This window comes from Streptococcus parasanguinis (assembly GCF_000963275.1).
GTDB classification, from domain to species: domain Bacteria; phylum Bacillota; class Bacilli; order Lactobacillales; family Streptococcaceae; genus Streptococcus; species Streptococcus parasanguinis_B.
The window spans coordinates 1959994-2007789 of sequence record NZ_JYOW01000001.1 but is presented as its reverse complement, the minus strand read 5'-3'; the positions used below and the strand labels follow the sequence as shown (position 1 = coordinate 2007789).

Here is a 47796-nt window from a genome sequence, read left to right as displayed (position 1 = left end):
AGGCAGGTTACCTACGCGTTACTCACCCGTTCGCAACTCATCCGCTCGGTGCAAGCACCAAGCTTCAGCGTTCTACTTGCATGTATTAGGCACGCCGCCAGCGTTCATCCTGAGCCAGGATCAAACTCTCATTAAAATAATTGTTTGTCTTAAACTCATTCTGTCACTGACAGATTTATTGTTTTTTTATTGTTCAGTTACTATAACCTTAGTTATAGCGCCCTGCACATTGGTTCGTCTTGTTCAGTTTTCAAAGGTCTTTGTCGCTCTCGCGCGACAACTATATTAGTATATCATGACCTACCCTTACTGTCAATACTTTTTTCCAAAAAATTTTATTTTTTTGAAAGTTTTTTTGAAGTTATGAAAAAAGCCTATGACACAGGCTTTTCTATTAGTCCAGTTCTTTGTTAATGATGAGAAATTTTTCTTCTTCGTAGCCTCTTTTCATTAACCCTGCTCTAGCCATGTCTATTAGATCTTTTGAAAAGGATTGGATAGTTTCTTCTTCCTTTTTGCTTAGAATTTTTTTTGAATATTTCTTTCTAAGTTTTCTATAGTCCTGTTTTTCACTTTTGAGAAATGAGCAATGTTCTAAATAGTTTTCCAAGTTTTCTAACTGTACAAATAGGCCGAGTTCAAAAGCTATCGGGGCAAATGTTGTTTCTAATGGTTGAGTACAAACACTTCTAAATTCTACTGTCCCGCGGGCAGTTAGATCCTGAAATTGGTAACTTCGATGTTGTTTTAGGTCTTCTTTTACAGGCCTAATGATTTTTTCATCACCATCAGCCGTATAGGCTGTGATTTTTTTTTGATCTAGATAGTCTTTTACTCGAATGGGTTTAAAATAATAGGATTGATCTTCTCTAGTTGCAGTAAAAATAGCTGTGCTAGCAAGATTATTAAAAAACTCTTCTTCGCTTTGGTAGTCCTTAGGATAAATACCTACATTCTCCTTATAATAACCATGTAAGGATTCTTCCCAAAAAATATCTCTCGTAATCTTTGTATCCCAAGCCTCTGCTGAAAATTCTGAGTTTGAGAATAAGTATGCTTTGGCTGCTTCAATTTTATTAAATGCATTAATGACTCGTATATAGTTATCACGTCGTACATCCAATTGAAGTTGGTTCCCGCATATAAAAGCTCCGTATGAAGGATAGGGGTGTGTTTTCATCCCTGTGCCATTCATTGCTAGGAAAGCCATTAACATCTTGTATCGTTCAATTTTTACTGGGCTATTATCATTTTCTTGCCACTGTGGATGGATCCCATGCCCTTGAATTTCGTGGTGGTCTTCTTGCAAAATCGGTTGAATGATCTTTAAATAGGCTTCAAAGCGTTCTGCCACCTCATCTATAGAATGAGCCTTTTCAAATGCAAATTCAATCGTATTGTAACTTAGCTCGAATAGAATACGATCTTTGGAAGAGCGGTGAACCAATTGAATTGGATTTTGATCGTCATCCATTTTTTCGACTTCAAAATCTAATAAGTTCGCTAAGGTTCGAAAAAGATTTTTCGTCACCTCTATATTGGTTTTATTTCCATGTATTTCTACAATCGGAAATTCTAATTCAACTCCGACAAAGAGTTCTGAATCCTCTTTCATATTACTGAGGTACTTCTCTTTTAGTAATTTAATTGCTTGTTGTTTTGTCATTGAATCCTTTTTCTTCTATTGGAGATATGGGTTCCATTATATCATTTTTTGCTATTCGAGACTACTCATGAAAAGCAAGACAAAACGCCTGCTTACGAAATTGTTTTAAGTTAAAGCAATTTCGTAAACAAGCGTCTACCATTCATTCAATATGATGAGTGTTCCCGCTGGGGAAAATCCCCAGCGGTAGACCAGAGCTAGACTAAGAATAACAGTGTATTCCATCATCATAACACTCAACAAAATTGATGATATTATACCAATTCGATGATAGCCATTGGCGCAGCATCACCACGACGTGGTTCAGTTTTAAGGATACGAGTATATCCACCATTGCGCTCAGCATAACGAGGTGCTAATTCAGAGAACAATTTTTGAAGTGCAGTTGTTTCTGAGTATTTACCTGTTTCTTCATCAAAGTTTTGTGATGCAACTTCGTTACGTACGAATGCAGCAGCTTGACGACGTGCATGCAAATCACCACGTTTACCCAAAGTAATCATTTTTTCAACTGATTTACGGATTTCTTTCGCACGTGCTTCAGTTGTTACAATTGCTTCATTGATGATAAGATCTGTAGTCAAATCGCGAAGCATTGCTTTACGTTGTGAGCTAGTGCGTCCTAGTTTACGGTAAGCCATGTATTCCTCCTCTATTTATCGTTTTTTAACCCAAGGCCTAAGTCGGCAAGTTTGATTTTAACTTCTTCAAGACTCTTACGTCCTAAGTTACGAACTTTCATCATTTCTGCTTCTGATTTTTCAGTCAAATCGTAAACAGTATTGATGCCAGCACGTTTCAAACAGTTATATGAACGAACTGAAAGATCTAATTCTTCGATCGTACGTTCTAAAATGCGATCATCAGATGTTGTATCTACTTCTTTCATAACATCTGTTGCAATAGCAATTTCAGTTAAGTTTGTAAATAGATTTAGGTGTTCTGTCAAAATACGGGCAGACAAACCTAAGGCATCTTCTGGAATGATTGTCCCATTTGTCAAAATTTCAAGGGTTAGCTTGTCAAAACCGTCATTGCTACCAACGCGAGCTGGTTCAACTTGGTAATTGACTTTTGTCACTGGCGTATAGATTGAATCTACAGCAAGTGTTCCCACTGGTGCATCATCTTTTTTGTTTTGATCAGCTGGAACATAACCACGTCCACTGTTTACAGTAAGCGTTGCTTTCAAAGACGCTCCTTCTCCGATCGTAAATAGATAATGATCAGGGTTTACAATTTCGATGTCACTATCCGTAAGAATGTCACCGGCAGTAACTTCTGCTGGTCCTTCTACATCAAGTTCAATAATCTTTTCGTCTTGGACGTAAGATTTAACGGCGATTCCTTTAACGTTAAGAATAATTTGCATAACGTCTTCACGGACTCCTGGAACTGTATCAAATTCGTGGAGTACACCTTCAATGTTGATTGAAGTAACAGCCGCACCTGGAAGTGAAGCTAGAAGTACACGACGAAGTGAGTTTCCAAGTGTTGTACCATAGCCACGTTCAAGTGGTTCTACGACAAACACGCCATAATCTTTATTTTCATCAATTTTTGTTATATTTGGTTTTTCAAACTCAATCATTTGCTATACTCCCTCTTAAACGAAAAGCTGTGTAATTGTTGATGATTATACACGGCGACGTTTTGGAGGACGAGCACCATTGTGTGGTACAGGAGTTACATCGCGGATTGCAGTTACTTCAAGACCAGCAGCAGCAAGTGCACGAATAGCAGACTCACGACCTGAACCAGGACCTTTAACAGTTACTTCAACAGATTTAAGTCCGTGTTCTTGAGCAGCTTTTGCAGCAGCTTCTGATGCCATTTGAGCAGCAAATGGTGTAGATTTACGAGAACCTTTAAATCCAAGTGCACCTGCAGATGACCAAGCGATTGCGTTACCATGCACATCAGTAATCATAACAATTGTGTTGTTAAATGTAGCGTGAATATGAGCAATACCAGATTCGATATTCTTTTTCACACGACGTTTACGTGTTGGTTTAGCCAAGATTTTTACCTCCTTATTTTATTTTATTTTTTCTTACCTGCAATCGCAACAGCTTTACCTTTACGAGTGCGAGCATTGTTTTTAGTGTTTTGTCCACGAACTGGAAGTCCACGACGGTGACGGATACCACGGTATGAACCGATTTCCATCAAGCGTTTGATGTTCAAGTTTACTTCACGACGAAGGTCACCTTCAACTTTGATTGCGTCAACTTCACGACGGATAGCATCTTCTTGATCTGGTGTAAGATCGCGAACACGAATATCTTCAGAAACACCTGCAGCAGCAAGGATTTTCTTAGATGTTGGAAGTCCGATACCGTACACATAAGTCAATGAAATTACTACACGTTTGTCATTTGGAATGTCAACTCCAGCAATACGAGCCATATTTTCTCCTTTCTATCTTATCCTTGACGTTGTTTGTGTTTTGGATTTGCTGGGCAAATTACCATAACACGACCATTACGACGAATTACTTTACAGTATTCGCAAATTGGTTTGACCGATGGTCTTACTTTCATTTTTATCCCTCCAAGTTTTTCGATTATTTAAAGCGGTATGTGATACGTCCACGTGTCAAATCGTACGGACTCATCTCCACTGTAACACGATCTCCCGCTAAAATACGAATATAGTTTTTACGAATTTTACCAGAAACTGTTGCTAAAATCTGATGTCCATTTTCAAGTTCAACCGTAAACATAGCATTCGGCATTGTATCGACTACTTTGCCTTCTACTTCAATCACATCGTCTTTTGCCACGCAAAAGTACCTCCATAAATTTCGATTCATTCCTCTGAGCACAGAGGTAACAATTATAAGTCAGACTAACTAATTGTAACACTTGTTGTCAAATATTGCAAGTGACTAAAACGTTTTTATTTCAAATTCTCTAAGACTTTTTGGATATCTTTGAAGACGTCGTTGATGTCTTGATTTCCTTCAATATCATGGACCAATCCTTTTCCACGATAATGAGCAAGAATCGGCTCACCTTGAGCAATATTCACATCCAAGCGACGTTTTACTGTTTCTGGTTTGTCATCTTCACGTTGGTAATAGTCTTCTTCCTTGTAGTCAGCTGGTGGGTTGAATACTTTATGGTAAGTTTCGCCTGTTTTGCGGTGAATAATACGACCACTCAAGCGTTCAAGAAGGCAAGATGGATCCACTTCGATATTGATTACTCCCTCAAGCTCCAAACCAAGATCAACCAAGATTTGATCCAAGGCATGAGCTTGTTCGATCGTGCGAGGAAAACCATCCAAAAGGAAACCTTTTTCCTTAATGTCGTCTTGAGCCAAACGTTCTTTTACAATCCCGTTTGTCACATCATCGGGCACCAATTCACCTTTGTCGATGAATGATTTCGCCAATACACCCATTTCAGTTTGGTTAGCCATTGCTGCGCGGAACATATCTCCAGTTGAGATGTGCGCCACGTGAAACTCTTCAACGATTTTAGCTGCTTGAGTTCCTTTACCTGCTCCAGGCAACCCCATAATTAAAAGATTCATGATGAATACTCCTTATTTTGTTTTTAAATGGAAGCAGGAGCGAATTCCTATTTCCATTTAAAAACAAAATAGAAGGCTGACAAAGTCAACCTTATTCTATTCTGTTGTTGTGTCCATAAATCCGACATACTTACGTTTTAATAAGTAGCCTTCTAATTGTTTCATTCCTTCAATACCTGTTGAAATAATGATTAACAAACTCGTTCCTCCAAGAGCAACTGCATCTGTCAAACCAAATAAATCTCGAGCCAGGATTGGAATGATGGTAATAAAGCCAAGGAATACTGATCCGACGCTTGCTAAACGACGTAGCAAACGAGACATAAACTCTTCTGTTCCTTTACCAGGGCGAACGCCTGGGATATAGGCACCACTCTTTTGAAGGTTTTCTGCCGTTTTTTCAGGATTGATCTGAACAAACGTGTAGAAGAAGGTGAAGAGAATGATCAATAAGGCATACATTGCCACACCAGTTGGTGTATTTGTAGCCAACATGGCCTGAGCTGTTTTCACCCATCCTGCATTGTAACCCATAGCGCTAATCACTTGGAAAATTGCAGCAGGCGCTGCTGTAATCGAACTAGCGAAGATGACGGGAATAACTCCTGCTGGGTTCACTTTTAAAGGAAGGTAAGAACTTGATGGAGCTCCTTGTGCAATCTTTGTATATTGGATTGGAATCTTGTATTGTGCTTGCTCTACAAAGGTTGTAAAGTAAACAATAACCAAGACGGCAAGGATTAATACCCCAACAAAAATGAGGGAATTGGTCATTTGACCAGAACGAACGTTCACAAATGCATTTTCATAGATTTCTTTAATCATCTCAGGAATCGATGACACAATCCCTGCAAAGATAATCATTGATACACCATTACCGTAGCCTTTATCTGTGATTTGTTCTCCAAGCCAAGTCACAATCATGGAACCGGTCGTTAGAATCGCACCGATTAATAGATAGGTCTTGGTATTTGGAGTTGCGACTAATTTCGCCTGAGACAAGGTGTGGAAGGTTGCTGTAATCCCGATGGATTGAACAAAGGCTAGAACCAAAGAAATATAGCGTGTTGCTTGGTTAAGCTTTCTTCGACCAACTTCCCCTTGTTTGCCCCATTCAACAAACTTAGGTAACAGATCCATTTGCAAAAGTTGCACGACGATCGAAGCTGTGATGTATGGGCTAACCCCTAATGCGAAAACTGAGAAGTTCCTCATGGCATTCCCAGAAACCAAACTGAGCATGTTCAAGAAGGACACATCTTGAAGGTTGTTCAGAATTTTCGCATTTACACCAGGCACTGTAATCGTGGTCCCAATGCGGAAAACAAGAATGATGAAGATCGTAAATAAAATCTTCGACCGTACTTGTTTCACCTTAAATGCATCTTTTAATAATTTAAAAAACATAGGTCACCTCACTTAGATGACTTCAACTGAACCACCTTTAGCAGTGATAGCTTCTTCAGCTGATTTAGAGAATTTAGCTGCTTTAACAGTCAACTTCTTAGTCAATTCTCCGTTACCAAGAATTTTGATACCTGATTTTTCAGCTTTTACAATTCCTGATTCTACAAGTACTACTGGAGTTACTTCAGCACCATCTTCAAAGGCGTTCAATTGATCAAGGTTCACAATAGCATATTCTTTAGCGTTGATGTTTGTAAATCCACGTTTTGGAAGACGACGGAACAATGGAGTTTGTCCACCTTCAAAACCAAGACGTACACCGCCACCGCTACGAGCTTTTTGACCTTTTTGACCACGGCCAGAAGTTTTACCATTACCAGATGAAGTACCACGACCAACACGGTTGCGGACTTTACGTGAACCTGTAGCAGGTTGTAATTCATGAAGTTTCATTATTTATTTTCTCCTCTTTTGTAAATTGCTAACGCATGTAATCAGGAAAAGGTGTCCTAACTACAAACTCGCCTATACTTATATTTAGTTTTAGGGGATGAGAACCTCTCATACCCCTGAAAACTTTGTTTCTATTTTAAATAGATTATTCTACTTCTTCAACTGTTACCAAGTGAGATACAGCAGTGATCATACCACGTACTGCTGGGTTATCTTCTTTAATAACAGAGCTGTTCAATTTGCCAAGTCCAAGTGCTACAACAGTTTTACGTTGTGACGGGATGCGTCCGATTGGAGACTTAGTCAAAGTAATTTTAATTTGAGCCATTTGAATCTCCTTTCTTAAGCCAAGTCAGAAACTGAAATACCACGAAGGGCAGCAACTTCATCAGCGCGTTTCAATTGTGCCAAACCGTTAACAGTTGCACGAACGATGTTGATTGGAGTGTTTGATCCAAGTGATTTAGATGTAACATCTGCAATACCTGCCAATTCGACAACGGCACGAACTGCTCCACCTGCAGCAACCCCAGCCCCTTCGATAGCTGGTTTCAACAATACACGAGCTCCACCAAATACGGATGTTACTTCGTGTGGAATTGTTGTTCCAACCATAGGAACTTCGATCAAGTTTTTCTTAGCATCTTCAACAGCCTTACGGATTGCTTCTGGAACTTCTTGAGCTTTACCAGTACCAAATCCAACACGGCCATTACGGTCACCAACAACTACAAGAGCTGCAAAACGAAGACGACGTCCACCTTTAACAACTTTTGTTACACGGTTGATGGCAACTACGCGTTCTTCAAGTTCAACTGCATTATCTTTAAATGCCATTTTCTAGTGTCCTCCTATTAGAATTTCAATCCGTTTTCACGAGCTGCATCAGCCAAAGCTTTAACACGTCCGTGATATAGATATCCACCGCGGTCGAACACCACTTCAGAAATACCTTTAGCAACTGCACGTTCAGCAACAAGTTTGCCGACAACAACGGCTTGTTCAGTTTTAGTTCCTTTTGAAACTTCTTTGTCAAGAGTTGAAGCGCTTGCGAGCGTTACACCCGCTACGTCATCAATTACTTGAGCGTAGATGCCTGTATTAGAACGGAATACGTTCAAACGTGGGCGATCAGCAGTTCCAGAGAGTTTTCCGCGAACGCGACGGTGGCGTTTTTGACGGATTTTGTTTTTATCTGGTTTCGAAATCACAATTTTCACCTCTTAATTTTAAAATCATGTGCTAAGCACTGAGTTGGTAAGATGAAGGTTGGTTGAAAAACAACCAAACTACATTATTTACCTGTTTTACCTTCTTTGCGGCGAACGTATTCACCAACATAACGGATCCCTTTACCTTTGTATGGTTCAGGTGAACGAAGGCTACGTACATAAGCAGCTGTTTGACCAACTACTTCTTTTGAAATTCCGCTAACAACGATTGTTGTTGGGTTTGGAAGTTCAAAAGTAATTCCTTCTGGAGCTTCAACTTCGTCTGGGTGTGATTTACCAACAGCCAAAACAAGTTTTGATCCTTGAAGTTGTGCACGGTATCCAACCCCGCGCATTTCAAGTTCTTTCTTGAATCCTTCTGATACACCAGTAACCATGTTGTTCAAAAGGGCACGAGTTGTTCCGTGGATTGTTTTCATTTCTTTTGAATCGTTTGGACGGTGAAGTGTTACTTCAGTACCTTCCACACGGATTTCAATATCTTTTGAGAACGTACGAGTAAGTTCTCCTTTAGGTCCTTTTACAGTTACAACGTTGTCATTGTTAGTGATTTCAACACCAGCAGGCAACACGATAACTTTATTACCAATACGTGACATGTTTTTTATTCTCCTGTTAAATTGTCAGGCCTTTTCGGGCCAGTTTTCACGGGGTTTAAATCTTTTTGATTTAAAAGTTAATGTTTAGGTCTCAATTTCTAAGTGAATCGAGGCATTGTCTCGCAGACATAACTTTGGGTTAGACAAGAGACAATAACGAAGAGTCACAACGAAATTGGGAGCTAAATATTACCAAACGTAAGCGATAACTTCCCCACCAACGTTCTTTTGGCGTGCTTCTTTATCAGTAAGCAAACCTTCAGAAGTTGAAAGGATAGCAATTCCAAGTCCGTTAAGAACTTTTGGAAGATCTTCACGTTTTTTGTAAACACGCAAACCTGGTTTTGAAACACGTTTCAAGTTTGTGATAACTTTTTCACCGTTTTGTCCGTACTTCAAGAATACACGGATGATGCCTTGTTTGTCATCTTCGATGAATTCAACGTTTTTTACAAAACCTTCGCGTTTAAGGATTTCAGCAATCCCTTTTTTGATGTTTGATGCAGGCACTTCAAGTACTTCGTGTTTTGCTTGGTTAGCGTTACGAATACGTGTAAGGAAGTCTGCGATTGGGTCAGTCATAACCATTTTTTATTTCTCCTCTTACTAGTAGTTTGCAAGTTGCACTTGCTAGTTAATGATTGAGCTAGGCTCAGAATGTTTTGATACATGCAAACGAGAAAATACTCATTTGAACACGAGTTACAACCTGGGCAAAAAAGATAGATTTGATTTGGAGCCTCGCTCCGTCACCAAATCTCCTATTTTGCTGGAGTTGTTACGCTCTTAGTATCATACTATTACCAAGATGCTTTTGTGACACCTGGGATTTGACCTTTGTATGCCAATTCACGGAAGCAAACACGGCAAAGTTTAAACTTGCGGTAAACTGAGTGTGGACGTCCACAACGTTCACAGCGAGTGTATGCTTGAGTAGAGAACTTCGCTGGGCGTTTGTTCTTAGCAATCATAGATTTTTTAGCCATTAGTTTTACCTCCTATATTATTTTGCAAACGGCATACCGAGGCCAGTAAGCAATGCACGTGATTCTTCGTCTGTGTTCGCTGTAGTTACGATTACGATATCCAAACCACGAGTTTTATCAACATCATCAAAGTTGATTTCTGGGAAGATCAATTGTTCTTTCACACCAAGTGTGTAGTTCCCGCGTCCATCAAATGATTTTGTTGGAACACCATGGAAGTCACGTACACGTGGAAGTGAAACTGTTACCAATTTATCCAAGAATTCGTACATACGTTCACCACGAAGGGTAACTTTTGCACCGATCGCAACACCTTCACGAAGACGGAAGCCGGCGATTGATTTTTTAGCCTTAGTGATCAATGGTTTTTGACCTGAGATCAAAGCAAGCTCTTCAGCAGCTTTTTCAAGGTTTTTAGCATTTGATACTGCATCACCAACACCCATGTTCAAAACGATTTTATCAACTTTTGGCACAGCCATAACTGATGAATAGTTGAACTGTTCAGTCAATGATGGTACTACTTCATTAAGGTATTTTTCTTTTAAACGATTAGCCATTATACTTCTCCTTTCCTTCGTGATTAGTCAAGCACTTCGCCTGATTTTTTGTTGTAGCGAACTTTTTTGCCGTCTACAAATTTGTAGCCAACACGTCCAGCAACACCGTTTTTGTCCAAAACTTGAACGTTAGAAGCATGGATTGGAGCTTCTTTTTCAACGATTGCACCTTGAGGGTTTTCGTTGTTTGGACGTTGGTGTTTCTTGATGATGTTTACACCTTCTACAACAACTTTATTTACTTTTGGAAGAGCAGTAAGAACAACAGCTTCTACGCCTTTGTCTTTACCAGCGATAACGCGAACTTTGTCGCCTTTTTTTACAAACATTTTATTCTCCTTTTATTCTTACGCCCGATGGGCACCCTGGCTATGCCAGGGGACTGTGTTTGTTTTTTTATTGATTAAAGTACTTCTGGAGCAAGTGACACGATCTTCATGAAACCACCGTCACGCAATTCACGTGCAACTGGGCCAAAGATACGAGTTCCGCGAGGAGTTTTGTCGTCACGGATGATTACTGCTGCATTTTCGTCGAATTTGATGTATGAACCATCTTTACGACGAGCACCTGATTTAGTACGAACGATAACAGCTTTTACAACGTCACCTTTCTTAACCGCACCACCAGGAGTAGCTTGTTTTACTGATGCAACGATTACATCACCGATGCTCGCGAATTTACGTTTTGAACCACCAAGAACTTTGATTGTCAAGATTTCGCGCGCGCCACTGTTATCAGCGACTTTCAAACGAGTTTCTGTTTGAATCATTTACGTTTTCTCCTTTCAGGTTTGATTAGATGATGACCGCTTCTTCAACGACTTCTACAAGACGGAAGCGTTTTGTAGCTGAAAGCGGACGAGTTTCCATGATACGAACAATATCGCCTTCTTTAGCAACATTGTTTTCATCATGAGCTTTGTATTTTTTAGAATAGTTGATACGTTTACCATAGACTGGGTGGTTACGTTTAGTTTCAACTACAACTGTGATTGTTTTGTCCATTTTGTCAGACACAACGCGTCCAACAAGAACTTTACGATTATTGCGTTCCATTGAAATTCTCCTTCCCTAGTCTATTATTTAGATTCTGATTGAACAGTTTTGATACGAGCGATTTGTTTTTTCACTTCTTTCAAACGTCCAGTTTGTTCCAATTGACCAGCAGCCGCTTGGAAACGAAGTTCAAACAATTCTTTCTTCAATTCATTTTCACGCTTCGCGAGTTCTTCTTGAGAAAGACCACGAAGTTCTTTAACAAATTCTTTTACTTCTGTAAGTTTCATGACCTCTCCTTATTCTGCTTCACGTTTCACAAATTTAGTTTTAACTGGCAATTTGTGGCTAGCAAGACGAAGCGCTTCGCGTGCGATCTCTTCAGATACACCAGCAATTTCGAACATCACTTTACCACGTTTAACTGGTGCTACCCAACCTTCAGGAGCCCCTTTACCAGATCCCATACGTACCCCGATAGCTTTAGCGGTGTATGATTTGTGTGGGAAAATCTTAATCCAAACTTTACCACCACGTTTCATGTAACGAGTCATGGCGATACGAGCAGCTTCGATTTGACGGTTTGTGATCCAGTGGCTAGTTGTAGCTTGAAGACCGTATTCACCGAATGCTACTTCTTTTCCACCTTTTGCTTCACCGCGCATTTTACCACGGAATTCGCGACGGTGTTTTACACGTTTAGGTACTAACATTGGTTATTTACCTCCTTTAGCGTCTTTACGAGCTGGAAGAACTTCACCACGGTAGATCCATACTTTAACACCAAGTTTACCGTAAGTAGTGTCTGCTTCTTCCCAAGCGTAATCGATATCAGCGCGAAGTGTGTGAAGTGGAACAGTTCCTTCAGAGTATCCTTCTGCACGGGCGATATCTGCACCGTTCAAACGACCTGATACTTGAGTTTTGATTCCTTTAGCTCCAGCACGCATAGCACGTTGGATCGCTTGTTTTTGTGCACGACGGAAAGCAACACGTTGTTCCAATTGACGAGCAATTCCTTCACCAACAAGGTGAGCATCCAAGTCAGGACGTTTGATCTCGATGATGTTGATGTGTACTTGTTTACCAGTCAATTTGTTAAGAGCTGCACGAAGTGCATCAACGTTTGCTCCACCTTTACCGATAACCATACCTGGTTTAGCAGTGTGAAGTGAAACGTTAACTTTGTTTACTGCGCGTTCGATTTCAATAGTTGAAACGGCTGCGTCAGCCAATTCTTTTTGAATGAATTTACGGATTGCAAGATCTTCATGAAGGTAATCCGCGTATTCTTTTTCAGCATACCATTTGGCATCCCAATCACGGATGATACCAACACGCATACCAATTGGATGTACTTTTTGACCCACGAGTTTACCTCCTTATTTTTCTGCAACAGCTACTGTGATGTGAGCTGTACGTTTGTTGATTGGTGAAGCTGAACCTTTCGCACGTGGACGGAAACGTTTCATAGTTGGTCCTTCGTTTGCGAATGCTTCAGATACTACCAAGTTAGCTTTTTCCAAACCAAAGTTGTTTTCAGCGTTTGCTACTGCTGAGTTCAACACTTTAAGGATGATCCCTGCAGCTTTGTTTGGTGTGAATGTCAAAATAGCGATGGCATCGGCTACGCTTTTACCACGGATGTTGTCAAGAACAAGACGTGATTTACGAGGTGAAACACGCACTGTACGAGCCATTGCTTTAGCTGAAGTAATTTCTGCCATTTATGTTCTCCTTATTTTCTACGTGTCTTCTTGTCGTCTGCCGCGTGACCTTTGTAAGTACGAGTTGGTGCAAATTCACCAAGCTTGTGACCTACCATGTCTTCTTGGATGTAAACAGGTACATGTTTACGTCCATCATAAACTGCGATAGTGTATCCGATGAAACTTGGGAAGATCGTTGAACGACGTGACCAAGTTTTAATTACTTTTTTCTTTTCGTCGTTTGCTTGAGCTTCAACTTTTTTCATCAAATGCTCATCGACGAAAGGTCCTTTTTTAAGACTACGTCCCATTTTGTAATTTTCTCCTTTAAAATTTAGTACCACAGCGGCTTGCGCTGCTAAGCAGCGCTACCGAGCTGGCGGAAAGTGTAAGCTAGTTGCTTATGATTATTTTTGGTTGCGACGACGAACGATAAGTTTGTCAGATTTCGCTTTCTTGTTACGAGTTTTAAGACCAAGCGCAGGTTTACCCCAAGGAGTAGATGGCGCTTTACGTCCAACTGGTGCTTTACCTTCACCACCACCGTGTGGGTGATCATTCGGGTTCATTACAGAACCACGAACTGTTGGGCGAACACCTTTCCAGCGGTTACGTCCCGCTTTACCAAGGTTTACAAGTCCATGTTGTTCGTTTCCGACAACACCAACTGTAGCACGGCAAGTTCCAAGAATCATACGAACTTCGCCTGATTGAAGACGAACAAGTACATATTTACCTTCAGAACCCAATACTTGAGCAGAAGCTCCAGCAGCACGTACCAATTCTCCACCTTTACCAGGTTTCAATTCGATGTTGTGGATCAAAGTACCAACTGGGATGTTAGCCAGTGGAAGAGCGTTTCCGACTTTGATATCTGCTTCTGGTCCTGATACGATACGTTGACCTACTTCAAGACCTTTAGGGGCAATGATGTAAGCTTTCACACCGTCAGTGTAGTGTACAAGCGCGATGTTAGCTGAGCGGTTTGGATCGTATTCGATCGTTTTAACGACTGCTTCAACTCCATCTTTGTTACGTTTGAAATCGATCAAACGGTAATGACGTTTGTGTCCACCACCTTGGTGACGAACAGTGATACGACCGTTGTTGTTACGACCTGCTTTGTTTTTAAGAGAAACAAGCAAAGTTTTCTCAGGTGTGTTTGTTGTGATTTCAGCGAAATCCAAAGAAGTCATATTACGGCGACCGTTTGTTGTTGGTTTATAAACACGAATTCCCACGATATTTCCTCCTTAGATTATTCAGCTTCAGTAGCAAACAACTCGATTGCTTTAGAATCAGCTGCAAGCGTGATGATAGCTTTTTTAGTTTTTGAAGTAAAACCAGTGTAACGTCCAACGCGTTTTGCTTTGGGTTTTACGTTTACAGTGTTCACATTCGCAACTTTTACACCTTCAAACGCAGCTTCAACAGCTTGTTTGATCAAAAGTTTGTGAGCGCGAGTGTCAACTTCGAATACATATTTGCCTGCTTCAAGTTGAGCCATTGACTTTTCAGTGATAACAGGTTTTTTGATAACATCATACAAATTCATTATGCAAGAACCTCCTCGATTTTAGAGATAGCTGCTTGAGTAACAAGAAGTTTGTCACTATTTGCGATGTCAAGAACACTTGCAGTTGTAGCAGTCGCAACTTTCACGTTTGGAAGGTTACGAGCTGAAAGAGCTGCGAATTCGTTTCCTTCTTCAAGAATAACAAGGACTTTAGAATCGATGCTCAAAGCTGCAAGAACTTTTGCAAATTCAGCAGTTTTTGGAGCTGTAAATTCAAGAGAATCAACGGCTACAAATTTGTTTTCAGCAACTTTTTCTGAGTAAACAGATTTAAGTGCAAGGCGACGAACTTTTTGAGGAAGTTTGTACGCATAGCTACGTGGAGTTGGCCCGAAGACGATTCCACCACCACGCCATTGTGGAGAGCGGATAGAACCTTGACGAGCACGTCCAGTTCCTTTTTGACGCCATGGTTTGCGTCCGCCACCTGAAACGGCTGAGCGGTTTTTAACTGCGTGAGTTCCTTGACGAAGGCTAGCACGTTGGCTGATGATCACATCAAATACAACTGCTTGGTTTGGTTCGATACCAAAGATTGCATCGTTAAGAACAACTTCGCCCGCTTGTTTACCAGTTTGGTCGAATAATGTTACATTTGCCATTTTTACTGTATTCCCCTTTCCTTATTATTTACCAGCTTTAACTGCTGACTTGATAGTGATAAGAGATTTCTTAGCACCTGGTACGTTACCTTTGATAAGGATAACGTTCTTTTCTGGAACAACTTGTACAACTTCAAGGTTTTGGATCGTTACACGATCGCCACCCATGCGTCCTGCAAGGTTTTTACCTTTGAATACGCGGTTAGGTGCAACAGGTCCCATAGAACCTGGACGACGGTGGTAACGAGAACCGTGAGCCATAGGTCCACGTGATTGTCCGTGGCGCTTGATAACACCTTGGAAACCTTTACCTTTAGAAGTACCAGTTACATCAACAATGTCTCCAGCTTCGAAAGTGTCAACTGTGATTTCAGCACCAACTTCCAAGCCTTCAACGTTTTTGAATTCACGAATGAAGCGCTTAGGAGCCGTGTTAGCTTTTGCTACATGTCCTTTAGCAGGTTTGTTGCTCAATACTTCGCGTTTGTCATCGAAACCAACTTGGATAGCGTTGTAACCATCTGTTTCAACAGTTTTAACTTGAAGAACAACGTTTGGAGTTGCTTCGATAACTGTTACAGGGATCAATTCGCCAGCTTCAGTGAAGATTTGAGTCATTCCCACTTTTTTCCCTAAGATTCCTTTTGTCATGAGAAAATAGTTCCTTTTCTATAGTTTTTTATTCAAAAAGTTTTTAACGAGCGTTTTTTATGCTCTGGATCAAGCTTTAGATTAAAGTTTGATTTCTACGTTTACACCACTTGGTAGATCCAATTTCATCAAAGCGTCAACTGTTTTTTGAGTTGGGTTGATGATGTCGATCAAACGTTTGTGTGTACGCATTTCGAATTGTTCGCGAGAATCTTTGTATTTGTGAGTCGCACGAATGATTGTGTAGAGGCTACGCTCAGTTGGAAGTGGGATTGGACCCGCAACTTGTGCACCTGTACGAGTAGCTGATTCTACGATTTTTGCAGCTGCTGTGTCGAGTGTACGGTGTTCGTACGCTTTCAAACGGATGCGGATTTTTTTGTTTGCCATCTTTTTCTCCTTTTCGTCTATTTAAGATAATAGGCTAGCTCCACAAGAAAACCGACGCGCGTTGCGTGGCAATGCAACCGAGCGTGTCGCAACCTCTTGCATCAAAGCTAATAGCTGTTTTTCACAGCACCATAGTAGTTTAACACAAACAAAGGCCCAATGCAAGGGATTTGAGAAGATTTTTTTCGTTTTTTTGATGAAAGTGTTTTCGAAAGAAATAGAGTGCTAAAAAAGTTGCTATTATATAGGAAAAAGGGAGCGAGACAGAACAAATTTATATCCAATTTGTTCGTCGTCTCGCCCCCGCACAGTTGATTAGGTTATCTTTGGAGCTTAACATGCGAACAAAGATACCAATCAACCACTGCGTCTAGCAGTTATTCCTATTATTCTCAGATGGCTGTCGTCTTTTTTCTTCCTTTTTATCTATTTCTAGAAATTCCGTCCTGATTTGTTATAGCCATATTTTTCGACGAAATGCTCGCGGAATTCTAAGAGATTGTCATCCATGATGGCTTGACGGACCTGCTTCATGAGGTTGATCAAGAAATAGAGGTTGTGGTAGCTTGTCAAGCGAATGCCGAAGGTCTCATCTGCCTTGAGGAGGTGGCGAAGGTAAGCTCGGGTATAGTTCTTACAAGTGTAGCAATCACATTCGGGATCTAGCGGTGTAAAGTCTTCTGCAAATTGCGCATTTTTCACCACCAGACGTCCTTGACTAGTCATACAGGTACCATTTCGCGCAATCCGCGTCGGCAAGACACAGTCAAACATGTCTACTCCACGAATAACGCCATCGATCAGACTGTCTGGAGCTCCTACTCCCATGAGATAGCGCGGCTTGTTCTCTGGTAAGAGCGGAGTTGTGAAATCAAGCACGGCATTCATCTCTTCATGGCTTTCCCCAACAGCTAAGCCACCGATAGAATAACCTGGAAAGTCCATGCCGACCAAATCTTGAGCAGACTGACGGCGTAAGTCTTCAAATCCAGCCCCTTGGACAATCCCGAAAAGACCTTGATCATGAGGGCGACGGTGAGCCTTAAGCCCACGCTCTGCCCAACGACTGGTCCGTTCGATTGATTTTTTCACATAATCATAGGGCTGATAGAACTGAGGGCATTCATCAAAGGACATCATGATGTCACTCCCTAGATTGTTTTGGATGGAGATGGCTTTTTCTGGAGAGAGGAACATCTTCGAGCCGTTGAGGTGGTTTTTAAAGGTTACTCCTTTTTCAGTGATATTGCGGGTATCCGCTAATGAATAGACCTGGAAGCCTCCACTATCTGTCAAAATGGGTTGGTCCCAGTTCATGAACTGGTGCAGTCCTCCTGCTTTTGCGACTAGATCATCCCCGGGACGAAGCCAGAGATGGTAGGTGTTGGCCAAGATAATGCCGGAGCCCATTTCCTTGAGTTCTTCTGGCGATTGGGTCTTAACGGTTGCCTGAGTTCCTACAGGCATAAACATTGGGGTCGGGAAGGTCCCGTGAGGGGTGATAATTTCTCCCAGACGAGCACCTGTATGCTTTTCTTTTTTGATTAATCGATATTGAATCGGTGAATCTGTCATGGTTACCTCCGTACTGGGAAAAACAGTCCCAGCCTTCTTATTCCTGTCACAGTTTTCCTGTGAGCACCTGTACGATTGTACCAAATTTTACCGGCTCTGTCACGGACTTATGTTATAATAAAAAGTACTACTATGAAGAGAGTGTCATCTATGAACCTTAAACTGATTCGCCTCCGGGCACGTACCATGCAAGTCCAGCAACCGGGCTTAGCTATCCTTTTTGCTCTTCCGGTCCTGTTGACCATTCTTGCTAACTTCCTCTTAAGTGGGCAAGATCTGGTCGATCTACTACCGGATATGACCTTGCAGCAAGCAAGTATCTACATGATCCAGCGACAGCTCTTTCCTTCCGTCGTCTCCTTTGTCATCTCCATTTTAGTGGTCGGTGCGACTTTTAGCTATTTAGATACGATTAATCCCAAGATCGAGCACCGAACACGGGTGTTAGATATCTTTAAACAAGATCGCTTCACCCCTGTCTTCATCACCTTGTTCTTAAAGCAAGTCATCCTCTTTTTATGGGGACTCATCCTCTATGCTGGGAGTCTCGTTAGCACCTATGCTAGCAGTCAATTCTTGGCTATTTACGACAAGGTCAGCAATCCCAGCACTTTGACGGCTGCTAGTCCTGAATTCCAATCTCTCATGCAACAAATGCCTCTGATGACAGTAGGTGTCGTTCTAGGCCTGCTTGGTCTCCTCTTTTACTTGCCACAGTACTATAGTCTCAGCTTGGTCGAATTGATCCTCTACGAACAACTACGAGACGGCGACTACAAGGGAGCTTTGGGAGTGCTTCGTCAAAGTCGCGAAACAATGAAAGGCTTCCGTAGCAATCGCCTGGTACTCGATTTAACCTTGTTTGGATGGTACTTCCTGAATTACTTCACGCGCGATGTCATTGGTTTTTATACTATGCCTTACTTTATCAACTGCCAAATTGCATTTTACGATCAAATCAAGCAGATCAAACAAGGGCCGCGCCATTTCACAGGCCATCCAAGCTATGAAGTTAAATAAGATGAAGAAGAGAACCCCAGTTTCCTGCTGGGGTTCTCTTCTATAATTTTACTGTCAATTTCTTGTCACTTATACTCCGTATAGGGAGTCTCCTAAGATCAGTCGGGTGTGTTCCCGTTTGATACAGCGATTCATCACAATATCTTCTCGTCCTGCTCCACGAAGGATTTCTTCTGCTTCTTGATTTTCCAGCTCCAATTGTGCCCAAAAAATCTTCGCATCTGTCTCGATGAAGTCACGCGCTACATCTGGCAAAAACTCACTGCGACGGTAAACATCGACGATATCTACTGGGAAAGGAATTTCCTGCAAGCCAGCGTACACCGTTTCTCCTAGGATCTGGCCACCGGCTGAACGAGGATTAACGGGAATAATCCGATAGCCCCGCTCTTGCATCTCCTTGCTGACACGATGACTGGTCGTGTCTTCACGATCAGATAATCCAACTACAGCGATGATCTTGCTCGTTTCTAGGTAATGTTTGATAATGCCATCACTAGGATTGCGAAATGAATAGGCCATATGAATCTCCTTTTGTATGCGTTTCCTTTCTTTAAATAGTATAACAATACGAAGGGCATTGCAAGTGTTTGTCGTTAAAAGCGGTAGAAAACTGAAAAGTCTCCTACCGCTTTTTGTTTTAAACAAACTCGATCTTATTTGGCTTCATACCATGTTTTGCCTGCATTCTCATCGGCTTCCAGTGGTACCGCAAGTTCAATAGCAGATTCCATGGTCTCTTTGACAAGTGCTTTGATCGCTGCCAGTTCATCACTTGGTACTTGCAGAACAATTTCATCGTGAACCTGAAGAAGCATCTTAGTCTTGTATGCACCTGCTTCTAAGGCTTGGTCCAAGTGGATCATGGCAATTTTCAAAATATCTGCCGCCGATCCTTGGATCGGTGAGTTGATTGCTGTCCGTTCCGCAAAGCCTCGAACATTGAAGTTGCGAGAATTGATATCTGGAATCTCCCGACGACGCTTGAAGAGGGTTTCTACATAGCCTTTGTCACGCGCTTCCCGCACCACTCTCTCCATATAGTCCTTGATGCCAGGGTAGCGTTCGAAATAGGTCTCAATGTAGGCCTTGGCTTCTTTTCGACTGATCCCCAGGTTGTTAGAAAGGCCAAAATCGGAAATTCCATAAACCACGCCGAAGTTTACTGCCTTGGCATTGCGACGGTCATTCGGCGTCACATCTTCTGGTTTTTCAATATTGAAGACCCGCATCGCAGTCGATGTATGGATATCTGCCCCATGTTTAAAGGCATCAATCAAATGCTCATCTCCCGAAATATGGGCTAAGACGCGCAATTCGATCTGTGAATAGTCTGAACTCAACAAGACACTGTTTTCCTCTTCTGGGACAAAGGCCTTACGAATGAGACGACCTTGTTCCAAACGGACAGGGATGTTTTGTAGATTAGGATCCACGCTGGACAAACGGCCTGTCTGCGTCAAATCCTGTACATAGCGGGTATGGATTTTTCCATCTTCCAAAATCCAGTCTTGAAGACCGATGACATAGGTCGATTGGATCTTAGCAATTTGGCGGTATTCAAGAATCTTAGACACGATCGGTGCGATGGGAGCTAGGCGTTCCAAGACATCAACAGCTGTTGAATAGCCGGTTTTGGTCTTCTTGGTGTATTCAAGAGGGAGTTCCAATTTTTCAAAGAGGATGACACCCAATTGTTTTGGAGAATTGATGTTAAATTCTTCTCCTGCCAACTCGTAGATTTCTTGAGTCAAGCGCTCCAAGACTGCTTCGTTTTCCACCTGCATGTCTTGGAGGGTCTGGCGTTCCACCTTAATCCCTGCGATTTCCATTTTGGCCAAAACAGCTGCTAGTGGTTGCTCCATATCATAGAGCAGATCTAGTTGGTCGTGAGCTTTTAGTTGCTCCGTCATAGGCTCTTCAGTGTCTAGTAAAACAGCGACTTTTCGTGCCAAATGCTCTAATAGGACCGACTTTTCTGGAATGACTTTTTTGGCTCCCTTGCCATAAACAACTTCGTCCAGCGGCAGCGCAATCTGACTATAGAGACTCGCAATGGTTGAAATTTCATTGTCCTCTACGGTCGACAAGAGATACTTGGCCAATCGACTGTCAAACGCGGGATTTTGAAGGGTAATACCCAAGTGGCTGAGCAAGACCTTGGCCCGTTTGAAGTCATAGACCTTGAGGGGCGTTTTTTCGAGAAATTCTTTGAAAATCGGTGTTTGTAAAAGACCAGTATCTGTACTCACGTAGAGCTGACCTTTGGTCCCCCATGCGAAGCCGATGATGGGTTCCGTATGGTAATTGTCCCCAAAAATCTCAAAATGGAAGAAACTATCTTCCGTGAGCATATCTGAAGTGACCTGCTCGACTTCTGTATAGTCAATAGCTACAGGAGCGACTTCTTCTCCACTGAGATCCAAGGCCTGACGGAGTTGCTTGAAGCCCATCTCCTCATAAAACTTGGCGAGATTTTCTAGATGAGGACCCGTATAGGTGATATCGTCCAGCCCAATTTCAATGGGCGCATTGGTATCGATGGTCGCCAAAGTCTTAGACAGATAGGCCTGCTCCTTGTCGTTGATGATGTTTTCCTTCATCTTAGAAGCCTTCATCTCATCGATATGCTCGTAAATGCCATCGAGAGAGCCGTACTCTAGGAGTAGTTTGATCCCTGTCTTTTCTCCGATCTTAGTAACACCTGGGATATTATCCGACTTATCTCCCATCAAGGCCTTGAGGTCGATAAATTGCTCTGGTGTCAGTCCCATCTTCTCTTTCAGATAGGCTGGAGTGAATTCTTCAAACTCTGCCACTCCTTTTTTGGAGATTTCAACCACCGTGTTGTCATCTGTCAGCTGGATCAAATCTTTATCCCCAGAAACGATGGTCACATCAAAAGGAACAGAAGTTGATTCTGCCAACTTGTCCAGCGTTCCAATAATATCATCTGCTTCATATTGAGCTAGCTCATAGTGGCGAATTCCTAGATGGTCTAATTGCTCGCGAATGAAAGGGAACTGCTCACGGAATTCATCTGGTGTTTTTGCACGGCCCCCTTTGTAGTCGGCATACATCTCCGTCCGAAAAGTGGTCTTTCCTGCATCGAAAGCAACAAGAACATGGGTCGGTTGGATGCGCTCTAAGAGATGGCTCAACATAAGGTTAAAGCCATAGACCGCATTGGTATGCAGACCATTGGCATTCTTGAAGCGATCGATTTGATTATAAAGTGCGAAAAAGGCACGAAATGCGACGGAAGACCCGTCGATGAGTAACAATTTATTCTTTTTTTCCATAGGCCTATTATACCACGAATCACAAGGTCCCTGGTACATAAAAACTCTACCCTTTCGGGTAGAGCCTTCTTTAGGAGTTTCTTATGAAAAATGAAGAGAAGCGTTTATTCGCCGTAACAAGACCCTTGTTGTGGCAATTTCTTAAAGCGTTTTGGATAATTGACTGAGATTTTCATTTTCTGTACCTCATTTCTTATTGGATGAGTACAGTATACAAGAGAAACCTGAACCATTCCTTATAGAAAGCTTCAAGAAAACTAAAAACTGAGACGCAAAACACGCGGTTGTTTTTTGCTGCAAGCTGGTAACTGAAGGTGGAGCCCTTGGTCATCTTGGCTCCAAGAAAGGGGCTGGCTTTTTCCAAGGAGCTCTACCTGCCGAATACGCGCATGAAGGATTCTCGGTTGCTTGAGATCATAGGCGAGAGACGGCAAGGTCAACTCTTCTGTCCGTCCACTTGGTTCCAGCTGGATAGCATAAAGTAGGCCTTCACGCATGGTATAGCGGAAATCTTGGTTGGTATAGAGTGGCGCTTCCCCATCTGAGAAGGAACCTTCCTGGGCCTCGGTCGGTCCGTCCGATGACACCCGCCAAGGCCGGCTCTGATAAATGGCTTCTCCATTTACCGCCAGCCAGTCTCCGATCTCTGTAAGGATGTCTTGATCTTGCTCAGGGATGGTACCATCTGCCTTGGGTCCAATATTGAGCAGAAGATTGCCATTTTTGGCCACAACATCAACTAAATTTTGCAACAATTCCTTACTGGTCTTATAGGCAAGACCCTGGGTATAGCACCAAGAATTACGGGCGATCGCAGTATCCATTTGCCACGGAAAAGCTTGCGTCTCCCCGTAGCCCCCCCGCTCCATCTCGACGATTCCTGAACCAAAAGGTAGGGCATCCTGTTTGTAACAAACGGCCACCTCGCAATCCTCTTGTGCTGCTAGATTGTAATAATAAGCCAAAAAGCGCATTAAGTAGGGACGGAAACTCTCATGCTGGATCCACCAGTCAAAATAAAGGAGCTCTGGCTGGTAGTCCCGCACCAGTTCACAGGTTCGCAACAGCCAATCTTCCAAGAATTCTTTACTTGGATAAGGCTTGGAAGTCAGATCAAAATGATCCTTTGGCTCTGGCTCGGCTGGCCAATAAAGGCTGTCTCTTGGGACTTCTTGCGGAATGTCACTAGTGAATTCCTTGCCATGTGAAAAGAAAAACTGGTGCTCTGCCCGGTGAGAGGACGTACAGAAGTGCAGGCCACGTTTTTCTGCTTCCGCCCTCAGCTCTCCCAAGACATCTCGTCTCGGCCCCATTTCTAAGCTATTATAAGGCGAGAGAGTAGAGGCATACATCTGAAAACCGTCGTGGTGCTCCGCAACTGGAAAAAGATACTGAGCGCCTGCTTTTTGAAAGAGATCCAGCCAAGATGCCGGATCAAATCGATCTGCTGTAAAAAGAGGAATGAGATCCTTGTAACCAAAGCTAGCCTGATCTCCAAAATGCTCTCGATGATAGTCATAGCAAGGATTCCCTTGGATATACATATTTCGCGAATACCATTCCGAACCAAAGGCAGGTACACTGTAGACGCCCCAGTGGATAAATATTCCAAATTTGGCATCCCGATACCAATCTGGACAGACTTGATGGCTAAGAGAGTCCCAGCTTGGTTCAAAAGGACCTGACTGGACAACTTGATCAATCTCTGCAAGGCTTATCATTCTCTTCTCCTCTTTTCTTGTTACTACCTCTATTGTAACGAGAAACCCTCGTTTGTAAAGATAAACGAGGGGAATGGTTAAAATAGTAGACAAAGAGCTTTATCTAGGAGAATCAAGCTGATGATGAATGGAATGAACCTTCTAGCCCTTCACTGCTTGAGAAATAAAATGAGCGATGGCATCTGTCTCCCCTCGGTGGAGACCCTTAACGATTTTGGACCCCACAATAACCCCATCTGAGACCTTGTTGAAACGATGAACATCCTCCATGCTGGAAACTCCAAAACCTGTTAAAACGGGAATGGAGGCTATTTCGTGTAATTGGGCCAAGTGGTGGTCCAAATCATCTCGATAGCTACCAGCTTTGCCCGTCACTCCGTTAACCGCTACAGCATAGATAAAACCTTCTGCATCTTGGATCAATTTCTTCTGACGCTCGATTCCTGTAGTTAAACTCACCAGTGGCACCAAGGCGATGTCTTTATCCGCTAACAGAGGCTCCACCAGATCCGCATGCTCATGAGGAAGATCTGGAATAATCACCCCTTTGACCGCTGTTCCTTCTAAATCTCTAAAGAAGTTTTCGAGCCCATATTGGAACAAGGGATTGAAATAAGTCATAATGACCAAAGGAACACTTGTCTTCAGGCGCTGGATCGTTTGCACCAGTTCCTCTGTCTTCGTCCCATGGGCTAAACTTCGTAGTCCTGCCTCTTCAATCACAGGGCCATCTGCCACCGGATCCGAAAAAGGAATACCAACTTCAATGGCTGAGACACCAAGATCTTCCAAAAATTGGATGGTTTCCTGCAAACCTGCTAAGCCTTTTTCATGATCTCCTGCCATGATATACGGAACAAAGATCCCTCGTTGCTGATCTTTCAGCTTTTGTAAATGCTCTGTTAAGGTCTTTCCCATCTTACTCCCCTCTCTCTTGTTCTAGGCGGTCTTTGACTTGTACCACATCTTTGTCCCCACGACCTGATAAGCAAACGATCATGGATTTTTCAGGACCCATCTCCTTGGCCAATTTCACCGCATAGGCGATAGCATGGCTCGATTCCAGGGCTGGAATGATTCCTTCCACTTTTGAAAGCAATTGAAAGGCTTCTAGGGCTTCTTGGTCTGTCACAGGCACATAGGTTGCCCGCTTGATGTCATGGAAATAAGAATGCTCTGGCCCAATCCCTGGATAATCGAGACCTGCTGAAATCGAGAAGGCTTCTAAAATCTGTCCATGGGCATCCTGTAAAACATCCATCAAGGCGCCGTGAAGGACTCCTGGACGTCCCTTGGTCAAGGTTGCTGCATGCTGGTCTGTATCTACCCCAAGTCCAGCTGCTTCCGCACCATACATGGCAACAGATGTATCCTCTACAAAAGGATAGAAGAGGCCAATGGCGTTCGATCCGCCTCCTACACAGGCTAGGACGGCATCTGGCAGAGCCCCATCATTTTGCTCTGCAAATTGGCGTTTAGCTTCCCTGCCAATGACACTTTGAAAATCACGGACAATCTCTGGGAATGGATGAGGCCCTAGAGCAGATCCCATGATATAGTGGGTATCCTCCACGTTTGCTACCCAGGCTCTAAGGGCAGCATTGACCGCATCCTTGAGAACCCGTGACCCATCTGTTACTGATTGAACCTTGGCGCCCAACAACTCCATCCGAAAGACATTGAGGGCTTGGCGTTTGACATCTTCTTCCCCCATGTAGATGGTGCATTCCATACCAAATAAAGCAGCAGCCGTTGCCGTTGCAACACCGTGCTGACCAGCTCCTGTTTCTGCGATGATCTTCTTTTTGCCCATCCGGTGTGCCAATAAAACTTGTCCTAGGGCATTATTAATTTTATGAGCCCCTGTGTGGTTGAGGTCTTCTCTTTTAAGAAAAATCTTGGCTCCACCGACATACTTGGTAAGATTTTTAGCGTAATAGAGCGGTGTTTCCCGACCGACATATTGTTTCAGAAGCTGATCCAATTCTGCTTGAAAAGAAGGATCTGCTTGGCTTTCTCTGTAAGCTTCTTCTAATTCTAAAACTGCTGTCATCAAGGTTTCAGGGACAAATCGTCCCCCGAACCGCCCGTAAAATCCGTTTTGATCTGGTTGTTTATATGCCATGCTTGACCCTTTCTATAAATCGTTTTATCTTTTCTTGATCTTTTATTCCATTTGTCTCGACCCCACTGGATACATCCACCGCATAAGGATGAAAGAAGCGAATGGCATCTGCTACATTGTCTTCCGTCAAGCCTCCTGCAATAAAGAAGGGCTTTGTAAAGTTTTGACTTTCGAGCTTTTGCCAGTCAAAGGTCTGCCCACTTCCTGCTACAGGAGCATCAAAGAGCAGATAATCGGCACTGGTCTCAGGAAGAGCTGCATCTTTCCCCACTTGAACAGCGCGAATCGTTTGTTGGGGAAGGTCTTGCAAGATGGTTTCATCCATCGGCCCATGCACTTGTATCAGGTCCAAGCCCACAACTTGGCAAGCTTGCTCCACTGCTTCTCTTTGTGGGGATACAAAAACACCGACTTTTTGAACCCCCTTTAGAATCCCTGTAGCCAACTGCCGAGCTTGTTCCAACGTGACTTGCCGTTTGCTTGGTGCAAAGACAAAACCAATGTAGTCCGCACCGGCTTCAACAGCCGTCTGCACGGCTTCTGGAGTGGACAATCCGCAAATTTTAACCTTTGTCAATCTGCAACTCCTTTACTTTTTCAGCCACATTGTCTGCCTTCATGAGGGCTGTCCCAACGAGAATGCCATTAAAATAAGGAGCCAGCATACGCGCATCTGCTGCTGTGAAAATAGCAGACTCCGAGATGTAAACCGGTTCTTGTTCAAAGCTTGTCGCCAATTCAAGGCTAGTATGAAGATCTGTCTCAAAGGTCACCAAGTTGCGATTATTGACCCCGATGATCTGAGCCCCAATCCGGTGAGCGATCTCTAGTTCTGTCAGATTATGGGTCTCCACCAAGACCTCCAGGCCAAGATGGGTCGCAAACTCATAGAGCTCCTTCAGACGAGCCTCTGGTAAGGCTGCAACTATCAACAAGATCACGGTCGCCCCTGCGTTTCGCGCCCGAATTATTTGCTTTTCATCCACAATGAAATCTTTGTTGAGGGTGGGGATACGCACCTGACTAGATATTTCCCGGAGATACTCGATACTGCCCTTGAAAAACACTTCATCGGTCAAGACAGAAATCATCACGGCCCCATTTTCTTCGTAAGTCTTAGCCTGCGCGACGATATCCACATCAACATGAATATCTCCCAGACTCGGGCTGGCCTTTTTCACTTCCGCAATGACCTGAAGCTTTTCTGGATGACTCTTTAGGTAATCATACAGGCGGTAGATCTCGCGCAAAGGTTGGAGTTCCTCTTCTTTCATCGCAGCCACTTCACGCGCCTTTTCCTTTAGAATCTTTTGCAAGAATTCTTGACTCATTTTTGATACTCCTGTAATAATCTCAATTTCTCAAGGGCAGCCCCACTGGCAATCACTTCACGTGCCAAGGCAATCCCCGCCTTGATAGAATCTACCTTGCCGTTGACATAAAAACCAAGGCCTGCATTTAAGACCGTCACCTCTAAGAAGGGACTCGCTTCATTCTTCAAGACACTGAGCAATATTTCCGCATTGCGTTTGGCGTCACCACCTCGTACTTGATCAATTTCAATGCGCTCCATTTCGATATCTTCTGGTTGAAAGCTGGATAAGGTAACCTGTCCATTTTCCAGAATAGCGAGCTGGGTTTCCCCATCAAGACCTGCCTCGTCCAAACCTTGTGGACCACTCACCACCACTGCGCGTTTTCGACCCAAATTCTTTAGAATCTCCGCCGTACTTTCCAGCATATCTGGACGACTGGTTCCCAATAGCTGGGTTTCTAGAGGAATCGGATTGATAAGAGGACCGGTTAAGTTCATCACCGTTGGAACCCCTAGCGCCAAGCGAGCGGGCATAATATAGCGCATGCCAGGGTGCAGATTTTTGGCGAACAGAAAGACAATGCCCGCCTTTTCAAACACTCGTCCCAAATCTTCTGGACCCAAATCAAGGTTAATCCCTAGAGCTTCTAGCACATCCGCAGAACCAGATTTAGAAGAGATCGAACGATTTCCGTGTTTCGCCATCTTGATGCCACCACCAGCAAGAACGAAGGCGGCTGTTGTTGAAATATTGAAACTATAAGAACGATCACCCCCAGTTCCACAATTGTCCATTGCTCCTTGAACTTCTGTAGGAATAGCGACTGCATAGGCCTGCATCACTTTTGCAATAGCCGTCCGCTCTTCAACCGTTTCTCCCTTCATTTTGAGACCTAGAAGAAGGGCCGTCACCTGTGCTTCTGAAGCACGACCAGCAACGACTTCCTCCATAGCAGCTTCTAACTCTGCACTGGTTAGATCCATTCCTTCTGCTACTTTTGCAAGCACTTGTTTCATCTTCCGCTCCTTGACTAGTTTGACAAAATTTTCGATGGTCTTGAGCCCATCTGGCGTCCCAATACTTTCTGGATGGTATTGAAAACCATAAATCGGTAAGCTACGGTGTTGAATTCCCATAATGGCTTGATCATCCGTCGTCCGAGAGGTAATGACAAAATCCTCTGGCATGTCTTCAATCGTCAGCGAATGGTAACGCATGACTGGGACTTCTTTTGCGACACCCGCGTATAGAGGAGAGGGAGCTTCTAGCTGTATCTGGCTTTGTTTGCCATGCATGACCTGTGGTGCCAATCCCAAGCGCCCTCCAAAAACTTCCGCAATCGCTTGATGTCCCAGGCAAATCCCCAAGATTGGTTTGACCCCTGCGAAATCTCGGATCATCTCCTCCATCTTGCCCGCATCCTTTGGCCAACCTGGACCTGGAGAAAAGACCAAGGCATCTGCTTCTTGGGCAACCTGGTACAAATCCGGATCATCATTTCGAAGCACCTGGACCTCATCAAATTTTCCGATATACTGTGCTAAATTGTAGGTAAATGAATCGTAATTATCGACTAATAAAATCATCCTTCTTCTCCAATCCTTGTCATTGATTTTGCCTTATTGACGGTTTCTTGGTATTCATTTTCAGCGATCGAATCATAAACGATTCCTGCTCCTGCCTGCACATAAGCCTTCTTATTTTTGAGGATCATGGTTCGAATCGCAATAGCAAAATCGAGATCCCCCGTCACAGAGAGATAGCCAATAGCCCCCGCATAGACGCCTCGTTTTTCTTTTTCTGCCTCATAGATTCGCTTCATGGCTCGAATCTTGGGAGCACCCGAAACGGTCCCAGCTGGAAGGGTTGCCTTCAGAGCCTCAATGGAGGCTAGCCCTGGAAGTAATTGTCCCTTGACAACACTCGTCAGGTGCATGACATAACGGAAGAATTCCACTTCCATATATTTGGTCACCTCAACCGACCCATTTTGAGCGATACGACCAATATCATTTCGCCCTAAATCCACCAACATCCGGTGTTCTGCGACTTCTTTAGGATCTCCTGTCAAATCAGCTGCCAACTGCCGATCAGCCTCTTCATCGATCCCTCTTGGACGCGTGCCGGCAATAGGGTTAGTCGTCACCACTCGATCCTTGACCGATACCAGACTTTCTGGACTAGCACCGATAATTTGGTACTCCCCAAAATCATAAAAGTAGAGATAATTCGAAGGATTGGTCACGCGCAAATTGCGGTAATAATCTAGTGGTTTTCCTGAAAAATCAGCTGAAAAACGTTGACTGAGTACGCATTGGAACATATCTCCTTTTCGAATATAGTCCCGCGCTAGGGCCACCATTTCCTCAAACTCTTTTTGCTCCAAATGATTGTGGAAATGAAGAGCATGCAGATCCTTGTCCTGAAACTCTTCCTTTGCGGGCCTTGCCAACTGCTCTAACACTTGCTCCAGACTCGACGCTTGTTCTGCTTCACTTCGCCCACTATAAAGGTTCTCTTCCACCACATAGACCTTTTCCTTTTTGTGGTCAAAAATCACATAGCTTTCATATAAGAAAAAGTGGAGATCTGGAGTGCCGATCGTATCTTCAGGAATAGAGCCAATATGCTCATAGAGGCCAATCAAGTCATAGCCGACAAATCCAATCGCCCCACCGTTAAAAGGGAGTTCTTCTGAAGTTTTCGTTTTGACCGTGATGCGATTCAAAAAGTCCAAAGGATCCTCTTCAACAATTTGATCATTGTAATAGAGGACGCCATGTTCAAACTTGACTTCACTGACCGGCCGATAGGCTACAATTGAAAAACGCGCATTCTCTTTTTCACGAGGGATCGACTCCAAGATCATTTTATGGGGCGCATCCAAACGCATATAAGCCAAAATTGGACTCAACACATCAGCAGATAAAACTTTTTTCATATCAGAAACCTCTCTTTTAGAACTCTTTTTCTAATGAATCGTAACGTCGCTTGCTAAGGCGATCACGGTTATCCCACGCTCTATTTCCGCTTTGGGATCAATGTGCACGCTTGCTAAGGCACATAGAAAAGCCCTCACACAAAAACTGTGTGAGGGCGTAGTGTCCGCGGTGCCACCTCTTTTATAGGGAAAAATAGCTGGTCTTTCCCTACATCTCTATCTCCTCTATCAAGGAGTTGCACGGTAAGGGGTGCCAACCGAATTCACATGGGTTAGAATTCATTGATAACAACAGTCCAATTTTCATCAGTCGCTATTGCTTGTTCACAATTCCCACAAGCTCCCTGAAAATAGCTGACTCATTACTTTTCTGTTGCTACCATTATAACCCTTTTTCTTAGAAAGTCAATAAAATTTTTAGTCTTTTTTTATACTTTTTTCTACACTTATTTAATAAAATCAGCTCAAAGAGCCCTAGCGGCCCGTTCTTTTTATCCCAACAATAGGATACTCAATAAAGCTAAAATTGCAGGACCACCTTGGGTCAAGATAATCTTTTTATTGGCTGTCATCGCACCGTAGGCTGCAGCTCCAATAATAAAAAGCACAAAAATCGTAACAACTTCACTATTTTTAGAGACAAACAATCCATACAAGAGGAAGGCACCAATCAAGGCATTGTATATCCCTTGATTCTTAAATAAAGAGGTCACAGATGGGCGAGCGAGTTCTTCTTTATCCATGTTGAAAACCCGACTTGTGGTATCAGATGTGGTTCTGATGCTCTCCAAATAAAAAATATACAAATGCTCCAGTGCAGCAAGACTTGCTAAAATAATCGTCAGTAATGACATCGTAGATTCTCCTTTTTATTCAACTGTTATTTGTTCAATGCCAGATACTAATTTGTCCAGCAGGTAAGAAAATTGCTCTTGTTCTTGAGCAGTCAAAATCCGACTCATCTGTTCTTTCACCGCCACATGATGGCGAGGGGGATGTTTGACCAAACGATTATAGGCCGTATCCGTCAAATGAATTAAGATTTCCCGCTGATTCTTTGGATTTCGACTCCGATGGACAAACCCTTCCTTTTCCAATATTTTGAAATGCCGGGTTAAGGCCGCTGGATCAATCTGCAAGCGTTCCTGAACCGCGATCTGATTGCAAGGCGCTTGTTCTAATAAATCCTGCAAAATTTGATAACGTGTTAAGCTAATCCCTAGGCGCTTTTCAAAAAGTTGCGTAGTTGATTGATCTGCCAAACGTAGTTGGTAGAGCAAATCATTCATTTCTGCCATAGCTCTTCTCCGATCTATTTTTGATAAATCAATAATTGACTAGTCAATTATAAACTTTTTCTTCTATCCTGGCAAGGAAAAGAGCTTGCACTGTTTTTTCGCACAAAAAAAGCCGCCTGATTTGGCGACTCTTAGGGAGATTATTATGAAAAAGAAAAGTTTTAGGATTTTTCTAAACAAAGTTAGGAGGTCTTTGTTTATGGTTCTATTATAGCGGACATTTCTTAAAGAAAGCTTACGACTTTATTTCAAAATGAAAACAAATTCTTTACAGATTCTTTTCAGCGTTTAAAATAGCTGGGATATCTAGTAAGGTGTTCATCTGATGATTGCCTTGATAGTCAGACGTCAAGAAATTGATACTCTGAATCTGGCTATTTCTTGCAAAGTCAATATCCAGGCTCCGATCCCCAATATAGTAGGTCTTTTCTGGATGCAACCCGTACTTCTCCATCAGATACATGGCAGCTTCTGGGTCAGGCTTGCGGGAAAAACCACTTTGACTGGTCAAAATCTCTGTAAAAAAAGATTCCAAACCCAAATCCCGTAGGATGACAAAGGCATTCTCTCCCTTATGGGTATAGACAAACTGCTCAATTCCAGCTTCTTGTCCCCAGGATAGGACATCACGCGCCCCATCCATCAGAAGGACCTGGGCATTTTTCTCCGCTAGACTTTCTGCTCGGCGATGATTCAAGTCGGTCACATCCAGATGATACTCCTCCGCCACGGCTACTAAAAGATCTTGAACCGAATGCTTCAAGATGTAGTCTTTAATGCTGGCTCGGTCAAACGGAAGCTGATAAGTTGCATAGGTCTCCTCAAGACCTGCTAAAATAGCATCATAGGAATCCAGCAAGGTCCCATCCAAATCCCAAATAAAAGCTCGTTTTGTCATGTTCTCTCTCCTACTTTTCGTCTATAAAGTTGACTCAAAAACAGCCAACGGAAACCATTGTCCAGCAGCGTCCCCGTCCAGACCCCTGGAAGGCCAAAGCCAAGGGTTACTCCAAGCAGATAACCGGCTCCAATTCGAATGACCCACATGCCAATGGTCGTTGCATAAAATGGAAGTTTCCCATTTCCCAAGCCTTGCCAAACAGCAGTATAGATGACTGTTCCTGCTGTAAAGGGTGTTCCTAACAAAGAAAAGAGGACAACCGAAAGGCTAGCTTCTACCGCTTTCGCATCTTGTGTGTAGAGATGGGTCAGAAGGGTGCCCCCGAAAAAGATACCCAGAGCAATGGGCAACATCAATACAAAGGACAGCCAGTAAGACTGCTTTCGAAGGCGGTCAATCTGCTCAAAATCCCCTTCACCGAGGCTTCGTGCCACTAACATGACTGTCGCTGTGGCCACTCCAAACACCGGCATGTAGTTAAACTGGGTCAAGGTTTCTCCGATGGCATTTCCGGCGACTGCCTCAGTCCCAAAAGCAACCACGATCGCAATGATCACCACATCTCCAGCTCGCATCATCAGCCGCTCTCCAGCAGCTGGAAGCGCTAAATTCAAGAGCTTACGATCCAATCCCCAACGTAGGGGGGCAAAGGGCAACTGGACCTTTTGCCACAAGAGGATAACGCCAACCAGACGGGCTAGCACAGTCCCCAAAGCTGCTCCGACAATGCCCCAACCAAAAAGGAAAATAGCCACAGAGGAGAATAGAGCATTTAAAACATTGGTCAACAAGCTGACATACATGGGAATACGTGGATTGTTGGCTACCCGAACCAGCGAGCCCAGGGTCGTCATCAAGCCTAAGAGAACAATGGTCCCGCCGACCAAGGAAAGGTAAATCCCCCCACTTTCGGCGACTGCAGCTTCCGTTCCCAACAGCGAAATCATCTGGCGTCCAAATATCAGCGAAGCCCCTCCTAAGAGAGCACTCAACAACAAGGTCACCTTTAGGGACTCTGTCGCATGGTAGGCAATGTTGTCTTGATTTTTTTCACCCAAACTTTTGGACATGACACTGGCAACTGCCGCACCCAGTGCCAAAAAGATGGCCTGATAGATGGTGATGATGTTTCCTGCGACAGAAACACCTGAAATGGCAACCAAGCCCAGGTGAGCCACTAAATAAGAGTCCACCATGCCCATCAGCATTTGTAAGAAATTTTCACCCATGGCAGGAAGGGCAATGTTTAAGATTTTTTTGTATGAATTCATGAGTATATAAAAGAGCCAAACGGCTCTTTTGATCTTTCTAATAGGGAGAATTACAGTCCCAAGTAGTCTTCTACGGCTGCTTGCATGTCTTTAGCAGCTACGCTTGTACGATGGCGAACCGGCGCAGTTTCAAGACCGTCTACAGCCGGTGGCACAGGAACACCTGAGAGGGTGTGCAATCTGGCCAAGGCTTCGAAATCGCCTAGACCTGTCTCGCCCGTCACCGCTTCTACTGCCACAACTGGGAATTTATAAGGACTGGCTGTAGAGGCAATGACTGTTTTAGCAGCATCCCCTGTTTGGCTAAGGTATTTTTGATAAACGGCTGATGCTACAGCTGTATGAGGGTCTTCGATGTAATCAGACACTTCATAGACCCGCTTGATCTCTGCAGCAGTTTCTGCTTCATCTGCGTATGCAGCCGCAAACAAATCTAAGATTTCTTCATCAAAGTTGGACAATTGGTATTGACCTGTTGCAACGAGGCTTTCCATCAACTCTTTGGTCTTTGTAGCATCATTGCCTACCAAGTGGAAGATCAAGCGTTCCAAGTTTGAAGAGACCAAGATATCCATCGATGGACTGGTGGTCACCTTGAACTCACGTTTCTTATCATAGACATGTGTTTTGAAGAAGTCTGTCAAGACATTGTTTTCATTTGACGCACAGATCAATTTTCCAACTGGAAGACCGATTTGTTTGGCATAGAAAGCTGCCAAGATATTTCCAAAGTTCCCTGTTGGAACAGTGAAGTTGACTTTTTCTCCAGCTGTGATTTGACCTGTCTTCACCAATTGCGCGTAGGCATATACGTAATAAACAATTTGAGGTACCAAACGGCCGATATTCATAGAGTTAGCTGATGAAAATTGTAACTTGTTGGCTGCCAATTTTTCACGTAGTTCAACATCGTTGAACATATGTTTGACATTCGTTTGGGCATCGTCAAAGTTTCCATCGATAGCGATCACATGAGTATTGTCCCCAGTCTGAGTGGTCATTTGCAACTCTTGTACCTTGCTGACACCGTCTTTTGGATAAAAGACGATAATTTCAGTACCTGGAACATCCGCAAATCCTGCCATGGCAGCTTTCCCAGTATCTCCAGAAGTCGCCGTCAAGATGACAATTTTATTTTCCAAACCGTGCTTTTTAGCTGCTGTCGTCATAAAGTAAGGCAAGATCGACAAAGCCATATCTTTAAAGGCTATGGTTGAACCGTGGAAAAGTTCCACGTTGTATTGACCATCAAGTTTGACAAGCGGAGCAATGGCTGGAGTATCAAACTTGCTGTCATAGGCATGAGAAATACAGTAGTCCAACTCTTCTGCTGTGAAGTCATCCAAGAAGGCTGACAAGACAAGCTTGGCCACTTCTTGGTAAGAAGCGTCTTTGAGGGTGTTAAAATCTAGCTCCACTTGAGGATAAGAGACCGGAGTAAACAAGCCGCCATCTGTTGCCAAACCTTGAAGGATGGCTTGACTAGCTGTTACAGTATTTTTTTCGTCTCGTGTTGATTGGTAAACTAATGTCATGACTGTTTCATTCCTTTACTAGTAGTCTTCTCATTATATCATAAATGTCAGAAAATTTAACGGCTTTTCGCCAAATCTTGGCAAAGGTCGGCAAACAGAATCAAGATAAAAGAGAGCAGGAGCAACCATTTTGCCCCTACTCCCAGATAAATCTTGTTTACCCTTGTCTTTCCCGTTCGATCAAGCCAATCCCAACTCTGCTAAAACAGATGGGAAGTCTTTCTTCAAGCTTTCAAGAGCTACCGTTACTTCTTGACGAGTTTGGTTGTTTTTCACAGTGACTTGACCGCTTTCAACCTCACTGCTTCCTAAGGTAATCAAGGTTTTGGCCGCAAAGACATCTGCTGACTTAAATTGTGCCTTGAGCTTACGTCCAAGATAGTCACGTTCTGCCTTGAAACCTTGGATTCGAAGGGCTTGAACCAAGCTAAGCGCTGCTTCATTGACCTCATCTCCTAGGACAGCGATATAGGCATCTAGGCCTGTTTCGATCGGTAATTCAATGCCTTTCTTTTCAAGAACGAGAAGGATCCGTTCCACACCGATACCAAATCCAAAACCAGCTGTCGCAGGGCCACCGAAGTATTCCACCAAACCATCATAGCGACCACCCGCACAGACTGTCAATTCATTGCCTTCAATTTCTGTAATGAACTCAAAAATCGTGTGGTTGTAGTAATCCAAGCCACGCACCATATTGGTATCGATGACATAGGCTACACCTAAATCTTCTAACATCCGACGAACCGCATCAAAATGCGCTTGGCTTTCTTCATCTAGATAGTCTAGGATGGAAGGAGCCTGTTCAACCGCGGCCTTGTCTTCTTTTTCTTTTGAATCCAAGACACGAAGCGGATTTTCTTCTAAGCGACGTTGGCTGTCCTTAGACAATTGATCCTTCATTGGCAAGAGGTAATCAATCAAGGCTTGACGATAAGCCTGACGACTGGCAGGGCTTCCCAAGGTGTTCAAGTGCAAGGTTACATTGTCAATCCCTAGTTCTTTCAGGAATTGCGCTGCCATGGCAATGGTTTCGACATCCGTTGCAGGATTGCTCGATCCAAAGCATTCTACCCCAATTTGGTGGAATTGACGCAAACGACCTGCTTGAGGACGTTCGTAGCGGAACATTGGGCCTATGTAATAGAACTTACTTGGTTTTTGTACCTCAGGCGCAAAGAGTTTATTTTCTACATACGAGCGGACAACAGGAGCTGTTCCTTCTGGACGAAGTGTGATATGACGGTCTCCCTTGTCATAGAAGTCATACATTTCCTTGGTAACGATATCCGTCGTATCCCCTACTGAACGGCTGATGACTTCATAATGTTCGAAGATCGGTGTGCGGATTTCATCATAATTGTATCGCGCAAAGACCTTGCGTGCAAAGCCTTCTACATATTGCCATTTCGCTGAATCGCCAGGAAGGATATCCTGGGTCCCTTTTGGTTTTTGTAATTTCATAGCCTTCATCCTTTGTCTTACTTTTGCCTCTATTTTACCACAAATTCGAAGAGAAATGGAGGCTGGACCGCATTTCCTTTGTCCCACACGTTTAAATCATCGTTCTCTTCTTGCCTTATCAGCCGAATTATGAGAAAATGGAAGCCATACTACACTGAAAGGATCTTGCGATGAGAGAGGATATCAAAATCAATGACCGCGCCCTTGCACTAGAGAAGTCGTTAATCGAAAAATTGGAGCTTGTATTTGATACCGATGTTGAGTTAGACGTCTATAACCTAGGACTGATCTACGAGATCCATCTAGATGAAGCCGGTACTTGCAAGGTGGTCATGACCTTCACCGATACGGCTTGTAGCTGTGCTGAGAGCCTTCCGATCGAAATCGTCGCTCGCCTAAAAGAAATTGAGGGGATCGAAGATGTCAAGGTTGAAGTGACTTGGTCACCCGCTTGGAAAATTACACGAATCAGCCGATACGGGCGCATCGCCCTTGGCCTTCCGCCACGATAATAATCATTGCCTTTTTAAAAATGCAGTCAACTAATGAAGGAATGTCTTCTTCGGAAATCCGATCCACAATAAAAAACGAGGAACACCCGCTCTACCATCAGAGTCTGTTCCTCGTTTTTTATGATGATTGAATCCATTAAAACTTTTTCAACACCAGAACAAACTAAGCCTCGTCAGCTTTTGGTTCTGGAAGGATTTGATACAACACGATCCCAAGAATGGTTGATGTTGCGACACCAGTGATTTGAAGTCCCCCAAGGTCAATCATCAAACCACCGATCCCTGATACCAAGATAACACTAGCAATCAAGAGATTCTTTTTATTATCAAAATCAATCTTATGTTCAACTAAAATTTTCAAACCGCTAGCAGCGATAACCCCAAAGAGGGCAATAGACAACCCTCCCAATACAGGAGTTGGAATAGAGTGCAAGAGTGCTGATAGCTTCCCAATAAAGCTCATGACAACCGCAATCACTGCTGCGCCTGAAATAACGTAAACTGAGTAGACCTTACTAAGGGCCATAACCCCAATGTTTTCCCCATAAGAAGTTACCGGAGGAGCTCCAAAGAATCCGGCAATAATCTGTGCCAAGCCATCACCAGTAAGCGTATGGTCAAGCCCTGGATCCTTGAAGTAATCACGCTCCGTCAAACTATTTAAAACCATGAGATGACCAAAATGTTCCGTCATGGTCACAAAGGCAATCGGAGCCATGGTCAAAATCGCACTTGGATAGAGTTTAAAGCTATAATCCACAAATGGAATGTCAAAGTTTGGAACTTGAATCCAATGCGCCGCACTTACCTCTGAGAAATTGACAAAACTATGTCCCGTCAGCAAACCAAGAGCCAATGAGAAAATATAGCCCACAATTAATCCAAGTAAAATTGGGACGACACCGACGATCTTCTTGCCATACATGTTAAAGAGGATAACCGCAAAGAGGGTCACCATCGAAATCAATAGAGCATAACCGCTATAGCTTTTATTTAAGGTTGTCGCATCAGTGACTGCATTCTTCGCAAGACTCAAACCAATTACCATGATAATGGGACCAACCACGATTGGTGGAAGGACCTTATTAATCCAGTCTTTCCCCGCATACTTAACAATCAGAGCCACAAACAAGTAGACCAAACCACCCGCCATGGCACCTTGCGCAACTGCCGCGATCCCATCTGTTTTCATCAACATCTGCATAGCAGCAATATAAGCAAAACTGGACCCCATGTAGGCAGGAATCTTATACTTGGTCACGGTCAAGTGAGCCAAGGTCCCCAAACCAGATGAGAACAAAGCAATGGCAGGATCAATCCCAACCAAAATCGGCACCAGCACTGTCGCCCCAAACATGGCAAACAAATGCTGGAAAGATAAACCAACCAATAAACCAGGTTTTGGCATATCATTCACATCATATTTAACGTCATTCACGATCGTAAAAACCTCCTAAAATTAAGATGCAGCAAGCTATGGCTGAACAAAAACGTCTACCTTCGATGACCAAATCGTAAGGATGCACTCCCTACTTCCATCATCGACGATTTCTTTTTTGATCAAACCACTTTTCAACTATACAAAAAAATCCCCCACAACAAGGAGATACACAAAATATAGGCTGGTCTTCCCAGGCCTTTCATTTCCATAGCTCCTTGCCTGCCTCTCTGGACAGTATTAAAGGATTGATTCGATTAGTCACAATTATAGCAAATTATAGACGGATTTACAAGAAAAATGACAGATGATACACTCAAATCCCCCAAAAAGTAATATTCATACGCTTCAGCGATAGGGTTAAAAATAGCGACTTTGAGCCAAAAAAGAGGCTGGGACAAAAGTCCTAGCCTCTCAATTATTTTTGGATTGTCGAGCAAGACGCAGTGGTTGAGTAGGCTCTACTACACTGATTTCATCAGCTTTTACAGCCCTACTCAACTGTGCGGAGGTGGGACGACGAAATCGAATTTTAACGAATTACCGATTTCTGTCCCACTCTCTCTTTGGACAAAGTCGTCCTTGTAATTACTGTTTACCAGACTGTTCCATATTCCAGAAGTCGGTCACAGCACCACGTGATGCGGAAGAAACGATATGGGCGTATTTACCGAGAACCCCACGGCTATACAGTGGTGGCAAGGTTGTTTCCGCCTTTCGTTTCGCCAACTCTTCGTCTGAGACGTGCATGGTGATTTCTTTGGTATCTTGATCAACCGTTACCAGATCTCCTGTGTGGAGGTAGGCAATCGGACCACCGACCTGAGCTTCAGGCGCAATGTGACCAACAACGAGACCATAAGTCCCACCTGAGAAGCGCCCGTCTGTCAAGAGGGCTACCTTGTCTCCTTGGCCTTTCCCAACGATCATAGATGACAAGGACAGCATTTCCGGCATACCAGGACCACCCTTAGGACCTACGAAACGAACAACAACAACGTCGCCATCCACGATTTCATCCGAAAGAACGGCTTCAATGGCAGCTTCTTCTGAGTCAAAGACCTTAGCAGGACCAGTGATGTTACGAACTTTCACACCTGATACTTTGGCAACCGCCCCTTCTGGAGCCAAGTTCCCTTTCAAGATGATCAATGGACCATCCGCACGTTTTGGATTTTCAAGTGGCATGATAACTTTTTGACCTGGTGTCAAATCAGCGAAGGCCTCCAAGTTTTCTGCAACAGTCTTACCAGTACAGGTGATGCGATCCCCGTGAAGGAAACCATTCTTAAGAAGGTATTTCATGACGGCTGGCACACCACCGACATTGTAAAGGTCTTGGAAGACATATTTTCCTGAAGGTTTCAAGTCCGCCAAATGAGGCACGCGCTCTTGGAAATCGTTGAAGTCTTCAAGCGTCAAATCCACATTGGCCGCATGAGCAATAGCGAGCAAGTGAAGAGTGGCATTGGTAGAACCACCAAGCGCCATGGTCACTGTAATCGCATCTTCAAAGGCTTCACGGGTCAAGATATCAGATGGCTTCAGTCCCATTTCAAGCATTTTGACAACAGCACGACCTGCTTCTTCGATATCGGCCTTCTTATCCGCTGATTCAGCAGGGTGAGAAGATGAACCTGGTAAGCTCATCCCAAGGACCTCGATCGCTGTCGCCATGGTATTGGCCGTATACATACCCCCACAGCCACCAGGGCCAGGGCAGGCATTACACTCTAATTGCTTCACTTCTTCAGCGGTCATATCGCCGTGATTCCACTTCCCAATTCCTTCGAAAACAGAAACCAAGTCGATATCCTTGCCGTTCAGATTACCCGGTGCAATGGTTCCTCCGTAGGCAAAGATCGCTGGGATATCCATATTGGCAATGGCGATCATCGAACCAGGCATGTTCTTATCACAGCCCCCGATGGCTACAAAAGCATCCACGTTGTGACCACCCATAGCTGCTTCGATAGAATCCGCAATGATATCGCGAGAAGTCAAGGAGAAGCGCATCCCAGGTGTCCCCATAGCGATCCCATCCGCAACCGTAATTGTTCCGAATTGGACTGGCCAGGCTCCTGCATCTTTCACACCTTCTTTGGCCAATTTTCCAAAATCGTGAAGGTGGATGTTACAAGGGGTATTTTCCGCCCATGTCGAAATCACTCCGACAATCGGTTTCTCAAAGCTTTCATCGGTCATTCCCGTCGCGCGAAGCATGGCACGGTTGGGAGATTTTACCATGCTATCGTAGACACTACTACGATGGCGTTTGTCTAATTCTGTCATGTCATTCCTCTCGTTTCATTTTTTACCATTATAGCATAAAAGTAGGCCCAAAGGCAGATCCAAACTTTGAGATCAACTGGAGAGAAGAAACTTTTCCCAAAAATTTCAATTTTTTTGTCAAGTAACTTTACTTTACAAAAAAGTTTTGTTATACTGTTACAGTTGATGAAAATCAAACCTAATTGAATTTATATCTTAAAAGGAGAAAAACGAAATGGCAGTACCTGCACGTCGCACATCAAAAGCGAAGAAAAACAAACGTCGTACGCACTACAAAGTAACAGCTCCATCTGTAAACTTTGACGAAGCAACTGGAGATTACTCACGTTCACACCGTGTATCACTTAAAGGATACTACAAAGGACGTAAGATCGCTAAAGCTGCATCAGCTGAATAATAGAAGGGAGATACCATGCGCGTAAATATTACACTTGAACACAAAGAATCTGGTGAACGCTTGTACCTTACTTCTAAAAACAAACGTAACACTCCAGACCGTCTTCAATTGAAGAAATACTCACCAAAACTTCGCAAACATGTTGTGTTTACAGAAGTTAAATAATAGGTCATTACGTTTCAGTAGAAACGAAAAACCTTGATTTAATGCGATTCTTGAATTTTTAAACTTCAATGTATTGCAATAAAAATCAACCGAATGACTACATTTTTGACTACATTTTTTGTGAAATAAATTAGATGTTCGGATATATAAGAGACACCCTAGTTCAAATGGACTAGGGTGTTTTTTCAGAATACTACAAATCTCTCTAATACAACTTACACTTCACTGCTAATCAAAATAGCTTTCTAATTCTTCTCTTAGCAATTTTTTAGACATTTCAAAATGACTTTTAACAGTTTTATGACTCTTGTATCGAGTCTCTTTTGTTAGTTCTAGTAATGTTTTTCCGTATATTACTATCCCTAAAAAGATATGTCTGTCATCTTCTGAAAGTTTGCCTAAAGCTCTGCAAAGATATTCACGAACTTCATTGATAAGTACCTGTTCAAGCGGATCCAAACTATTATCGTTATATAAGTCAATTAACTCGGTTACACCTCCTTCTTTTTTTACTATTGCATTCAAGCTTGAAAGATGATACTTGCGGTCTTGTCGCTTAATATTATCAAATTGTTGGTCTAGTAATCTACTCACTTCATTCCAATCGTTTTCACGTATTGCTCTATTAATTCTACGTTCTCTGCGTTCTTCAATTTTTGACATATTTTCTCTTTTCTAACAGTCTCTTTTGCGAAGACGAATAGAAACTCTAATATTCAAAAATTGAAAGCCTTGTTTTCAAATGCACACCAAAAACCGGCGAAACAATTTATACACAACACAACCTTTATCGTTACATCGTTTATATTAGTTTCAATCCGTCTTCTTGATGCGCATCATCAAAGACTATACATGTTTTTTGTAAAGAAATTTCTTTACTTCATTATGTTAACAAACTCCCCACAATAAAAATTAAGCGATTTTTAAAAAAACTGGGATTTTTGATATAATCTAATATTATGAGAGATAATTTGTTTTTATTTAACTATTTACTTGATGAATTTTTAAGAGAAATAAAAAAGAAGTTTGGTATATCTACTAAACTTCTTACGGTTGAGCTAGGAATATCAAAAAACATGTTAAATAATTGGAAAAAAGGGACTTACTCTCCAAATATTAAATCAATTAAAAAACTATTAACATATTTAAATAAATTTAATAAAGAACAAAACGAAATTATTGTTAAGGATCCTAATATTAGTTCTTTAATCGAAGCACTTTTAAACATGTTGTATACTGAAGTTAACATTTATCCAGAAACAAACAATGAAGAGAGGAGAAAAAAATGGCTTCAAAAAGAGAGAAAAGAAAATTTTAATCAGAGTTTTAATAATTATATTCTATTTTTAAATGAAATTAATTTAAGCTATAAAAAAGAATGTAAGAAACTACCCAATGATAATGTTGATGACCAGTTAAAATACGAAATCCATGAAATGTTAATTACCGAAGGACTAATTAATTCAGATAGGAAAACAGGAGTTCAAAAAATTTTGTCTCAGAGATTAGGTGTGAGCTGTGCTCAAATTAGTCGCTGGAAAAAAGGGGAAGATTACCCTACGGAACTAAACTTAGATAGAATCAAAAAACTAATGGCAAAGGATCCCACTTATCGGGTACTGACAAAAGAAGACTTTCGTAATAACTATGAGAGTTCAAATAAGTTAATGTTTATTAATAATTTTGAGATCAATTATATCAGGCGATTAGAAGATATTATTTCAAGTACAAAAAGATTGAAAGATAACTTTCTAAACGAGTTTCCAAATTGGCAATTTCTCCGACCAACAATTTTCGAACGTCGCCAAAAAGCAATAGAAACGCTATACAATGAAAATATAATGTTGTTAAGGACTGCATATAAGGTCATTAAAAAAACAGATGATAAATTTCCAGAATGGCTTTATAACAAGATAGCAGATGAAAAGCTACTTAAAATACATGTTGGAACTATGGAACTTCCTATAAGTTCTTGTAAAAATTACGAGTATTTTTCAAGGGAAATATATGAATCTTTTAAAGATATTAGGAATTTCCAAAATAAATTAAATTCAGGAGATTCATTAGACACAACAGTATTAGACAACTGTGTGCTACTTGTTTTGGCTAGAGAATTTATAATAGAAGATCTCCTTATGAAGGAAAGAGAATCGTTTATAGAATGGTTCCACGAAAATTCAGATAAATTTGAAGTTGTTGAAAATTATGCCGTTAAAAGTATTAATCTAGTTGACCTATTTAATAAAACTAAAGAAGAGCCACTGAAAGAATTCTTTGAACAGTTTAGACAATTAATATTGGATAAGCAAAAGGGCATATCCATTAAGGATACTTCCTATGAGATAGATAAAGATATAGACAACTACTTATTCCACTTGGTTGATGTGCTTGATCTGGATAATTTAATTGATGAACTTAACCCTGAATTTAAAAATAAATATGGTTTTTCTCTAAATGATTTTATTGAGGCAGAATATGTTTTTGAATACATTTTGAAAAAAAACAATATTTATAAAAGAAATAGCGAAGAAATTCCTTTTTTAGAATCTGTACGTAGAGATGAGCAAAAAATTAACAAACTCTTTAAAAATCATCCTGCTTTGAATTCCTTTATTATGAATGGTTTATGGGACATAAAAAAATGTATTTAGTCTCAATAAAACTGCTAAAACACACCCACTTTATTTAATAATTGTATATAATATGTTGATTATATTTACAAATTGTGATAATATGCTGATTATAGTTAGAAGTCATACATGATTATTTTTGAATAGAATATCATCAAAAAGTCACTTACTAACACCACTAATATAAAATTTTTACATTGGGGGACATGATGTCATTAAACAAATTCATTAACGGTGTAATAGCAGGTCTTTTTACAGTTAGGGTCAAACAATCCGGTGATAATTATATAAAGAGATCTCATAATACAATTAAAGCTAATAAACCAATCAAAAAAGATTGGAGTAAATAAATTGAGAGAATTATTATCAAAAGCTTGGTACTATAGCACTTTACCAATTTATTGGTTTTTTGCTTTTGTAACCTCACAAATGTTAGTTGGTATCTTTGGAAGTGGAGTAATAATCGGTTTTCTCATGTTCTTGTTTACATGGCGAACTACATGGTTTTGGTTTCAATTCACAATATTATGTGTATTTTGTTCATTTGCTCTGTGGATAGGTGGCATCGCTTATGGTTTCATTGGAAAATATGTAATTAAATTCATTCGATTCATTCAAAGAATCATCGACGGTGTAGATTATAATGATTAATTCATTAAACAATATCAGTCGCAACTTCTATATGTCATAAATAAAAAAAGAGGCACTTGCCTCTTTTTTTATTTATGATAGAAATCCCGATTAAACTAAAATGCTTATCTATCTTCACTCAACCTTAAAATGTTCAAGAATACTTTTATGTATTCACTACTATCTTCTTTCACTTGAAGTTTCTCAATAAGAAGTTGGAGGTCTTGATTTGAAGAATAAGAAAGAGGTTTAAAAAAATCACTTGGTTCAATTTCCATCGCTTGTAAAATCCTAAGCAGTGTATCTACTGATAGATTTCTTCTGTTATTTTCTACTAAATTGATAAAAGGTAAACTTAAATCGCTTAATTCCGCCAATTCTTGTTGGGTCAAATTCTTTTTTAATCTATATTCTCTAACCAATTTACCAATTATCATAAAAAACTCCTTTTATATATTGTATAAATTATGGACCCATTTTTATATAAACAATTGTATCTTTGTTTTAATAAACATTTACAATAGTTGCAGTTAGTGATATAATATCACTGTTACAAATTGTTTAAAACCAATTAATTTTAGGTTTTTTACACAAATTACTTTTAGTAGATAGGAAAATAAATGAAAAAGAGAAATGTCACAATTGCTATTGCAACCGGAATGGCGTTAACAGGTTTTACTGCTGTTACAGCTAATGCTGATGAAGTTGTTACACCTACAGAAACAAAAGCAACAACCGTTGCTTCAAAAACAAGTGAAGTAACACAAGCAGAGGTCACAACTACCGAAACATCTGCTAATCAAGCACAAAGGGATGTAGATGCCCAACAAACGGTTGTAAATGAAGCTACTAGAAATGTCGAAAAAACATCAAATGCTGAGAAAGAAGCCAAAGTTAATCTGGATATAGCGACTGCCAATGCTAATGAAGCAACTACAGAAAATATTCAGTCTGCAAAAGAAAAAGTTGAAGCTGTTAAAGCTGAAATCAAAGCAAATGAGACTAAAGTAGCAGAAAAACAAGCTAATGTAAACGAAGCAACAACAAAAGTTACAAACCAGAACGATAAAGTTGTCACAGCTCAAAAAGAAGTCGACAACGCCCAAAAAGAAGTCGATAATGCTAAAACAGATGTAGAAAAAGCACAATCAATTCTTGACGGAACAGGTGCTAAGGAAGTTATTTCTAAAGCAGAACAAACACAAGCTAAAGTAAATGCAGATAAAGAAGTAGTTGCTAAAGCTCAAACAAAACTTGATGAAGCTAAAAAAGCTGATGAAACACGTTCTAAAGCTATTACAGAGGCTAAAAAAGATCTTGCAGTTAAAGAAACTACAGCTAATAAAGCAGACAAAACTTTGACGGACGCTTCAAAAGTTGCTGAACAAGCAAAAAATACTTTGGCAGACAAAAAAGTAGAGTTTTCTAAAGCAGAGGCAGACTTTAAAGCAACAAACACTATTGTAGTGCCTATTAAGTACATTGAAGCTCTAAAAGCCTACAAAAACTATGAGGATTTGAGCGAAGAAGGTGATAAGAAACGTGCAGAAGCTGAACAACAACTTAAAGCTATGAACAGCGAAATGGCTTCTTTGAATAAATTTAACTCAAATTCTAACGATAATGAAATTACATTGTCGCTTGGTTCATTGACAGATGAACAAAAAATGGAATTGACTTTCTTTGCAAATGATCTCTTAAACCAAATTCGTGAAGCCTTTGGAACAAATAAAGTAGTTATCTCAAAAGGAGCTATGAAGTTTGCTGATGAAGTGGCTAACCGCTATGTAGCTGATAATTGGGATTGGGATAAAGTCATTTCAGAAGGTCATGACGAAGCAGGTATTGAAGAACTTGCAGGTAAGAACGGACTGTTTGAGGGGCAATTCTATGAAAATATGTACACCGCATACGGTAGCCGTCCTACAATGACTATGAACCGTGCTAAAGAGTTGGTATTTGAAGCCTTTGTCAAATTCCTTTACAACGGTCAAGAATGGGAACACGCAGGTTCGGTTTCAGGCGTAACTTCAACAGAAGATAAAAACCAATTTATGGGAATTTCTCTTTCTTCACGAAAAGATGTTACGGGAGTTCATTTGATTACTGTAGCGGAACGTCTTATTCGTGAGGGTTCATCATTTGATACAACAGCTATCATTAACCCTGACACAAAAGAAGTTATTGAAGCACGTTATAACAATGCTAAAACTGCATTAGAAAATGCCACAACAGCTTACAACAATGCCCAAACCGACCTTGCCAATGCCCAAAACAGCAAAAAACAAGCAGACACCGCACTTTCAGTAGCTAAAAAAGTCTTGGCTGAAAAAGAAGCTGTAGAAGCACAAACACCAGAAGCACAATCAACTCTTGACAAAGCACAAGAAAACTTGGTAAAATCTACTGCTGACAATGAAAAGGCTCAAAAAGCTGTAGCTGAACTTAATGCTGATATTCAAGCAAAACAAGCTAAATTGGCTCAAGCAAAAGCTGTATTGTCAACAAAACAAGAAGTCCTAAATGCTAAACAAACAATTCTGAAAGCTGAACAAGCTAAATTGGCTCAAGCGAAAGCAGATCTTGCAACTGCTAAAGAAAACCTTGAAACTGCTAAAGCAGAATTGAAAGGTTCTGAGAAAACACTTGTAGAAGCACAAGAAAAAGTCCAAAACTTAGAAAATGCTCCTGCTAAATTGGTAGAAGCACAAAATGCACTTGCAAAAGCGCAAAATGCACTTGTAGAAGCACAAAAGAACCTTGAAGCTGAACAAATTAAATTGAATGAATTAATTGTTAAACGTGATGAGGCTAAAAAAGCTTACGAAGTGATTAAAGCACAATTCGATAAGCAAGAAGAAGCTAAGAAACAAGCTGAATTAGAACGTAAACGT

The 47796-nt window shown here is 41.9% G+C and carries 56 protein-coding genes, 1 rRNA gene and 1 pseudogene (1 of these 58 only partly in view); 6 read left to right on the top strand and 52 right to left on the bottom strand.

Going from position 1 to position 47796, the window contains the following annotated elements; all coding sequences use genetic code 11:
* The 32 genes from TZ97_RS09585 to tgt form a co-directional block, all read right to left on the bottom strand.
* Positions 1-136: ribosomal RNA gene (locus TZ97_RS09585) — 16S ribosomal RNA — on the bottom strand; the annotation flags it as partial.
* Positions 137-394: 258 nt separating this feature from the next.
* Positions 395-1666 carry a gamma-glutamylcysteine synthetase gene (locus tag TZ97_RS09580; protein WP_045760165.1) on the bottom strand — a complete coding sequence of 424 codons (1272 nt, stop codon included), beginning with the start codon at positions 1664-1666 and terminating at the stop codon, positions 395-397.
* A 254-nt stretch (positions 1667-1920) separates the two neighbouring features.
* Positions 1921-2307, bottom strand: coding sequence for a 50S ribosomal protein L17 (rplQ, locus tag TZ97_RS09575; protein ID WP_003002399.1), 387 nt, complete (start codon positions 2305-2307; stop codon positions 1921-1923).
* Between the two features lie 11 nt (positions 2308-2318).
* The gene (locus tag TZ97_RS09570; RefSeq protein ID WP_003009635.1) at positions 2319-3257 is read right to left on the bottom strand and encodes a DNA-directed RNA polymerase subunit alpha; all 939 of its coding nucleotides are present in this window, start codon (positions 3255-3257) and stop codon (positions 2319-2321) included.
* A 45-nt stretch (positions 3258-3302) separates the two neighbouring features.
* Entirely contained in the window at positions 3303-3686 is a 384-nt protein-coding gene (gene rpsK / locus TZ97_RS09565) for a 30S ribosomal protein S11 (protein WP_003002390.1), read from the bottom strand.
* A 23-nt stretch (positions 3687-3709) separates the two neighbouring features.
* Positions 3710-4075 carry a 30S ribosomal protein S13 gene (gene rpsM / locus TZ97_RS09560; protein ID WP_003009631.1) on the bottom strand — a complete coding sequence of 122 codons (366 nt, stop codon included), beginning with the start codon at positions 4073-4075 and terminating at the stop codon, positions 3710-3712.
* Between the two features lie 17 nt (positions 4076-4092).
* Positions 4093-4209, bottom strand: a complete 117-nt coding sequence (gene rpmJ / locus TZ97_RS10380) for a 50S ribosomal protein L36 (protein ID WP_001808836.1) — start codon at positions 4207-4209, stop codon at positions 4093-4095.
* Positions 4210-4232: 23 nt separating this feature from the next.
* The gene (gene infA, locus TZ97_RS09555; RefSeq protein ID WP_001029883.1) at positions 4233-4451 is read right to left on the bottom strand and encodes a translation initiation factor IF-1; all 219 of its coding nucleotides are present in this window, start codon (positions 4449-4451) and stop codon (positions 4233-4235) included.
* Positions 4452-4567: 116 nt separating this feature from the next.
* Positions 4568-5206: an adenylate kinase gene (locus tag TZ97_RS09550; protein ID WP_045760164.1), complete on the bottom strand. Its 639-nt coding sequence runs from the start codon at positions 5204-5206 to the stop codon at positions 4568-4570.
* Between the two features lie 96 nt (positions 5207-5302).
* Positions 5303-6613: a preprotein translocase subunit SecY gene (gene secY, locus TZ97_RS09545; RefSeq protein ID WP_023920186.1), complete on the bottom strand. Its 1311-nt coding sequence runs from the start codon at positions 6611-6613 to the stop codon at positions 5303-5305.
* A 12-nt stretch (positions 6614-6625) separates the two neighbouring features.
* Complete coding sequence (gene rplO / locus TZ97_RS09540) at positions 6626-7066, bottom strand: 50S ribosomal protein L15 (RefSeq protein WP_003002405.1); 441 nt, start codon at positions 7064-7066, stop codon at positions 6626-6628.
* Between the two features lie 145 nt (positions 7067-7211).
* Entirely contained in the window at positions 7212-7394 is a 183-nt protein-coding gene (rpmD, locus tag TZ97_RS09535; protein ID WP_045760163.1) for a 50S ribosomal protein L30, read from the bottom strand.
* Positions 7395-7408: 14 nt separating this feature from the next.
* On the bottom strand, positions 7409-7903 hold the full coding sequence (rpsE, locus tag TZ97_RS09530) for a 30S ribosomal protein S5 (protein ID WP_003009617.1): 495 nt from the start codon (positions 7901-7903) through the stop codon (positions 7409-7411).
* Between the two features lie 17 nt (positions 7904-7920).
* Positions 7921-8277 carry a 50S ribosomal protein L18 gene (rplR, locus tag TZ97_RS09525; protein WP_003010871.1) on the bottom strand — a complete coding sequence of 119 codons (357 nt, stop codon included), beginning with the start codon at positions 8275-8277 and terminating at the stop codon, positions 7921-7923.
* Between the two features lie 83 nt (positions 8278-8360).
* Entirely contained in the window at positions 8361-8897 is a 537-nt protein-coding gene (gene rplF / locus TZ97_RS09520; RefSeq protein WP_003010839.1) for a 50S ribosomal protein L6, read from the bottom strand.
* A gap of 189 nt (positions 8898-9086) precedes the next feature.
* Entirely contained in the window at positions 9087-9485 is a 399-nt protein-coding gene (rpsH, locus tag TZ97_RS09515) for a 30S ribosomal protein S8 (protein WP_003010897.1), read from the bottom strand.
* Between the two features lie 212 nt (positions 9486-9697).
* The gene (locus tag TZ97_RS09510) at positions 9698-9883 is read right to left on the bottom strand and encodes a type Z 30S ribosomal protein S14 (protein WP_001085699.1); all 186 of its coding nucleotides are present in this window, start codon (positions 9881-9883) and stop codon (positions 9698-9700) included.
* Between the two features lie 17 nt (positions 9884-9900).
* The gene (gene rplE, locus TZ97_RS09505; protein ID WP_003009606.1) at positions 9901-10443 is read right to left on the bottom strand and encodes a 50S ribosomal protein L5; all 543 of its coding nucleotides are present in this window, start codon (positions 10441-10443) and stop codon (positions 9901-9903) included.
* Positions 10444-10466: 23 nt separating this feature from the next.
* Entirely contained in the window at positions 10467-10772 is a 306-nt protein-coding gene (gene rplX / locus TZ97_RS09500) for a 50S ribosomal protein L24 (RefSeq protein ID WP_003002315.1), read from the bottom strand.
* A 74-nt stretch (positions 10773-10846) separates the two neighbouring features.
* A complete protein-coding gene (gene rplN / locus TZ97_RS09495) occupies positions 10847-11215 on the bottom strand; it encodes a 50S ribosomal protein L14 (protein WP_003002384.1) in 369 nt (122 codons plus the stop codon).
* 25 nt (positions 11216-11240) lie between these two features.
* Positions 11241-11501: a 30S ribosomal protein S17 gene (gene rpsQ / locus TZ97_RS09490; RefSeq protein WP_000440801.1), complete on the bottom strand. Its 261-nt coding sequence runs from the start codon at positions 11499-11501 to the stop codon at positions 11241-11243.
* 23 nt (positions 11502-11524) lie between these two features.
* Positions 11525-11731 carry a 50S ribosomal protein L29 gene (gene rpmC, locus TZ97_RS09485; protein WP_045760162.1) on the bottom strand — a complete coding sequence of 69 codons (207 nt, stop codon included), beginning with the start codon at positions 11729-11731 and terminating at the stop codon, positions 11525-11527.
* Between the two features lie 9 nt (positions 11732-11740).
* Positions 11741-12154, bottom strand: a complete 414-nt coding sequence (gene rplP / locus TZ97_RS09480) for a 50S ribosomal protein L16 (RefSeq protein ID WP_000960947.1) — start codon at positions 12152-12154, stop codon at positions 11741-11743.
* A 3-nt stretch (positions 12155-12157) separates the two neighbouring features.
* Positions 12158-12811: a 30S ribosomal protein S3 gene (gene rpsC / locus TZ97_RS09475; protein WP_003002336.1), complete on the bottom strand. Its 654-nt coding sequence runs from the start codon at positions 12809-12811 to the stop codon at positions 12158-12160.
* 12 nt (positions 12812-12823) lie between these two features.
* On the bottom strand, positions 12824-13168 hold the full coding sequence (gene rplV, locus TZ97_RS09470) for a 50S ribosomal protein L22 (protein WP_000818139.1): 345 nt from the start codon (positions 13166-13168) through the stop codon (positions 12824-12826).
* Between the two features lie 11 nt (positions 13169-13179).
* On the bottom strand, positions 13180-13461 hold the full coding sequence (gene rpsS / locus TZ97_RS09465; protein ID WP_000533766.1) for a 30S ribosomal protein S19: 282 nt from the start codon (positions 13459-13461) through the stop codon (positions 13180-13182).
* A 96-nt stretch (positions 13462-13557) separates the two neighbouring features.
* The gene (gene rplB, locus TZ97_RS09460) at positions 13558-14391 is read right to left on the bottom strand and encodes a 50S ribosomal protein L2 (protein ID WP_000512900.1); all 834 of its coding nucleotides are present in this window, start codon (positions 14389-14391) and stop codon (positions 13558-13560) included.
* A gap of 17 nt (positions 14392-14408) precedes the next feature.
* Positions 14409-14705 carry a 50S ribosomal protein L23 gene (locus TZ97_RS09455; protein ID WP_003009593.1) on the bottom strand — a complete coding sequence of 99 codons (297 nt, stop codon included), beginning with the start codon at positions 14703-14705 and terminating at the stop codon, positions 14409-14411.
* Positions 14705-15328: a 50S ribosomal protein L4 gene (gene rplD / locus TZ97_RS09450; RefSeq protein WP_003009591.1), complete on the bottom strand. Its 624-nt coding sequence runs from the start codon at positions 15326-15328 to the stop codon at positions 14705-14707. The genes TZ97_RS09455 and rplD overlap by 1 nt, the downstream gene beginning before the upstream one ends.
* A gap of 24 nt (positions 15329-15352) precedes the next feature.
* Positions 15353-15979: a 50S ribosomal protein L3 gene (gene rplC / locus TZ97_RS09445; RefSeq protein WP_003010846.1), complete on the bottom strand. Its 627-nt coding sequence runs from the start codon at positions 15977-15979 to the stop codon at positions 15353-15355.
* Positions 15980-16060: 81 nt separating this feature from the next.
* Positions 16061-16369 (bottom strand): 30S ribosomal protein S10, encoded by a 309-nt coding sequence (gene rpsJ / locus TZ97_RS09440; protein ID WP_003009585.1) that lies wholly within the window; start codon positions 16367-16369, stop codon positions 16061-16063.
* Positions 16370-16801: 432 nt separating this feature from the next.
* Complete coding sequence (tgt, locus tag TZ97_RS09435) at positions 16802-17944, bottom strand: tRNA guanosine(34) transglycosylase Tgt (protein ID WP_045760161.1); 1143 nt, start codon at positions 17942-17944, stop codon at positions 16802-16804.
* Between the two features lie 150 nt (positions 17945-18094).
* Between tgt and TZ97_RS09430 the strand changes: the two genes are divergently transcribed.
* Complete coding sequence (locus tag TZ97_RS09430; RefSeq protein WP_045760160.1) at positions 18095-18964, top strand: DUF975 family protein; 870 nt, start codon at positions 18095-18097, stop codon at positions 18962-18964.
* 69 nt (positions 18965-19033) lie between these two features.
* Here the strand turns inward: TZ97_RS09430 and TZ97_RS09425 are convergent, their stop codons facing one another.
* The 16 genes and pseudogenes from TZ97_RS09425 to hisS form a co-directional block, all read right to left on the bottom strand.
* On the bottom strand, positions 19034-19486 hold the full coding sequence (locus TZ97_RS09425; RefSeq protein ID WP_045760159.1) for a CoA-binding protein: 453 nt from the start codon (positions 19484-19486) through the stop codon (positions 19034-19036).
* A 134-nt stretch (positions 19487-19620) separates the two neighbouring features.
* Positions 19621-22266 (bottom strand): DNA polymerase I, encoded by a 2646-nt coding sequence (gene polA / locus TZ97_RS09420; protein WP_045760158.1) that lies wholly within the window; start codon positions 22264-22266, stop codon positions 19621-19623.
* Positions 22267-22523: 257 nt separating this feature from the next.
* Positions 22524-23987, bottom strand: a complete 1464-nt coding sequence (locus TZ97_RS09415; RefSeq protein ID WP_045760157.1) for an alpha-L-fucosidase — start codon at positions 23985-23987, stop codon at positions 22524-22526.
* A gap of 141 nt (positions 23988-24128) precedes the next feature.
* Complete coding sequence (gene trpA / locus TZ97_RS09410) at positions 24129-24905, bottom strand: tryptophan synthase subunit alpha (RefSeq protein ID WP_045760156.1); 777 nt, start codon at positions 24903-24905, stop codon at positions 24129-24131.
* A 1-nt stretch (position 24906) separates the two neighbouring features.
* On the bottom strand, positions 24907-26112 hold the full coding sequence (trpB, locus tag TZ97_RS09405; protein WP_045760155.1) for a tryptophan synthase subunit beta: 1206 nt from the start codon (positions 26110-26112) through the stop codon (positions 24907-24909).
* Entirely contained in the window at positions 26102-26689 is a 588-nt protein-coding gene (locus TZ97_RS09400; protein WP_045760154.1) for a phosphoribosylanthranilate isomerase, read from the bottom strand. Before TZ97_RS09400 ends, trpB begins: the two co-directional genes overlap by 11 nt.
* Entirely contained in the window at positions 26676-27443 is a 768-nt protein-coding gene (gene trpC / locus TZ97_RS09395) for an indole-3-glycerol phosphate synthase TrpC (protein WP_045760153.1), read from the bottom strand. Before trpC ends, TZ97_RS09400 begins: the two co-directional genes overlap by 14 nt.
* The gene (gene trpD / locus TZ97_RS11000) at positions 27440-28444 is read right to left on the bottom strand and encodes an anthranilate phosphoribosyltransferase (RefSeq protein ID WP_045760235.1); all 1005 of its coding nucleotides are present in this window, start codon (positions 28442-28444) and stop codon (positions 27440-27442) included. Before trpD ends, trpC begins: the two co-directional genes overlap by 4 nt.
* A gap of 9 nt (positions 28445-28453) precedes the next feature.
* Positions 28454-29014, bottom strand: a pseudogene (locus TZ97_RS10995) (aminodeoxychorismate/anthranilate synthase component II); the annotation flags it as partial.
* A complete protein-coding gene (gene trpE / locus TZ97_RS09385; RefSeq protein ID WP_045760152.1) occupies positions 29011-30369 on the bottom strand; it encodes an anthranilate synthase component I in 1359 nt (452 codons plus the stop codon). The gene trpE and the pseudogene TZ97_RS10995, both read right to left, overlap by 4 nt.
* 491 nt (positions 30370-30860) lie before the next feature.
* Positions 30861-31223 (bottom strand): DUF1304 domain-containing protein, encoded by a 363-nt coding sequence (locus TZ97_RS09380; protein ID WP_021154237.1) that lies wholly within the window; start codon positions 31221-31223, stop codon positions 30861-30863.
* 15 nt (positions 31224-31238) lie between these two features.
* Positions 31239-31667 carry a MarR family winged helix-turn-helix transcriptional regulator gene (locus TZ97_RS09375; protein WP_045760151.1) on the bottom strand — a complete coding sequence of 143 codons (429 nt, stop codon included), beginning with the start codon at positions 31665-31667 and terminating at the stop codon, positions 31239-31241.
* A gap of 268 nt (positions 31668-31935) precedes the next feature.
* Positions 31936-32565 carry an HAD-IA family hydrolase gene (locus tag TZ97_RS09370; RefSeq protein WP_045760150.1) on the bottom strand — a complete coding sequence of 210 codons (630 nt, stop codon included), beginning with the start codon at positions 32563-32565 and terminating at the stop codon, positions 31936-31938.
* Positions 32562-33839, bottom strand: coding sequence for an MATE family efflux transporter (locus TZ97_RS09365; RefSeq protein ID WP_045760149.1), 1278 nt, complete (start codon positions 33837-33839; stop codon positions 32562-32564). The genes TZ97_RS09370 and TZ97_RS09365 overlap by 4 nt, the downstream gene beginning before the upstream one ends.
* A gap of 50 nt (positions 33840-33889) precedes the next feature.
* Positions 33890-35374 carry a threonine synthase gene (gene thrC / locus TZ97_RS09360; RefSeq protein WP_045760148.1) on the bottom strand — a complete coding sequence of 495 codons (1485 nt, stop codon included), beginning with the start codon at positions 35372-35374 and terminating at the stop codon, positions 33890-33892.
* Between the two features lie 180 nt (positions 35375-35554).
* Positions 35555-36838 (bottom strand): histidine--tRNA ligase, encoded by a 1284-nt coding sequence (gene hisS, locus TZ97_RS09355; protein WP_045760234.1) that lies wholly within the window; start codon positions 36836-36838, stop codon positions 35555-35557.
* 170 nt (positions 36839-37008) lie between these two features.
* On the opposite strand from hisS, the gene TZ97_RS09350 reads away from it, so the two are divergent.
* Positions 37009-37350, top strand: a complete 342-nt coding sequence (locus TZ97_RS09350; protein ID WP_013904437.1) for a metal-sulfur cluster assembly factor — start codon at positions 37009-37011, stop codon at positions 37348-37350.
* 163 nt (positions 37351-37513) lie between these two features.
* Here TZ97_RS09350 and TZ97_RS09345 read toward each other — a convergent pair whose 3' ends face one another.
* Together TZ97_RS09345 and ilvD are read right to left on the bottom strand one after the other, a co-directional pair.
* Entirely contained in the window at positions 37514-38788 is a 1275-nt protein-coding gene (locus TZ97_RS09345; protein WP_045760147.1) for a uracil-xanthine permease family protein, read from the bottom strand.
* Positions 38789-39376: 588 nt separating this feature from the next.
* Positions 39377-41080 carry a dihydroxy-acid dehydratase gene (ilvD, locus tag TZ97_RS09340; protein WP_045760146.1) on the bottom strand — a complete coding sequence of 568 codons (1704 nt, stop codon included), beginning with the start codon at positions 41078-41080 and terminating at the stop codon, positions 39377-39379.
* Between the two features lie 214 nt (positions 41081-41294).
* Here ilvD and rpmF point away from each other — a divergent pair, with 214 nt between their 5' ends.
* Entirely contained in the window at positions 41295-41477 is a 183-nt protein-coding gene (gene rpmF, locus TZ97_RS09335) for a 50S ribosomal protein L32 (RefSeq protein ID WP_003009516.1), read from the top strand.
* A gap of 15 nt (positions 41478-41492) precedes the next feature.
* Positions 41493-41642, top strand: coding sequence for a 50S ribosomal protein L33 (gene rpmG / locus TZ97_RS09330; protein ID WP_001265622.1), 150 nt, complete (start codon positions 41493-41495; stop codon positions 41640-41642).
* 228 nt (positions 41643-41870) lie between these two features.
* On the opposite strand, the gene TZ97_RS09325 is transcribed toward rpmG, so the two are convergent.
* A complete protein-coding gene (locus TZ97_RS09325; RefSeq protein WP_045760145.1) occupies positions 41871-42305 on the bottom strand; it encodes an RNA polymerase sigma factor in 435 nt (144 codons plus the stop codon).
* Between the two features lie 296 nt (positions 42306-42601).
* Here TZ97_RS09325 and TZ97_RS09320 point away from each other — a divergent pair, with 296 nt between their 5' ends.
* Entirely contained in the window at positions 42602-44293 is a 1692-nt protein-coding gene (locus TZ97_RS09320; RefSeq protein ID WP_152620222.1) for a helix-turn-helix domain-containing protein, read from the top strand.
* Positions 44294-45027: 734 nt separating this feature from the next.
* Here the strand turns inward: TZ97_RS09320 and TZ97_RS09310 are convergent.
* A complete protein-coding gene (locus TZ97_RS09310; protein ID WP_023920137.1) occupies positions 45028-45339 on the bottom strand; it encodes a helix-turn-helix domain-containing protein in 312 nt (103 codons plus the stop codon).
* Positions 45340-45522: 183 nt separating this feature from the next.
* Between TZ97_RS09310 and TZ97_RS09305 the strand changes: the two genes are divergently transcribed.
* On the top strand, positions 45523-47796 hold the 5' portion of the coding sequence (locus TZ97_RS09305; protein ID WP_045760142.1) for an SEC10/PgrA surface exclusion domain-containing protein. It continues 279 nt past the right edge of the window; only the first 2274 of its 2553 coding nucleotides appear in the window; the start codon lies at positions 45523-45525; its stop codon lies beyond the right edge, outside the window.

Bases quoted from the DNA above. Each gene is read 5' to 3' on its own strand.
- TZ97_RS09580 (WP_045760165.1), bottom strand. From the start codon at position 1,666: ATGACAAAACAACAAGCAATTAAATTACTAAAAGAGAAGTACCTCAGT.
- rplQ (WP_003002399.1), bottom strand. From the start codon at position 2,307: ATGGCTTACCGTAAACTAGGACGCACTAGCTCACAACGTAAAGCAATG.
- TZ97_RS09570 (WP_003009635.1), bottom strand. From the start codon at position 3,257: ATGATTGAGTTTGAAAAACCAAATATAACAAAAATTGATGAAAATAAA.
- rpsM (WP_003009631.1), bottom strand. From the start codon at position 4,075: ATGGCTCGTATTGCTGGAGTTGACATTCCAAATGACAAACGTGTAGTA.
- rpmJ (WP_001808836.1), bottom strand. From the start codon at position 4,209: ATGAAAGTAAGACCATCGGTCAAACCAATTTGCGAATACTGTAAAGTA.
- TZ97_RS09550 (WP_045760164.1), bottom strand. From the start codon at position 5,206: ATGAATCTTTTAATTATGGGGTTGCCTGGAGCAGGTAAAGGAACTCAA.
- secY (WP_023920186.1), bottom strand. From the start codon at position 6,613: ATGTTTTTTAAATTATTAAAAGATGCATTTAAGGTGAAACAAGTACGG.
- rplO (WP_003002405.1), bottom strand. From the start codon at position 7,066: ATGAAACTTCATGAATTACAACCTGCTACAGGTTCACGTAAAGTCCGC.
- rpmD (WP_045760163.1), bottom strand. From the start codon at position 7,394: ATGGCTCAAATTAAAATTACTTTGACTAAGTCTCCAATCGGACGCATC.
- rpsE (WP_003009617.1), bottom strand. From the start codon at position 7,903: ATGGCATTTAAAGATAATGCAGTTGAACTTGAAGAACGCGTAGTTGCC.
- rplF (WP_003010839.1), bottom strand. From the start codon at position 8,897: ATGTCACGTATTGGTAATAAAGTTATCGTGTTGCCTGCTGGTGTTGAA.
- rpsH (WP_003010897.1), bottom strand. From the start codon at position 9,485: ATGGTTATGACTGACCCAATCGCAGACTTCCTTACACGTATTCGTAAC.
- TZ97_RS09510 (WP_001085699.1), bottom strand. From the start codon at position 9,883: ATGGCTAAAAAATCTATGATTGCTAAGAACAAACGCCCAGCGAAGTTC.
- rplE (WP_003009606.1), bottom strand. From the start codon at position 10,443: ATGGCTAATCGTTTAAAAGAAAAATACCTTAATGAAGTAGTACCATCA.
- rplX (WP_003002315.1), bottom strand. From the start codon at position 10,772: ATGTTTGTAAAAAAAGGCGACAAAGTTCGCGTTATCGCTGGTAAAGAC.
- rplN (WP_003002384.1), bottom strand. From the start codon at position 11,215: ATGATTCAAACAGAAACTCGTTTGAAAGTCGCTGATAACAGTGGCGCG.
- rpsQ (WP_000440801.1), bottom strand. From the start codon at position 11,501: ATGGAACGCAATAATCGTAAAGTTCTTGTTGGACGCGTTGTGTCTGAC.
- rpmC (WP_045760162.1), bottom strand. From the start codon at position 11,731: ATGAAACTTACAGAAGTAAAAGAATTTGTTAAAGAACTTCGTGGTCTT.
- rplP (WP_000960947.1), bottom strand. From the start codon at position 12,154: ATGTTAGTACCTAAACGTGTAAAACACCGTCGCGAATTCCGTGGTAAA.
- rplV (WP_000818139.1), bottom strand. From the start codon at position 13,168: ATGGCAGAAATTACTTCAGCTAAAGCAATGGCTCGTACAGTGCGTGTT.
- rpsS (WP_000533766.1), bottom strand. From the start codon at position 13,461: ATGGGACGTAGTCTTAAAAAAGGACCTTTCGTCGATGAGCATTTGATG.
- TZ97_RS09455 (WP_003009593.1), bottom strand. From the start codon at position 14,705: ATGAATTTGTATGATGTTATCAAAAAACCTGTTATCACTGAAAAGTCA.
- rplD (WP_003009591.1), bottom strand. From the start codon at position 15,328: ATGGCAAATGTAACATTATTCGACCAAACTGGTAAACAAGCGGGCGAA.
- rplC (WP_003010846.1), bottom strand. From the start codon at position 15,979: ATGACAAAAGGAATCTTAGGGAAAAAAGTGGGAATGACTCAAATCTTC.
- rpsJ (WP_003009585.1), bottom strand. From the start codon at position 16,369: ATGGCAAACAAAAAAATCCGCATCCGTTTGAAAGCGTACGAACACCGT.
- tgt (WP_045760161.1), bottom strand. From the start codon at position 17,944: ATGACAGATTCACCGATTCAATATCGATTAATCAAAAAAGAAAAGCAT.
- TZ97_RS09430 (WP_045760160.1), top strand. From the start codon at position 18,095: ATGAACCTTAAACTGATTCGCCTCCGGGCACGTACCATGCAAGTCCAG.
- TZ97_RS09425 (WP_045760159.1), bottom strand. From the start codon at position 19,486: ATGGCCTATTCATTTCGCAATCCTAGTGATGGCATTATCAAACATTAC.
- polA (WP_045760158.1), bottom strand. From the start codon at position 22,266: ATGGAAAAAAAGAATAAATTGTTACTCATCGACGGGTCTTCCGTCGCA.
- TZ97_RS09415 (WP_045760157.1), bottom strand. From the start codon at position 23,987: ATGATAAGCCTTGCAGAGATTGATCAAGTTGTCCAGTCAGGTCCTTTT.
- trpA (WP_045760156.1), bottom strand. From the start codon at position 24,905: ATGGGAAAGACCTTAACAGAGCATTTACAAAAGCTGAAAGATCAGCAA.
- trpB (WP_045760155.1), bottom strand. From the start codon at position 26,112: ATGGCATATAAACAACCAGATCAAAACGGATTTTACGGGCGGTTCGGG.
- trpC (WP_045760153.1), bottom strand. From the start codon at position 27,443: ATGAGTCAAGAATTCTTGCAAAAGATTCTAAAGGAAAAGGCGCGTGAA.
- trpD (WP_045760235.1), bottom strand. From the start codon at position 28,444: ATGAAACAAGTGCTTGCAAAAGTAGCAGAAGGAATGGATCTAACCAGT.
- trpE (WP_045760152.1), bottom strand. From the start codon at position 30,369: ATGAAAAAAGTTTTATCTGCTGATGTGTTGAGTCCAATTTTGGCTTAT.
- TZ97_RS09380 (WP_021154237.1), bottom strand. From the start codon at position 31,223: ATGTCATTACTGACGATTATTTTAGCAAGTCTTGCTGCACTGGAGCAT.
- TZ97_RS09375 (WP_045760151.1), bottom strand. From the start codon at position 31,667: ATGGCAGAAATGAATGATTTGCTCTACCAACTACGTTTGGCAGATCAA.
- TZ97_RS09370 (WP_045760150.1), bottom strand. From the start codon at position 32,565: ATGACAAAACGAGCTTTTATTTGGGATTTGGATGGGACCTTGCTGGAT.
- TZ97_RS09365 (WP_045760149.1), bottom strand. From the start codon at position 33,839: ATGAATTCATACAAAAAAATCTTAAACATTGCCCTTCCTGCCATGGGT.
- thrC (WP_045760148.1), bottom strand. From the start codon at position 35,374: ATGACATTAGTTTACCAATCAACACGAGACGAAAAAAATACTGTAACA.
- hisS (WP_045760234.1), bottom strand. From the start codon at position 36,838: ATGAAATTACAAAAACCAAAAGGGACCCAGGATATCCTTCCTGGCGAT.
- TZ97_RS09350 (WP_013904437.1), top strand. From the start codon at position 37,009: ATGAGAGAGGATATCAAAATCAATGACCGCGCCCTTGCACTAGAGAAG.
- ilvD (WP_045760146.1), bottom strand. From the start codon at position 41,080: ATGACAGAATTAGACAAACGCCATCGTAGTAGTGTCTACGATAGCATG.
- rpmF (WP_003009516.1), top strand. From the start codon at position 41,295: ATGGCAGTACCTGCACGTCGCACATCAAAAGCGAAGAAAAACAAACGT.
- rpmG (WP_001265622.1), top strand. From the start codon at position 41,493: ATGCGCGTAAATATTACACTTGAACACAAAGAATCTGGTGAACGCTTG.
- TZ97_RS09325 (WP_045760145.1), bottom strand. From the start codon at position 42,305: ATGTCAAAAATTGAAGAACGCAGAGAACGTAGAATTAATAGAGCAATA.
- TZ97_RS09320 (WP_152620222.1), top strand. From the start codon at position 42,602: ATGAGAGATAATTTGTTTTTATTTAACTATTTACTTGATGAATTTTTA.
- TZ97_RS09310 (WP_023920137.1), bottom strand. From the start codon at position 45,339: ATGATAATTGGTAAATTGGTTAGAGAATATAGATTAAAAAAGAATTTG.